The sequence below is a fragment of the Clostridium kluyveri DSM 555 genome (assembly GCF_000016505.1).
GTDB classification, from domain to species: Bacteria; Bacillota; Clostridia; order Clostridiales; family Clostridiaceae; genus Clostridium_B; species Clostridium_B kluyveri.
Window position 1 is genome coordinate 345,838 of the sequence record NC_009706.1, and the last position, 57,671, is coordinate 403,508.

Sequence of the window (57,671 nt, forward strand, 5' to 3'; positions counted from 1 at the left end):
AGAAAGAAAATTTAGTGACATATGGAAAAATCCTTCTAATCCTCTAGCTGTTGGACTAAGAAATAGAAAATCTTTATTAAAAGGAAGATGCAGCAGTTGCAAATGGTTAAATGTATGTAATGGAAATCTCAGGGTAAGGGCAGAAGCTGCCACAGGAGATTTTTGGAACTCTGATCCATCCTGTTATTTGACTGATAAAGAAATAGGAATTTTTAACATAGTGAAATAGGAGGGTGTATAAGTTTTGATAATATCATGGAATACTACAAATAAATGCAACATGAGATGTAAACATTGTTATAGAAATGCTGGATCAGAAGTTGAAGGTGAGTTAAATACATTAGAAGCCAAAAAGTTAATTGAGGATATAAAAAAAGCCGGATTTAAAATAATGATATTCTCCGGGGGAGAACCATTGATGCGTAAAGATATTTTTGAGCTTATAGAACATGCGGCAAAATGTAAACTTCGGCCTGTACTTGGAAGTAATGGCACTTTAATTACCAGGGAAACGGCCGCAAAGCTTAAAGCTGCAGGTGCTATGGGCATAGGTATTAGTCTTGATAGTCTTAATAGTAATAAGCATAATCAATTTAGAGGATTAAGTACAGGTTGGCAAGACACCATAAAAGGAATGGAAAACTGCAGGGAAGTAGGACTAGGTTTTCAAGTACATACTACAGTCATGGATTGGAACTTTGAAGAAATACTGGACATAACAGATTTTGCTGTTAAAATAGGAGCTTCTGCCCACCATATTTTTTTCATAGTACCTACAGGCCGTGCCAAAAATATTCAACATGAATTTTTAAATGCCCCTCAGTATGAAGAACTTCTCATAAACATAGTTAATAAGCAGAAAGAAGTATCCATAGAAGTAAAACCCACCTGTGCGCCGCAATTTATGAGAATTGCCAAACAAAATGGGGTTTCATATAGGTTTTCAAAAGGATGTATAGCGGGAATAAGTTACTGCATTGTTAATACTAAAGGTGATGTGCAGCCCTGTGCATACTTGGATATATGCGTAGACAATGTCAGAAGTAAACCTTTTTATGAAATATGGAAAAACAATAGTGTGCTGATGGAACTTAGAACACTAAATTATAAGGGGAAATGCGGAATTTGTACATATAAGAATTTATGTGGGGGCTGCCGTGCCAGAGCTGCATTTTACAACAGCGGTGATTATATGGCAGAAGAAAGTTTATGTATTTATAAGGAGAGAGGTCAATAAGTGAAAGGAAAAGGTATGGATTTGCTAAATATTATACAAAATGATTTTCCTATAGAATCAAGACCTTTCTTAACTTTGGCAAATAAATTGGATATGACCGAAGAAGAGGTTATAGAACTTATGAAGAAATTTAAAGAATCAGGCTATATTCGCAGATTAGGAGGGGTTTTTGATTCAGGAAAGTTAGGATATACAAGTACCTTATGTGCAATAGAAGTTCCAGAAGAGAGAGTCGAGGAAGTGGCATCTATAATAAATGGTTATAGTGGTGTCACTCATAATTATCTAAGAATGCATAAATATAATATGTGGTTTACATTAACTGTATCCACCAGTGAGAGTATTGAAGATACTCTCGAAAAAATAAAAAATAGCATAAAAATTAATAATATACTGGTTCTAAATTCCTTGAATACTTTTAAAATAAAAGTAAATTTTAATGTAGAAGGAGTATAAAATTTATGGATTTACTGGATAAAGCTATTATTCTTAAGCTTCAGGAGGATCTGCCTTTAGTTCCCCGACCCTATAGGCATATAGCTTGTGAATTAGGGATTTGTGAAGAAGAATTACTTGGTAGATTGAGAAAATTAAAGGAAGAAAGAATACTGCGTAGAATAGGTGCTATATTACACCATAGAACTGTGGGTTTTAAAGCTAATGCCATGGTTGTATGGAATATTTCAGAGTGCAGAATTAAAGAGGTAACAGATATGATGATTACTTTTCCGGAGGTAAGTCACTGTTACCAGCGCAGGGCCTTGCCAAACTGGAATTATAATATCTATACAATGATACATTCTAAAAGTTTTGAGCAATGTGATAGTATTATCTTACATATAGCACAGCGTATAAATATAAATGAATATAAAGTTCTATATAGTACTAAAGAATTAAAAAAGAGCAGTATGAAATATTTCCTATGAGCTTTCTGAATAAAAATGATTCAAAAACAAAAAACTAAACTGATTAATGAGTATTTTAAAGGAGATTAAAAGTGTTTAATTGCAATAATATAATTATTGTTATAAAATTGTAATTAACAAATTTATATAGGAGGTTTTGCTGTGATGGAGGTAAGAAAAGGTAAAAATAAATTTTATATAGGATATGAAGAAAAAGAACCTTTGGCTGAAATAGTGCTGGACGACTTTAATAAAGATTCAATGACAATTGAACATACTTATGTGTCAGAAAAGTTAAAAGGTCAGGGTGCAGGTAAACGGTTGGTTAAGAGCGTTGTTGATTTTGCAACGGAAGAAAATAAAAAGGTTATACCAGTGTGTGAATTTGCAAAGAAAGAATTTTCAAAAAATAAAGAATATGAGAGTGTATTGGATGCTTCCACAACTATTTGAGTATAAGCACTACTAAGATTGAATTAGTAGTGCTTATATATTTGAATATTCTTCAAGAAAAATTTATTTTCACTAAACTCTCCCTTTTCTAAATTAGAAAGAGTATCCTGAAACTGATATATAATAGCATCCATTTCATCTAGTTTGTTTAATAATTCAGCTTCTAGAATCATAGGTTTTCTAGGAGAGCCATTTTCTTCAGAGCCATGGTGAGAAATTAAAATATGTTTTAAAACCATTTCATCCTCCGCAGGAATATTTAATTCCATGGCTGCATCGTGGAGCATAATTACTCCCTGTACTATGTGACCAAGCAATTTACCTTCTGCAGAATAATCTTCTACTATGCCATTTTCATTGGAACTTAGTTCATTCAATTTTCCTATATCATGAAGTATAATCCCTGATATGAAAAGTTCTGTATCTATACCGTATTTATATATATCTGCAAGGGCAGCACCGCTTTTATACATTCTATATATATGATATAAAAGGCCTCCTTGTATAGCATGATGGACTACTTTTGCCGCAGGATAGTAGAGAAGTTTGTCTTTATTATCCTCTAAAAGTTTTGTAACCACTTTTTTGAAGCTTTCATTTTCAAAATGGGATACTCTTGTTAAAAGTTCATTATATATATCCAAAGGTTTTATAGGAGAAGTTTTTATAAAATCTTCTATGCATACATTATCACCTTTGGTAATTGTTCTGCACTGTAATACGGTGAGCTGGAGAGTATTTTTGTAAGTTTTAGGAATTGTCCTTATTTTAATAACACTACCAAGGGAAATATCGGGTATATCTGTAATACTTTTATCCCACATAACTCCTTTTATGGAATCTTTGCCGTCGGTGAAAGTAAATTTAATGTAGGGTGAATTATTAGAGGTTAGTCCTTCAGATATCTCATTTACCATAAGAAAAATATCACTAAGTTTATTATGAATTAATTCTTTAATTTTCATTTAACAGTACCTTCTTTCATTTGATTTTATATCATTAAATATTATAATGATATAAAGTGATTAAAATGATTCTTAGGATAAAAGTATGTATCATAGATACAGTTAATATTATACCCTAAGTTCAAATTTATTGTACATGAATGACACAAAATCAGGAAGGATATGTATATAAAATGATATTTGTAATTCAGTTGTTAGTTAAAACATGTATAGAAACTGTATATCTTATGGGAATGATAACTTTAATTGGATTACTTCTTGGAGTATTAAGAAATAATTCCATAAGGAATTTTCAGAGAAGTTTTGGGAGTAGGGCATTAATGGTAACAGGGGTCATAGGAGTTCCCATACATGAATTGAGTCATGCTATATTTGCCTTATTGTTTAGGCATAAGGTTAGTAGAATAAAATTGCTTCAAAAACCAGATGCACAGGGAGTTATGGGATATGTACAGCATAGTTATAACAAGGGAAGTATTTATCAGCAGATAGGAAATTTTTTTATAGGTATTGCACCTATATTTGGAGGAGTTCTCTCTATTATCTTATTGATGAGAATTACAATACCACAGGCTTATGAAAAGTTTGCCGGTATATTGATAAAGGGTTTAAATATCACAGTAATTAATAAAAGCACAATGGAAATAATGATGAATTCTTATGGAGAATTGATAAGGATCATTTTCTCAGTAAAAAATTTTCAGAACATATACTTTTATATATTTTTATTTATAGCTGTGTGTATATCATCTCATATATCATTAAGTATTGCGGACATAAAAGGAGCTTCCAGAGGACTTGCAGCCATATTTTTTATATTATTAGTACTTAACTTTTTTAATTTATCCCAATATTTAGCTTCATTTAACTTTATAAAGTATAATATTATAGTAACAGGGTTTTTGCTTATAGCTGTGATACTTTCTGTAATAACATATCTGGTAAGTCTGATTTTAGTTACCCTGAGGAGAACTTCCTTAATATAAAAAGCAAGGAGAGGAAACATGGACAAGTATAACAGAGAAACTGAAAATTCTGATTTTCATGTAAGTAGAGATAATGATATAGAACGGTATATTGTAAATGATAGTATAGAAAAATATATAGTTCAAGGTAACTTGGAAACTAAAAAAGAGAATTTACCTATCATAGCAAAGAGTGAGAAGAACAAAAAAGATAAGAAGGGTATTTGGGGTATAATTGGAATTATTATTGCAGTACTTATAAAACTTAAATCTATAATAATACTTATTTTTACCAAGCTAAAGTTTTTATTAATATTTTTTAAATTAGGTAAATTTGCTTCAACATTGATATCAATGCTATTAATGATTTTGGTGTATGCTAAAATCTATGGATGGGCCTTTGGCTTGGGTTTTGTAGTATTGTTATTTGTTCACGAAATGGGACATTATTTAAGTGCCAAAGCTGTCAAACTTGATGTAACTCTTCCTCTTTTTATTCCATTTGTGGGGGCTTTAATAAGTATGAAAGAAGAGCCTAAGGATGCAGTAACAGAAGCTAAAGTTGCAATAGGTGGTCCTCTAATTGGAAGTCTGGGAGCATTAATTTGTTTTATATTGTATTTTTCACTTAAAGAAAACTTTTTAATGGCTCTGGCTTATACAGGTTTTATGCTGAATTTGTTTAACCTTATACCTCTGCACCCTCTTGATGGCGGTAGAATTGTATCTGCAATATCTCCCAAGTTATGGCTTATAGGAATACCTATTGCGGCAATTGCATTATTTAAGTTTTTCAACCCTATTATTTTGCTATTGCTTGTACTTGGAATTCTTCAAGTTATTAACCAATATAAAAATCCTGATAAACCTTATTATGAAGTAAAGTCTACCACAAGGTGGATATTTGCCTTCATGTATTTTGGATTAATTTTATTTCTTGGAATGGGAATAGCATATATCCATGGCATCCATGAATATATGCTGGTTAAGTAGAAGGACTGTAGTTACAGTTCTTTTCTTTTATATATGTTTAAAGATATTAAAATAGAAATTATAAAAATTACAATTGATATCATTGGTAAGATAAAGGATAATATATTTAATATTTGCTTATCTGGCATATTCACACTAAATTTTGAAAAAAGTATAATGATAACGGCAGGTGTAAAAAGTACTATTGTTACTATTAACCTGCTTTTTTCTACACCATATTTAAATAATATAGGTAGAGTAAGTGATATATATAAAACTCCTACAGCACAAAGTGTAGTAGATTCAAATAGCACCTCTTTAATTGGGGCTGAACCTATAAGCAGGTTAAGTACTATGTTAAGAAAAAAAGCTATTAGGAGAAAAATCATGCTCATAATATATTTACTTAGTACCATATCGGTCCTGGAAAGAGGCATTGATAATGCATATTTATCCCATTTGGCTCTTTCGTCATAGGACATGACCGTTGTGGGAAGAATTGCACACATTATTACTACGGCTCCTCCAAGAGAGGCATTTTTGCTTGATAGAGAAATAAAGCCATAAAAAACTAAAAATACGGCGAGAATTTTCCACTGCTGCTTTAAATTCATAAAATCTTTTAATATCAATCCTTTCATTATATTGCCTCCTTTGTATAATATAGCATTATATCTTCGATATTTGGTGGATCTATAGTATATTTTCCATGAATTTTATCTCTTAATACCAGTGCCTCTACTCCAAAATTATTTTTACGATATCCTTTAACTGCTGACTTATCGATAGCTTCAAACTGTGAAGGGGAACATTTTAATATACCATGACTTTCTATTAAGTCATCTTTAATGTCACTGAATATAATTTTACCTTTATGGAGAAAGGTAATGTAGTCACAGACTTTTTCAAGATCACTTATAATATGGGATGACATGAGGATAGAATGATCCGAATCCTGTATAAATTCTAGAAATACATCCAGAATTTCATCTCTTACTATAGGATCAAGTCCACTGGTGGCTTCATCAAGTATAAGGAGTTTTGAATCATGGGATAGGGCAACTGCAATGGAAAGTTTCATTTTCATGCCCCTGGAATACTCCTTTATAATTTTATTATTAGGTAAATCAAAATGTTTTATATAGGATTGAAAACTGTCCTCTTGCCAGGTTTTATAGATATTTTTCATAATAATGTTAATATCTTTTGGGTTTAAATTTTCAGGAAAACAACTTTCATCCAGAACAACACCTATATGTTCTTTTACTAATTTCATATCTTTTTTGTTATCATGGTCTAAGATAGTAATTGTACCACTATCACCATAAATTAGATTGAGAATTAACTTAATCATGGTGCTTTTTCCTGCGCCATTTTCTCCAATAAGGCCCATGATAAAGCCTGCAGGTAGTTTTAGGTTTATATTATCCAGTTTAAATTCATCATATTGTTTTGATATTCCTTTAATTTCTAAAGCATAATCCATTTTTAATCTCCTTTATATATTAGTGTCATTATTTCAATCAATTCATTTAAACTGAGTCCGCAAATATTTGCGGATTCAACAATTTGCTGCATAAGATTTTCAATGTTTCTAAGCTGTTCTTCTCTTATAAATTCAGTATTTTTACTGGCTACAAAACTTCCCTTACCTGTAATAGATACAATGAATCCTTCACGTTCCAGTTCTTCATATGCGCGTTTTGTAGTTATTACACTGATGCGGAGCTCTTTGGCAAGCAGCCGCATAGAGGGCAGCGGTTCTCCTTCTTTTAATTTATCTGATATAATCATGTTCTTAATTTGAGATGCTATTTGTTGGTATATTGGCTGTCCGCTTGAATTACTGATAATAATATGTATATTCAATTTTATTCTCCTTGTGAACATTGTATATATATAATATATACAATGTTCACAAAAGTGTCAAGGGCAAAATATTGGGTTGATGGGGCAATTAAAGAAGGGAATCTATGAATTGTTTCTGATAAGTCAGTTAGGCCAGAGGGAAAAAGGGCTTTTGAAAAATTAAAGCTGCCCTTTTTTTTCTTTAGTATTATTTTCAAATATTTCGTATGAGTATATGACTAAAAGCAATACTATGAATATGGTGGAAAATCTATACATAAAAGCGTAATTGCTGCGTTCTGCAATAAAACTTAAAAAAATGGCTCCTAGTGTGTAGGATAAGTCCATAGAAGATAAAAAAGTTCCATTTGCAGCTCCTTTTCGGTTATGTGGAGAACGATTTACTGTCCAGGCCTGTAAAGATGGCTGCACGGCTCCGTATCCAAGGCCATAAAACAAAGAAGATATTATAAGTAATAATGTGGAATTTGCATAAGATAGTATTATTAGTCCCATTATCATAAAAATTGACCCTGGAATTATTATAATAACATGTCCTCTTCTATCAAATACTCTTCCTACAAAGGGTCTTGTAATTAAAATCATTGCAGCAAATCCTATGAAATAAACCCAAATAGAAGATATATTGATCTCTTTACCGTATAACATTATATAACTCATAATTCCACATAGTGTTATTACTAGAAGAAAACACAGTAAAGAGGGCAGGGCAGCTCTTTTTTCAAAGGATTCTACCGGTGAAAAAATTTTCTTTGGAGTAGATTTTGAAGCAATTTTCTTAGGTGTTTTAACTTGAAAAAGAAATAGTACTCCAATGATTACTAAAGCTACTGATATAAAAGCAATATTTTTGAAACTGTATAAGTTCATTAGAATTATTGCAAACATAGGGGATAAAGCCATGGATATTATCATAGAAAGAGAATAATAACCCATGCCTTCACCACGTTTTTCTTTAGGTATAATATCAGAAAAAATGGCAGCAGCGCCGGTAGAAGCAAGTCCCCATCCCACTCCTTGAATAACACGGACAATTATTATGCCATCTACAGGAAGCCAAATATAAGATAGTGTAGTTACGTTAAGAATTATTCCCCCTATTAAAAGTAAGGGTTTGATCTCAAGTTTGTCCATTATACCGCCTGAAATTAGCCTGATAAGCAGTGAAGTTATTGAAAAAGTGCTTACTACAAGACTTGCTTCAAAGTTACTGCCGCCACAGAGTTTTGTGTATGCAGGTAAAGTTGGTACAAGCATGTAAAATCCTAAATATATAAATAGATTGGAAAATAGCATTACTATGTAACTTTTAGTCCATAGTCTTTTAGATATCCATTGAAGTTCTCCTTCCAAGGTGATTCCTCCTTAAATATTAATTTATCCGAAGGCTACCATTGCTAACACCCATCTTTTTCAAAGTGGGAGATAAGCACTACTACGCCCTTGGATAAGTTCTTCTAAGGTTCAGATAACGATGTGTATTCCTTATAAGCAAACTCCACCTGAACCTAAGAATCACTTGATGTTTTTGTTAATCTGCAAAAGGACTTTGCGGTATATATTTAATTCCTCATAAGATATATCATGAAGTATATCCTTAAATATTTCCTCTAAAAAGGGAGTAACTTTCTTACATGTATTTAGACCATCTTCTGTTATATGTATTACAAAGGAGCGCCTGTCCTCTTTGGAGGCATGTCTTTCAATAAAATTTTTTCTTTCCATTATATCGAGTATTCTGGTTAATGTAGACTGATCTTTATCTGAAATTTCTGCTAAAAGTTTTTGACTTATTCTATTCTTTTTTGATAAATTTACTAATACCAACCACTGCTCAGTGGTTAGATGAAATTTTTTTAATTTTTTATTCACATAATGTACTAATTTTTTGGAAGTCTTATTAGTCAACATTCCAATATCTTCATCGTAAGATTTAAGCATATTATTCCATCTCCTTAAAATAAATTTGTTACATCAATAGTTTGTATAACAACTAATTATAAACAGATTTATACACATTTTTCAATAGGTATTATATAAATTAAGGTTAATAACATATGTTTTATATAGTGAATAATTTATTTACAAATAATTTTATTGTCAGAAATGAATAAATTACATTATTATACAGAGGTTTTTATACTTTTTTGTAGAATAATTACTATAATGTATATTAATATAGATTTAATAGTATTGATAAGTTTAATTTCAAATAATTTATAATGAGGTAGCTTATGGTAAATATATTAGTATTAGAAGATAACCAAGTTCAAAGAAAAATTCTAGTTGAAACAATAAGACAAATAGACAAGCACTTTATTATTTATGAGGGGGATAGTGAAAAGGAAGGTCTGGAAATTGCAAATGAAAAGGAAATATCATTATTTTATGTAGATATCAGTTTAAAAGGCTCTTCAGGACTGGATTTTGCAAAAAAGGTAAGAACTATAGACAAATACAAGTTAACATGGATTGTATTTATAACCACCTATGTAAAATATATGTTGGAGGCATTTAAGGAAGTCCATTGTTATGATTATATTATAAAACCCTATAAAAAAGAAAAGGTAAGGGAAGTTACATTGACTCTTCTGGAAAATAAGAAGCGGGAAGATATAAAGCTTATTGATGAAAAAAAGTATGTAGTATTTAATGTAGGGGGAATTCTCCTTAAACTTTGTGTTGATGACATTATTTTTATTGAAGTATATTTGAGAACTTTTATTATACATACTAAAACTGGAAAATATGAGGCAAAAAATACTTCCTTAAAGAAAATAAAAGAACAGATGAAGTATTTCAATTTTATTCAAGTGCATAAATCCTATATTGTCAACTTAAAATTAGTAAAATCCATTGATAGGACTACATGTCCATGGAACATACAATTTGAAAATTATAAAGAGTGTGTACCTATAGGAAATAAATTTAAAGATGATGTACTCAAGAAATTTAAAGATAATTTTAGAGGTGTGCTATGAATAACTATGAACTTTTTTTTAGTTCTTTTACAGAATTAATCAGTATACTTATATTGTTCAATGCCTTCAATAAGAATTCTCAGAATAAGTTTATAAAAAGTTTTATTATTATTTTATTATCGAGTATAGTGGTAGTCATAACCAATTCTTTTACTTCATGGATAGGAACACTCATCAATTTTGCTTTTCTAGTATTTATGCTTATGTTCTTTTATAAAAAAAACATGAGGGATCTGGTGATAGAATATACATTTATAATAGTATTTGTCATGGTAATGGAATTAATTGTAGATAGAACTTTAACAGTATTTGTATTCGGAGAACTTAATAGTGAATTTCTCAATTATATTTTCACTAACACGATAATGATAATTTTATGTGCTTGTGTTTATTTTTGCCTTACCGATAAAATTATATTTAATATGTATAAGAGAATAGATAAATTGTATTTTTTATTAATAAACCTGATTATATATGGTATCATAGCAAAGCTGATATGGGAAAGTGACAAATATATTATACTGGAGAATGCCTTTGCATTTATCATGATACCTATTGTGATGTGTATTGTAAATTTAATATTTATTGTCTATAGTGAAAATATTGTAGAACATAAAAAATCCCTGGAAACCTATAACAAATACAATTCTGTAATTTTAGATTTAATAGATGAAATAAAAAGCAGGCAGCATGATTTTAAAAATCATTTCTCAACTATATATGGAATGGTATTAACTTATGATGAAAAAGAGTTAAGGTATGAACTGAAAAATTATTTGGAATCCCTGCAAAAGTCTCTTTCAGACACTGAAGAATATATATACATGGGCAGCAAGGTTTTTGCCGCAGTAATTTATGTAAAAGTTAGAGAAGCAAAACAAAAAAATATTGATTTTTGTTTTAACATTGAAGATAATACTATAAAATTTCCGTTAAGAGGATACGAACTGTCAGAAGTGCTAAATAATTTGATTGATAACGCTTTTCAAGCTGTAACGGATATGGAGCCAGATAAAAAAAATGTATATTTAAAAATAACACAAAATGAGAAGGAAAAGTGTATAGAGGTAGGCAATACAAAACCTGAAATGTTTGAAAAAATTATTCCAAATATTTTTTACAAGGGTTTTACCACTAAAAAAGAGAATGGGCATGGATATGGGTTATATAATGTAAAAAAGATAGTACAGAAGTATAAAGGTAAGATTGAAGTTTTAATAGAAGATGAAAATGTAGTTTTTAGGATAACATTTTATTCCATATGAATTTTTATTTGGAGATTATTTGAAATATTTACGGTACTATAATTTGTACAGAATGTAAATACAAAAAGCATGAAATAGTGTTTTTTAAGCATGAAAAATTATTAAAAGGGGATAATATGTTTTTCATGCATGAAATAGGCTGTTTCGTGCTTTTTGTATTGAATATGAAATATATATCCATATAATCTTAAGTATGGCAGTCATCTTAGATAGTAATAAAGTCATACAAATTTTTTAGATTGCTAATATTATGCGAGGGGGAATTAGAATGAAATTAAAAACATTATTATTTAGTGGAATGATAGCTACAATGGTAGCTACTCCAGTATTGGCGATGGGTTCAGGTCATAGTTATTATACTAATGTATATTATAGTGATGACACAATGTGTAACGGTGATTTTGGTCCAGAACATAGTGTAAGAATTAGAATAACGCATAACACAAGTGCAAACCAAACTTATGCATTAGCAGCTTGTGGTTGTAATGGATATAGTGTTGGTAGTAAAATTATACTTAATGGTCAGGGTAGGGAGGTTCATGCCAAAAATTATGCACAAACTACCAGTTTAAGTGCTCCTGGAAATTTAGTAGCTTCCGAAATACACAGAGTCGATTATAAACTTTAAAATTTAAAAAGGTTCATCAGAAATTTCATGGTGAACCTTTTTAAAATATTTCAATCGGTATTAAATAATTTGGAGGTATTCTATGAAAATTTTGAAAAAATATCTTAGAAAAACACAATTTCTAGCCTTATGCTTAACTTCTATATTAATTTTTACATCACTAACTATAGGACATGTTGAAAAAATATACCAAATGATGTTAGAAGTAAATAATTTTAAAACGATTAATAGTGTTGCTTTTTATTTTGATGAAAAGAATTTAACTTTAAACAATATAGTAAAATCTCTAAAAGAAATAGAATTGCAAAAAGATATAATAATAATTCATGAAGCAGGACGAGCCTTTATTCCAGGTGCATCTCAATTTGGAATTTATTTTAATGGAATATATAAAAGTGGATATAATTTGTTGGAAGGAAGATTTTTCAATGTAGAGGATTTTAAAGAAAATAGAAAAGTAGTGGTTATTGGTAAAAAGCTTATAAATAATGTGCAAACAGAAGATGGGAAAAGATACATATATAGAGGTAATGATAAATTTTTAGTTATAGGAATAATAGGAAAGGAAAATAGTGATACACAATACGATTCCCGGATTTTATATAATCTAAATGTGGACCTTGGGGAGGAAGATATGCCTTATTTGGCACAGGGGTTTAATTTAGATAGTGTAGTAAAAAGTAAAAACAATTTGAAGAATATTATTAATGTGATTAATAGAAAAAATAATAGTGCTCCTATAAGAACAGTTTATGAGGATGAGAATGTCAGTCCTTTAATAAGTGCTGTACAAAATTCTAGAACCTTATTACTTAACTTTTCACTTATAATATTGTGTATTATTATATCTCTTACAAGAGCTGCAGCACACTGGATAGATAAAATAGCTTTGGAGCTGGGAGTAAGAAGAATGTATGGGGCCTCAAATAAAAATATTATTTTACATATAGTTAAAGGATATTTAAGTGTATCAGGAATATCGCTAGTTATAGCACTTACATTTGAAAAGTTATTGGTATTAGGTAATGCACTTCAAATACAAAACAGTAGTTTAAGTAAATTCAATATGCTTGCCAGTGCTGTTTTTATATTGATTATAGGAATTATAGTTACTGGCATAAGTACATTTAGTATAAATAAGACTCAAATAAGTTATCTTATCAAAGGAAAGGTGTAATTTATGAAATTTAAATATGCTATTAGGGGAATATCAAGTAGATTCTTTTATTCATTTTTAATTATTGCTCAATTAATTTTTGGATTTTATGCCATGTATGAAAACATAAATTTATATAAAAGGATGGATCTGGAGACAAACAAGGTGGAAAAATTTTTTAAAGATAAAAAAGCTTATTCTTTAGAAGTTGAAAATATGAATACTAATAGTAGTGATAATGATTTACAAAAAATAATGGATGCTTTTGGCAATATGGAAAACAGTTCTAAGTATACTTTTGTAAAAACTTCAATGATAGGGTCCATGGCTCCTATTTTCAATAATTATCAACAATTTCAAGACAGTGATTTTAAATCTAATATTAATGGTAAAACATATTTTCAAGCTAAAAATATTAGTATAAATAAACCATATCTTAAAACCTATCCGTTAAAAGTTGAAAAAGGAAGATTATTTACCAGTAATGAATTTAATTTTATTGGTAACAACGCTGTATTTCCTATTGTAGTTGGAGCAAACTATGGTAAGTATTTTAAAGTAGGAGATGAAATTCCACTGGACTCTCGCATTGGTAAAATAATAGGAATACTTAAAGAAAATGAGTATGGTCCTGGAGATGTATCCCAACCAAGTAGGAGATATATAAATTTAAATAACTATATTATATCTACAGATGCAATTTATCAAAAAAAGCTTGAGTTGTGTGATATGACATTATATAATGCAAATTACATTTTATTTGATAATTCTACAAATCAATCTGAAATATATAAGGAGCTTATAAAAATTAAAAAAATGTTCAATGATATGCCTGCTGTAAAAGATGCAGGGGTAAGAGATCTTACAGAATATATAACCCAGGATTTAGATATGCTTAAAGAACAATATGAAATAGTGGCTATAACATCTATGAGTGTCATTATATTTGTGTGTATAACATTTATTATATCAATATTGGATTCTATAAATAAAAGAAAAAAGGAATATGGCATACATATTATGAGTGGGGGAAAATTATCTGATATTGCTGGAATTACTTATTTAGAAATATTTATTACTTTTTTCATGGCATATATGATTACGTCATCATTTATATACTATAGAGATGGAGGAATGATAAATATTAATAGCTTACTTATATTATTGATTTTAATGGTAGCTATATCTATAATTTCAGCCTTAATTCCTATAATAAGAATAGTTAACTTAGATATTAATCAACTAGTTAAAGGGGATGAATAGATATGGAAATTATAAAATTAAATAAGGTAAATAAAATATATTCTTCAAGACAAAATAAAGTAAATGCACTTAACAATATAAATTTAAGCATTAACAAAGGAGAATTAATCGCAGTAGTTGGACCATCTGGCTCAGGTAAATCTACTTTACTTAATATAATTGGAACATTAGATAAAATTACAGATGGAGAGTATTTATTAAAAAATCAACAAGTTGAAAAGCTTAATGTTTCTCAATTGTCTCAAATAAGAAATAAGACTTTTGGATTTGTAGTTCAGCATTTTGCATTGATTAGTGATTATACAGTATTTGAAAATATAGAAATACCACTAGAATATGGAAAGGTTAAACGTAATGACAGAAAAATATTAATAAATGAAGTGGTTGTTAAACTAAATTTAGATGATAAAATAAACAAAAATGTTAAAGAACTTTCTGGTGGTCAATGTCAGAGGGTGGCCATAGCAAGAGCCATAGTTAATAATCCTGAAATAATACTTGCAGATGAACCTACAGGAGCATTAGATCAAAAAACTGGACAAGATGTAATGAATATTTTTAAAGATTTAAATAGAGAAGGCAAGACAGTTATTATAGTGACCCATGATTCTAAAATAGCTGACCAATGTAACAGAATTATAAAAATAGAAGATGGATGTATAATCGAATGAGAAATAAGTATTGAGCTTTTCTCAAAAAGAGAGCACTAATAGATTTGTGTAAAATAAGATAGGATAAGCTTTAGCTGGAAATTACTATAGGTTATATTCCTAGAGTCTGTAGAAAAAATATATATTCCTGGACTATAACTAAAATATGGTTTAATTTTATTAAAAACCTTAATAGTGAAATAGCTGCGGTAAAAGAAGCCGGTGAAGAGGCAGTACAGGAATTAAATACTAAACACAACGAACTTATTCAGTTTGTTAAAGATAGGGAAGAACTGCAAGGGAAAAAGGAACTTACTGGAATTAAAATCAAACCATCAGCAAGAAAAGCAGGAACTACAAAATAGGTATAGCAAAGAAATTGAAGATTATCAGAATAAGTACAAGGAATTGTTAAAACAGCTGGAACGGAAGAAGTCTCCACGTACGCCTCACTAGGAAAAAACAAAGTAATGATGTAAGTTAATAGCTAAAAATGGAGAAAACTAAATAGCGTATATTCACAAAAACGAAAGTTTGGGATATCTCCAACATTGATTTTGAAAAAATTAAAAACAAAAAGATACTGGACAAATTTAATAAAACTTGATTTTTATTGTTGATTTTGAAAATTAGCAATCAGAATAATAAAAATTGACTGTTAAAAGTAAACTGGAAATCTATTTTTTACATTTTTGGAGTGATTTTATGCTATTTAGTAGCTTAACTTTTTTATTTTTATTTTTACCGCTAGTAATATTTTCATATTATTTAGTAAATAGGAAACTAAAGAATTATGTATTACTATTATTCAGTTTGTTTTTTTATGCTTATGGTGGACCCAAGTTTTTAATTTACTTGGTAGTTTCTGTTTTTTTTAATTATATTTTTGGACTTCTAATGAGTCAGTATAAAGAAGAGTTTTTTAAAGCAAAGATTATTTTATTCTTAACCCTATGTGTAAACTTATCTATATTAGGATACTTTAAATATGGTAAATTTATATTACAAAATATAAATTTATTATTTAATACGAATTTCCAGTCGGGAAATATTATTATGCCTATTGGAATATCTTTCTATACCTTTCATTCATTAAGTTATATAATAGACATTCATAGAGGACATGCAAAAGTTTTAAAAAATCCATTTACACTACTACTGTATATTTCATTCTTTCCTCAACTAGTTGCAGGACCTATTGTAAGATATGAAACCGTAGCTACTCAATTTTATAACAGGGAGGAAAATGTTGGTAAATTTATTAAAGGTATTCAAAGATTTATTATAGGTCTGGCTAAAAAACTACTAGTAGCTAATTCAATGGGATTAATAGCAGACCAAATATTTAATATGAATGTGTCTACATTGTCTGTTTTAACCTCTTGGATTGGTGCAATCGCATATACTTTACAGATTTATTTTGATTTTTCTGGTTATTCTGATATGGCAATTGGATTAGCAAGTATGTTTGGATTTACTTTTTTAGAAAACTTTAATTATCCATATATATCTACATCTATAACTGAATTTTGGAGAAGATGGCACATTTCACTTGGTACTTGGTTTAGAGATTATGTATATATTCCACTTGGAGGTAATAGAGTTGGTACATTTAAGTTCTTTAGAAATATTTTTGTAGTATGGTTTTTAACAGGTCTATGGCATGGAGCAAATTGGACCTTTATATCATGGGGATTATATTATGGGATCTTACTTATATTAGAAAAATATATATTAAAAGTATATATCCAAAAACTTTGGAAGCCGGTTCAACACCTTTATACTATTTTCTTTGTAATAGTTGGATGGGTACTTTTTAGGTCACCTAACTTTGATTATGCCTTCAAGTATATTAAAAATATGTTTGCCATAGGAGCAACGACAATTGTTTCTAATGAAGCTATATTTTATATTACAGAATATAAATTTGAATTCTTAATAGCTTTTATTTTTTCAATGCCAGTAGGATTAATGATTGTAAGACTGATAAACACTTTAAGATCTAAAAAGTTAACATATTTTTTCATTGATTTTGTTAAACCAATAATTGATATAGCTTTGTTTATTGTTTCTATAATATATTTAGTAAACTCAACATTTAATCCTTTTATATATTTTAAATTTTAGGAGAAAGCATTATGTCTAAATTAAGAAGTATAATCTACATTTTAGGATTTTTATCTATTATATTTATAATAAGTATATTATTTTGGGTGACTCCACAAAAAAAAGTTTCTAATATAGAAAACAGAGTATTATGTCAAAAGCCTAAAATTAATATGGAAAAACTTCTAAGTGGTGAGTATTTTAAAGCTTTTGATAATTATGTAAATGATCAAATACCAGTTAGGGATACTTTCATAAAATATTATACTGAAATAAATATGAAAGTTTTATTAAAGAAAAAAATAAATGATGTTGTGATGGGAAAAAATAGATATTTGCTGGCCTATACTTCTTATCCATTTGATAATTATAAATTTAATAGCAGTGAGTCTAAGAAAGAAGAAAACAATATTTCAAGAATGGTAGACAACATTGCAGTATTGAAAAACTATATCAATTCATATGGTGGTGATTTTTATTTTGTTGGAATACCTAATCAAGTATCTTATTATAAGAATAGCTACCCTAAATATTTTTATAATAGTTCTGAGAAACTTACATTTAGAAACAAACTTATGTTTTCTAAATTAAATCAAAAAAACATTAAAAATATCAATATGAACGAAGTATTTCTCAAGTCAAATGAAAATAATATTTATTTTAAAACAGATCATCATTATAATTTTAATGGTGCCTTAATGGTTTATCAAGCTATTATAAATAAAGCTTTAGAAGAAGAACATATAAGAACCCTTAGCACTTTAAAATATAATGATTTTAAAGTAATTACACTTAATAATACATTTATTGGTTCTAGAAATAATCAATTATATGAGCTATTCAAAAATAATGATAAGTTGCAAATAGCATACCCTAAAAAAACAATCAATTACAAAAAATATGAAAGTGGAAGCTCAGATAATAAGCTCTACTATATTCCTTCAGACCCAAAAGAACCAGTTACATATAGTGTTTACATGGGAGGGGATAAACCTGAGACAATTATAAAAACTAATAGAAATTATTTGGATAATATATTGATTTTTGGTGATTCTTATACTAATGCAGTTGAACCTTTATTATATCTTAATTTTAACGAAACTAGAATATTAGACTTAAGATATTATAATAAAAAAAGTCTTTATGAATATATTGAAGGATATAAACCAAAATTAGTTGTTATGATAAGAGATGATGGAAGTTATACCCTAGAAAGCGGAAATGGCAAATTTAATTAAATGCATTTATCAACAACTTACTGGATAGTTTGAAAATGTAGAATTTCGTTTATAGGTCCCAGTGGGAGCATTCATATCATGAAGTGCAAATTAGATTCCGTAATTTAGAAATATGTACTGGATATCTTATTGCATTTAGACAATATATAGTAATATACTATCCTTAAAGTAACTAAGTTCTTTTATAGATGATTAACCTTGATACCCAAGGGTCATTATCTTTTTATATGGAAATTGAACCAAGAATATTAGAAATATCTATTGCAGATGGAGGGGCCAGTACTTACGGATACTATGTTGCCTATAAATGATAATTTGACATTAGTTCCTACAACAGTATATTTAGGGCAATCGCAAATTTTAAGTTCAAAAAAGTATTATTATTAAAGTAAATCCTAAAAAATCTAAAAGTAAAAAAAGCTAATTAAGTATGATAAATAATGATAAAAAATTTACTATATAATTTACAATAACATATAGCTAATCTTGAAAAAACTCTTAAATATCTAGGTATAGTCATTAAGAAAAATTCTTGTAGCCATCTTTTAGTGAAAATTATATAAAGCAACTTTTAAACTGAAAAATTCTGATTTTAAAAAAGCCCTGAATTAAAAATATTATATACTGCAACTAATGGAATAACTACATTAAATGTGACTTCATTGAAGACTCTCGAAAAGTAGCTGGAAATTTTGAAAAAGAATATAGTTAGCTAACTGTTTATCATTAAATGGGAATTTATTAAATGAACCTTGAAAATCACACATTGTTATGAGAGAACTAATATAAAAAAGGGTATAACAAAAAAGCTAGGATTTTGAGTTGGAAAAATATTCAACAAGTGTTTTGTGCAGCCTTATTTTGTAAAAGGTCGATAAAACTGAATCCAGTGTGCTTTATCCAGGCATCTAAATGTATATTAATTACTGCAAAAGTGGCTAAAGGCATACGTATTATTGCACTTTGAGATTTATATTCTTCAATTGCATAATCTTGAAATATTTGTTTGTTTGGACGCTCTACAGAGGTTCTGGTTTTAAACACAGCTTTAAATTTTTCAGAATGTCGCGGTACTGGAGGAAACATCCTAAGGTCAAAGTCAGGCTTAATGTAAACAACTCTTCCGTAATTGCTGTCAGAAAACTTACACTCAGGTGGTGGTTCTAAAGCTTTCACTCCGAGATAGCAGTGATATTTGATTCCTTTAGGTTTGGAATATCCCCAATTGACAAAAGGAATACCACTCATACAAATAGGATTTCCTTTATCATCAAAGCAAAGTATATCAGGATGGGGATAATCAAATTTTGCTTTTGTTTTAGAGTTTAAAGATATAAAAGGTAGAATATTGTGGTGATTAAGGAGTTCATAAGTAGAATAATTATCCATTGCTCCATCAGCAATAAAGTTTCCAAAGCGAAAATCAGGATAAAGATTATGAATATCCTGCAGTGCAAAAACTGTAGTAATGCTGTCATGACGACTTGCCTGAACCATAGGGACTATCGGATGCAGTTACATTAAAAAGGGCATTCCCGAAAAACCGCTGCTGTCTATAGCTATTCCATCCCCATCGAATACAGAATTTATTTAAGCAAACTTTTAGGTGCCTTTGGTTCACCGTGAAAAAGAAAAGAACCTGAATAGGTAATAATGTTAGCAAAACTTAATAACATTAATGTACATAAGTGAATCATAAAATTTCTTTTTTTATTTTTCATAAAAATTTCATCCTTTCTTAAAAATTAATAATTGAATTGACTGTAAAAACACCGCATTTAAGTATATCAGTATCTTGAATTAAAAAAAGTAGAATGTAAGCTCAGCATGATGTTGATATCACAGAAATAAATTTTAAATGTAATTTTCTTTTTACTCTTGTTATAGGTCTATTTTCACTGGGTACAGGAGAGTATATTATATTTAAAATAATACTAGTTACTGAGATTATCCAATAAGTTATTCTGGTGAAATTCGGAATCCAGAATATAAGTATGCAGGTACAGAGAAAAAATAAGGTGGAAAATAATATACATTTTATAGAATTTTTAGCATGAAATCCTCCTGCAAAAATACGTATGGATAACAAAATTAATAGAGAAAATAAAAGGTATTTTATTGTTCCAAGTAAAGTAAAAAGAATAAATAAAAAAATTAATTTAAAAGTTTCTTCTAAGATAATAATAATTGCATAATTTATTTTTTCCATATCATCTAAAGTTAGAGTATATGTATTTTTCTTACATAGATATTGTGTTAATACAGCCGATAACTTTTGTATCATGTCAGGTTCCCACCATTCACATAAATTTCACATAATCACTTTAATAAATTTTATATAAAATGTAAATACAAAAAGCATGAAATGGTGTTTTTTAAGCATGAAAAGTTGTTAATGTTTATTAATTGTATTTTTTATACTTTGGATAAGGTGTTTCATGCTTCTTGTATTGAATGTTAAATCCTTCTATGTATAATCTTAAGTAAGGTGTTTCCGGGAACATACTCTAAAATTAGAGTTTTTAGAATATATAGTTAAACTTGAAATACGTAACGATTTGTGTGAAAAGCAACTGTAAAGTAGCTGTAACTTTTATGTGCCGCTATTATTATGGTAATAGATAAGTTTGCCTATGAAGATATAGAAAAACTATGCTAATAAACTAAGAAATTAGCATAGTTTTTTGACTTTACTCCTAACTCATAATAATAAATATGATGGTAATCAATTTATTAATTAAATAGAATAAAATTAGGGCTGCCCCATACCATCTATAAGCCAAGGTGAATTTTTATCTTTTCTAATTACATAAAACCAGCATGTGTGATTTCCATTTTCTTCAGGAACAACTGAATCTTCTATATATTTTACATCATATTCAGCTCTATATACTTTTACATTCTCTTTTTTGACCCCATTAATACTTCCTCTGCCATGGGATAAATAACCGTTTTTGAAAAGAGGATCTGATTCTTCGTTTATACTAATAATTTTAATGTATTCTATATAATTAAATAACCATATAGGATTAGGACCAATGGCTTCTTTAGTCAATAACTTTTCCACATGTTGTTGATCTTTTTCACTATAATATTTAAAATAATTTTCTAATACTTGTTTTGGCTGTAATAATTCTCTATTACCAGTTACATTATTTTTTTGACTTATGTCATTTTGGGCAAATATATTAACACTAATCAATGATACTGCAGTTAATGTCATAACTAAAAGTACCACAACTACACCTTTTTTTCTCTTCTTAAAATTTAACATATTTTTAAGTCTCCCCTTTAATATATTCTTATTATTAAACCCTGTAATTAAATTTTGCTTTACAGCATTATTTTTATTAAGTCTTAGTGAATTAACAAGAGCAGAGGCATATAATTTTCTTTCCTCCATATCTGACTTCTTAAGTACAGCTTCATCACAGGACAATTCACAGTCCTTGTTTATTTCTCTGCACATAACATAAACTATAGGATTAAACCAATGCATGGATGAAATTATTAATACTAAAAGCTTATACATCATGTCATATTTTTTATAATGCATAAGTTCATGTTTTAAAATGTATTTTAATTCTTGAGTATTATATAAAACTGAAGGAATTAATATGCAGGAATTAAATATTCCAATACCCAGGGGTGTTGAGATTCCCCGGCAGAACTTGAGAGAAATTTTTCTTTTAATATTCATTTCAACTAACAATTCTGAATATATATTTCTAATTTTACTGTCAGGTATATCATAAGTGAAGTGTTTGATTTTATTGTTGAAAATAATATAGGAAATAATATGATAAGCTAAAAATATTACTGACACAATGAGCCATATATAAAACAGTATTGTGAAGTAGTTTTCTATAGGGTAGCTGTCAGTTATTATATTAGGACTGTTTTTTATTTTCATACTTTCATTTAAAGAAATTCCACTTTCTATAATTGTCTTTACATTGTTTGGAGCGTGTTGAAAAGTATTGGATATCTTTTCTGGAATATAAATTGGAATTTTAAAAGGCATAATCATTTTAAGTATTACAGCCAGCCATATATAATAATTAAAGGCACTGGTATATCTTTTAAATAATGTTTTTCTTAAAATCAGAATGAGTATAATTATTATGCTGCCTGTTAAAGAGGTTTTTAAAAGATTTTTCATGAATATCTCAATCATACTATCACCTATTTCTAATCCATTTGTCTAACTTATCTAAATCATCTTCTGTAATATCATTATTATCATGAAGTGTGGTAATAAAACTTTTTAATGAACTTCCATGGACTTTTTTAAAGAAGTCCCTTGTTTCCAATCCTAAATATTCATTTTCTGTTACAATGGGTGTATAATAAGTAATTTTTTTACCCTTTGCCGCTGCTATGAACTTTTTCTTTGCCAGACGTGAAAGCAGTGTTAAAATAGTTGTATTTTTCCAACACTTTTTTTCTTCTAAGATTTTAATAATTTCTTTTGAAGATATAGGAATTTCACCACCCCAGATAACTTTCATGACTTCCAGTTCCGATTCAGGAATTTTCATAATTGACAATGTAAAGCACCTCCTTAATACATATTCTACATATGTAGAATATGTATGTCAAGTGCTTTTAAATGAAATATTATTTTTATATAATAATAGCCATATGTAGTATTTTATCTGAAATATAAAATACTACATGTGGCCGTTTTTTACATGAATTGATGTCATACTTCATGTTGGTGACATCCTATCTTCATAGTGATAAGCTAGCAATCTTTTACAAATTTTATTCTGACTTTTGAAACTTTAGATCTATATGTGCTGCCATTTTTATTTGGTAGATATAATCTGCTGTGCCATTTTAACTAATTCATCTTTTGATATATTAGAATCAATTGTTAAGAAAGAATAGTTAATTCCATTTTGCATCCAATTTAAACATTGAATTTGAGAGATTTCTACCTTATCAGATCCATAGCTGAATACATATTTACCAGAGGATTCATCCTGCTTATCTTGTCCTGTTAATTTATAGTCTGCTGGTACAAGTTTATTAGCATAGGAATGATAATATAAATCTATACCGTTAGAAGTAGCAATAACAGTCTCTTTCTTTGATCTTTCACCTAACATTCCATTTTCCATAGAAAGATTTAATTTATCCTTACCTTTTGTATAAGTAAAATCAAGTGATTTTGTTTTTGCTACAGAATTACCTTTCTCATCATTTCCTTCATTATTTACAGTATATCCACTTGTAAAAGTATATCCATTATCAAATTCCTTTACTAATTTAGGAGCAAATTTAAAATCATCCTTTACTTGTTCTACTGTAGGCATAGTAGTATAGGTTGGTATGTTACTTCCATGTGAAGTTATAGAAAATATTTTTCCAGTAGCAAATGCTGTTGTTCCTACTACCATAGCAGCCACTAGTGCAATAATAATTTTTTTCTTAATTGATATTTTTCTATTTTCCATTTCGTCATTCTCCTTTTGATCCGGTAAGCTGTTTAATGTTGCACTTACCTTATTTTTAAAACTTTCAGGTGTATCTGGAAAGGCATTATTCCAATTATAATTATTCATATGTTGCCTCCATATGCTCTAACTTTATTTTTAATAATTTTCGTCCTTTTGCTAATCTGCTTTTTACAGTTCCTGCAGGTATTTTTAAGATCTGTTTAATTTCTTCTACCGTATATCCCTCTACATAATAAAGAACAACTGTAATACGAATGCGCTCTGGTAAATTCTTAATAGCCAAATACAATTCACTATAATCCTTTTTATCATCGGCTTTTGCGGACTCAAAGTATTCTTCATAAGATACTTTTGAATATTCTTTGCGCTTTAAACTGTAACATTCATTTATGAGTATTCTAATCAACCATGTTTTAAAATATTGTTCATTCTTTAGTGTATCTAATTTGTTATATGCTTTTAAAATTGCTCCCTGAACGGCATCCTCACAATCTTGCTCATGAGTCAAAATTGATTTAGATACATGATATAAAGTGGAATTAGCCTTAAGAACATTATCGATAAATGTATCTTTATTCAATTGACTTTCCTACCTTTCCTTGCAAACTGCAGCGCTACTTTTTTGCTTTACACTAATTAGATGTATATATCTATCAAATGGTTCATTTAATTTTTATTGAAATTAAATTTTTTATAATTGACAATAAAAAACACTTAACAAATATATTCTATATGTTAAGCATTTTTGAATAGACTATTATTTTCTCAGATATATTCCATTCATGGTTATATGACGACCTATTATAAGGATTTTCTATTATACTTTGCTTATGAGCAAAACTCCATCTAAAGCCACAAATCACTGATATTACCAACCGATTAAGTTTTTTTCCTCTTGTGTTTTTATATTTACTACCTTTGGCTTCTTTACATTTTCTCCATTTATTAAAATAAAAGAATCATTATCATACCAGCCAGCAGGATAATGGGAAGGTTTTTTACGTGTATCATATTTATAAATTTCAGAACTACCTATAGTAGCTACTGTAATTTTATCATCATTATAAGACCTCATAAGAATTCTATCTTTGTTTGGAGAAATATAATATATTGGAAAATCTTCTAATTTATCTTGTACCTTAAATAGAATTTCTTTATTGGTTAATGTATCAAATACATGAATTTCATTGTCCTTTAGAAAGGCGAACATATCTGTAGCACCAAATACTAGAATAGCATTTGAATTCGCTGGTATTGAGTATACTTTGTTAACTTGTCTTGTTTTTGGTACCAATTTTGAAACTTGATTTTTATCTATTAAATAACAGTTATCTGCACTATTGCTGTAGATGTATCCATCCCAGTCATCTAGCACTTTATTCCAGCTATTATCTGAATACTGATATAAACTATTGTCAATGACACAAAGAATATAATTGTCTTTAATATATACAATATTACAATTGCGCTTAAACTTTCCATTAGGCCTTTTTATTTCTTTACTCTTGGTACTTTTTATATCATATATGTATATACTATCCAATCTATTACTGCTAAATATATATTTACTACTATCCTTTGACCAGCAGCCCACTGCATTGTATCCACCTTTTTCAACAAGAGTTTTTAACTTTTTAGACTGTATATTATATATTTTTAATTGATCTTCATCTTTATTTTTATCAATTAAATCCTCATCTCCTCCATCAAAGTTAAAGATAATATTTTTACAATCTGGACTAATGGTGATGTTGGAAAGGGTACTTCCCTGCACTCTGGTGGCATCTACTTTTTCGGAGTCAAAAAGTTTTGTTATCTTTTTTTCCTTGACATCAATCAATAATCCATCTACAGGATTGTGTACGAATATTTTAGAGCCATAAATCTCCCGAATGGTATAAGGCCAATCTGAAAAGTCGTAACCTGTTTTGTTCTTACAACTTACGCATAAAACAATAATTAATAATTGTAAAATAAATATAAATAGGATATTTTCTAATGAAAATACTTTTTTTAAAAGTGGTTTATTTAACATAGTTAACCTCCCATGGGCATGAATTCACATCATAATTCTAATAGGTTCCATATAAAATGTAAATACAAAAAGCATGAAACAGTGTTTTTTTGACATGAAAAGTTGGTGAAGAGGATTAGAATGATTTTTATGTATGAAATAAGTTATTTCATGCTTTTTGCATTGCAGTATTATTTTTATAGGAATATAATGCGAATAATCTAACCAATAAGAGCATTTCACAGGTTTATAAAATGAATAATGGTAATGTAAATAATTTTATTGTCTTAAGATAGAATTTTCTATAGATAGTTAAAGTTTAATTTAAAATGTAGTTAAAAAAGAGGTGATGTTAATGAAAAATAATAAAATTAATAATAGAATTATAATAGTAATACTTACTGTAATAATATTAACTATTATAAATGTATATTTTAAAAATAGCAGATTACCATCTGCTATAAATGTTTATACATCAATTAATAATGATCCGGAAACTATATTAAATTACTCTAAATATAAACATTCAGTAGGAGGCTATAAAGAAGCTATTGAAGGATATGAGGCTGTTATAAATAACCCTTCATCAAGTAAATCTTTGAAATTGAAAGCACAGGCATATCTTATATTATCACAGCACGGACAAGCATTAGAACCAATTGAACCAATTAAATACTTAGAAGATAGCAAGGCTAAGAGTAATGAATTTAAAAGAACAGGCTATGTATTTTTAGATAGGGTTGATTACATAACTACAGGGGATTATTTTAATGCCAGTAAAGAAACCTGTTATCATGAAAGTGAGTTTACTCATCTTGATGAAAATGGCTTACCTATGGTTAAATATAGTGATTATAATGGGGGAGATGGAAGTTTTCATTATAATCCTGTAACAATAGCACAGTTTTCCTTAACTGCATTTGGCAGATATAAAAATGGAACTGGTACAAAGAAACAGTTTATAGATTCAATTGATAAATTATTATCCCTGCAGAGTCCTTCCGGTGCTATGAGACTTGATTTTAGTTTCAAGCATTATATAAACAATGATATCTACAAACCAGGCTGGGTATCATCATTAGCCCAAGGACAAGCTATAAGTGCCTTTGTACGAGCATATCAGGTAACAGGTGATAATAAATATTTAGATGCAGCAGATAAAGCTTATATGTTTATGTGTATACCAGTAAATGAAGGTGGCACCAAGGATACTAGTGAGGATTTAGATGGAACCGATAATGTATTTTTTCAAGAATACATTACTACACCAAAATCATATACTTTAAATGGCTTTATATTTACTATTATAGGTATTTATGATTTATCTCAAACTAAAGATAGTATATATAAAGGAGATGCTCATAAGATGTTTGTTAATTGTAATGATACACTTCTAAAAGTTATACATAAATACGATTTAGGCTGTATGACAGCTTATGATGCAGCATATATTACAAAAAAGGATCAGTATCCTAACATGAATATACAATACCATGCAAGTCATATAGAACTTGTAGATGCCATGTATTCTATAACTAATAATCCCATATACAAATACTATAATTTAATGTGGAAATCCTATGTTGTTTGATATATAGTTATTGACTTGTGTTGTTTACAGGCGTAATATTAAATTATAAATTACACTTGTAAACAGAAAGGAGAATGTTTTTGAGGAAAGTAGTTGCAATCTCTGATGCGGAACTAGAAATTATGAAAATAATATGGAAAAGCCCTAATATAACAGCAAATAAAATTATTGAAAAACTTAAAGGTAAAACTGAATGGAAACCTAATACCATAAAAACATTAATAAATAGATTACTTAATAAAGGGGCTATTGATTTTCAGAAGGAAGGAAAAGAATACTACTATTATAACTTGATTAATGAAGAGGAGTACAAAATTTCAGAGAGTAAGTCTTTTTTAAATAAAATATTTAATGGATCCTTGAATTTGATGTTAATGAACTTTATAAAAACTAAGAACCTGTCAGAAAAAGATATTGAAGAATTGAAAAAAATTTTAAATAATGCCCATAAATAAATGATGATGAGGTTTGCATATGGTGGATATAGTAAAAATACTATTTTTAATGTCACTGCAGGGAAGCTTTTTAGTTGTATTTATACTTTTAATAAAATTAATTTTAAGAGAAAGACTTAATGTCAAATTTCACTACTTTATATGGTTTCTGTTAGTAATAAAACTTATCATCCCTTATGGCCCCGAGAGCAATTTCAGCATATTTAACATATTTAATTCTGTAGTGGATATAAGGACTACTGGGTTAAATCCTGTTTTTAAAATTAATAAAAATAACTTTACCATATCAGATATTAAACAGGTAGAGCTTATAAAAAACACTGGAACTACAGAAAAACCTAAAAATACTATAAACCCAAATAGTATACCTGAATCAGATAAAAAAATGATTATAAATTTATATTTATATGTATATGGATTCTAGGCATTATGATCATGAGTATATTTATATTATATGGAACTATAAAGATTAGGCTTATTAAAAAATTATCTACTTACCAGCAATCATCTAATATTAATAAAATTTTAGATGATTGTTTAGACATAATGGGTATTAAAAAAAAGTAAATTTAGTATATACCTATAAAATAAACAATCCGTGTATATATGGGGTTATCAAGCCTTCAATTTTTATACCTATAAAGATTTTGGAAAGTATTTCAGAAGATGAATTTAAGTATATTTTATTACATGAGGTTTCTCATTTTAAAAGAAAAGATACTTTAGTAAATTGGATATTGATAATACTGAATATTATATACTGGTATAATCCTGTGATATGGTATGGATTTTATAAGATGAGGCAGGATCGTGAAATTGCATGTGATAACTGTGCCCTGAAGTATTTAGAACATGGGGAAAATATAAAGTATGGAAGTGCAATTATAAAATTGATACAGCTAACTAATGAATCACAGATTTTAATTGGTACTACCTCAATAGTTAGTAGCAAATCTGAAATAAAAAAGAGAATTATTATGATATCAAAACATAAAAAAACATCATGGAAAGGCATATTATTTGGGAGTATAGTTATTATAGGTGTGGGAATAGTTGGATTGACGTCATCTAGTTTAAAATTAAGTGCCCTAGATAACCATAAGATCACATTTACAAATAAAACTTTGGAAAAGGCCTTAAGAGAGAAAATGAATAAACCGGAGGGAGATATATTAAAAAGCGATGTATTAAAGATAGATGAACTCAACCTATCATATAAAGAAAAAGAACTTAAATCTTTAGATGGCATTGAGAATTTAACCAACTTGAAGAGTTTAAATTTAACATTTAGTTACGCAGTTGATATATCACCTTTAAAAGATCTAACAAAACTCCACTATCTAAACCTTTCAAGAAATTATTTTATATTGAATAAAGACATATCTTCCTTGAAAAATTTAGTGAACCTGGAAAGGCTGGATTTGTCATCGGATGGAATAGAAGATTTAACTCCATTAAAAAATATGAAAAATTTAAGGGTATTGAATTTATATTCTAATGAAATTACGGATTTAAACCCTATTAAAGACTTGAATCAGCTTAAAGAAATTAATTTAAGTGGTGGTTCGAGGGATGGATATAACCATATAAAAGATATTTCTATATTAAAGGATTTTAAAGATCTTCATAATCTAAATATTTCATTTAATGATGTTACCAAATCAGTTGTTGATGATTTGCAGAAAGCTCTTCCAGATTGCAATGTGAAATGTAAACAATTAGGAGAATTAGATTATCCCAGATTTATAACCTGCCAGGGATGGACCGGAGATGAAAAATATTGGAATGATAACACTGAAGATAATTCATTTTATGCAGAATTCAATCCATTTAGTGGAGTTGATATAAGAGAGATAGCTTACAGTACAGAGCCTTATACTATAAAGCTCAATTCAAATATTGTAAGTGAAAAATTGACTGTAAGAGTCTATTATGATGGAAAAAAACTCTTTGAAAAAGAGAATCCTGAAGGTGAAACTGTAAATATTCCATATACATCTAAAGGAGTATATATTGAAAGTGTGGGAGAAGGAGCAAAGGGTAATTTTAAATTTGAATTGAAGTAGTTGATGCATTGTTATTAATTTTTGTGCCTTTGGCACAGTGAAGGGAATGATAAATTTTATGAAAAATAAAAAATTATTAGCTTTGGTTTTAATTGTGTCCTTGTCTACGTCTTCATCAATTTTATTAAAATCTAATAGGGTATATGCATATTCCATTTCTAATGGAATTCAAAATGTAGTAAGAATTGGAGGAACTAACAGGTTTGATACATCATCTAAAATAGCTGAGCATGGATGGAAGCAGTCAGATAATGTGGTATTGGTTGGTGCTGAGAGTGATGTTGATTTTGCAGATGCTTTGGCAGGGACACCTCTGGCATATTCTTTAAATGCACCTATATTACTTACCAATATAATTAGCACTCCTGATGAAATTAGTGATGAGATAAGTAAATTAAAAGCTAAGAATATATATATATTAGGAGGAACTGGGACAGTATCTCAAGTACAGGAAAATATTTTTAAATCAGAAGGATATGCTGTCACTAGGATAGCTGGAGCCACAAGATATGACACAGCCATAAAAATAGCAGATGAATTAAACAATAAATCTAAATTATCAAAGGTATATCTAACAACAAGCAGTCAGTTTCAATATGCATTAGCTGCCGCAACTTATGCAGCTTTAGAAAATGCAGCAATTTTATTCACGGATGGAGATATCTTAAATCAAGCTACTCAATTAGAAATATTAAAGTTAGATGTAAAAGATGTAGAAATAATAGGTGGAAGTGGTATAGTCTCATCAGATGTTGATTCTGAATTAAAAGAATTGGGTTTAAATGTTTCCAGAGTTGGAGGCAATACACCAGAGGAGGTGGTCTCAAATCTCATAAATCAAAATGAAGATAAAATAAATGGCATAGCAATAGCAAGTAATAGCATATTCTCTGATGCACTCTCTGGGGCTGTACTCTCTGCTAAAAATAATATGGCTACTGTATTTGTAAATGAAACTTTTGATTATAGTAATATAGCTAATAATATTACAAGTGCAGTTATATATGGGGGAACGGGAGTAGTGAGTCAATCTTTAGAAGATGAAGTTAAAAATATGGGGGATACTATTGACATATCTAAATTAGGTGATAGAGACCAAGCAATAAAAGATGATAATGTAGTTATGATTTCAACAATAGATTCTCAAGATAAGGAAGATAAAAATGAGGTCTATAATACAAAAGAAGATATGGGAGTAACTGTACTTAGCTTCTCATCTAATAGTATAAAAAATTAAAAATAAATGGTTCACAGGATACAATTTCTACTATAGATGAATCAAAACTTAAGTTGGTTGCAGATATTATTATAAATTCGCTAGTTAACTTGGAAGTTTTAAATTATTGAGGTAAAATAACTGCTACCCCCAAAATACTTATGAGCTAAACAATGTTTATTTCTAGAAGAAATCAGTATATAATATAGAAAATTGGAATTATATTGTGTAGATTTTGGTAATAGATGTTGAGGCAAATCACAAGGGGGTATAAGTTAATGATAAATTATAGTAAAATAGTGGGTATATTTTCTAGAGTCGATGAGGATTTAGGGAACAGTTCTCTGCTGGTTTCAGTGAGAAAAGGACTTACATATATGATTCCATTATTGTTAATTGGTTCTATAGCATTAGTTTTCTTAAGTTTGCCCATTCCTGCATATCAAAATATAAGAACCATCGAAGACTTGCAAGGTTATCATCTATTCCTATAATTTTTAATATTAATGAACTTATTGTATTTGGTCTTCCCATAGTATTAAATCCAGTTTATCTTATTCCATTTTTATTTACACCAATAATATTAACTATAACTTCTTATTTAGCCATATATTCAGGTTTGGTACCCTATACAATAACTACTGTTGAATGGACAACTCCCATTCTTTTAAGTGGATATGTTGCAACTAATTCTATAAAAGGTAGTATACTGCAAATATTTAATTTAACACTTGGAATTTTGTGTTATATACCTTTTGTTAAGTTGGCAGAAAGTGTTTCTTATATAAGAATGATAAATAGTTTTAGAAGGGTATGTACTGTATTTAAAGAAAATGAAGAAAAGGGAATAGTCAGTACGTTGATTTCAAGAAATGATGATACGGGAAATATATCAAGATTTTTAACAGCTGATTTGGAGTATGCTCTTAAAAATAATAAAGTCATGTTGTTCTATCAACCACAAGTGGACTATAAAGGCGATATTTTTGGGGTAGAAGCTCTGCTTAGGTGGAAACATGATATATATGGATACATTTATCCTCCTTTAGTTATTGCATTGGCATCAGAAGGGCATCTCATGGATAAACTTAGCTATTGGATATTAAATAGAGTCTGTAGTGATTTAAATAAAATGAATAAGCTTGGATTTCGAAATATCATAGTATCTATAAATATGTCTGTAGCCCAATTAGAAAACGATTATTTTGTTAATAATCTTCAAAAAAGTATTAAAAAGCATAAAATAGCACAAGATAAACTTGAAATTGAAATAACAGAGCAAATTGCATTGAGGAGTAGTAAAGATATTAGGGATAGAATCATGGCTATGAAGAAATTGGGAGTAAGATTGGCCATGGATGATTTTGGTATAGGACATAGCTCTTTGATGTATCTTAAAGAATATGAATTTGATACTATAAAGCTGGATGGTTCTTTAGTTCGGGAAATTTTATATAATAATAATTGCAGGGATATTATTCAGTCTATTGTATCCTTGGGGAAATCATTAAATTATTCAGTAATAGCGGAATATGTGGAAGAAGAAGAGCAGCGAGATATACTTTATGAACTTGGATGTCATAGATATCAAGGATATTTATACAGTAAACCTCTTAATTATGATGAGCTAATAGAATATTTATTAGACAAATGTAAGAGTAAATTCTGTGGGTAAGTGGGATAAAGTTCAGATTTTGTTATTTTCTATATAGTAGATAAAAAAGCCATGTGTAAAGGAAAATAAATTTTTCTCTATGTGCATGGCTTTTGTCTACAGAAATTTCAGATATCTTTACTATACTTCTGCTATTACCCGGCAAGGAAGTCCGGAAAACCCGCTCATATTTACAGGGAAAGTATATACTGTAAAGAAATTAGAGGTCATTTCTCCTAATAATAGGTCTAGATTGCTTAAATTTTCAATAATGAATATTCCGCTATCTGCACAATATTGATCTGCCCTAGGATGATTTTCAGGTTTTTTAATTCCAGCCATGTCTACTCCTATAAAGCTTACTTTTTTGTCAATGAGGTAATCAATCAATTTATCAGATAGTTCTATATATGTGGAAAAGTATTCTTTTGTACCATATCCATACTTTTTTAGTATTCCTGAATGAAATATTACAAAATCATTTTGCTGTATGCTGCTTAAATCTAGATCTTCTACATTTACTTCTGAAGCTTTTATATTACTTATATCAAATATCTTTCCTTTAGTAAGGATATTTTCTATGGAAAATTCCTTGTCCATAATGTCAAAATGTGTTCCTATATGGCCTGCTTTTTCTAAGCCTGAATTTATTTAACCTATTGAGGCTAACATAGTATCTAGTATCTTTTTTTCTATTTTAAAGCTTAAATCAATTTTCATTTTAAACTCCTCCATAAAATTTTATTTTCCCAGAAAATAATAATATAATAACACAATATTATTTCCTTGTAAACTATTTTTTAAAATATTTATATAGGATTATTATTAATACTATGATATAATTATTTCCTAGGATAATAATTTTGAAGGAGTTTTTAATTATGGAAATAGATAATGAAAAAATACAAATAAAGTTGATATTAAATAGAATGACAAATCTATGGGATTATATAACTAATTTTGCTGAGATACATGAGAAGTCTTTAAAAGAATTATTAATTAAATACCATTATGAAGATATACTTAATAAAAATTTAATGCTTTCTGAATTTCATGTTATAGATTGTATAGGAAAAAATCAGCTGCCTAATGCAACTTTTATATCAAAGGAATTAGATATGACCAAGGGAGCAATATCTAAAATAGCTGCTAAATTAATAAAAAAGGGTTTTATAAAGGGAAATCGTTTAGAGGATAATAAAAAAGAAATTTATTATACCCTAACATCTAAGGGAAAAACAGTTTTTCAGATACATAAGGAGCTTCATGAGATAGAGAATAGAAAACTTATAAATATGTTGAATAGATATAATAAAGAAGAATTGAACACAATTAATAATTTTTTAGGTGATTGTATAAATAGTTTATTCCAAGAATAACAGTATAATACTACAGGCTTTTTTAAAGCAGAAATTTTATGTATAATCATGGAAGTGCTGTGGCAGAGGTTTTTATATTATTCGCCTTTGTAGTAAGAGTTTATATTTCAGAACTTCGTCTACTAATGGAATTTAGATGAAACTTTGCTGGTGTATTAAATGGGACGAAAGGTGGAAGAAGAGTCACTTCATACTACTTTACAAGAATTTTAAAATATGATAAAATGAAAAATGTATAAATATACTTAATTGTTTAAATTTATATTAAAAAGATATCAATCATTTTATGGCCATCTATATTTAAAAAATAAGTATTTGATTTTTCAAGTACTTATTTTTGCTTTTTGAAACAGTTATCAACAGTGTGTTGTTGATAATGTGGACAACTAATATTAAGAAAATGAAAATATAGTGGAAAATTATATACTGAATAAATACTTTTTATATTGAAAAGCTATATTAGAGATATAAGTAAATCATTTAAAAGACAGCTCTTTAAATTTTTTTGGGTTTTTAATAGTCTGTTGACTATAAAATTCTGATAAAATAAAGTTATTACACGGTATTTAAAATAATATGATGAAATTTGTAAAAAATACTTTATAGAAAGGGAAAAAAGACGAAAGAGTTATTAAATAGCTCTCAATGATTAGATATTGGTGATATTGTAAAGGTCAGACATATATTAAGTGTGAAAACACATATTACCATTTATAGGATGTTTTATTATTTTTTTAAATATACTGGAAAAGAATGAGGGAGGGGGGAAGTAAAACATATCTTAGCAGAACTCGGAGGAATATTAGAATATGTAAAATATAGAATTGATTTTTTGGAGGGGGTTTACTGTGAAAATTAATAGTATATCAAGTAAGATATCTTTGTTAATGATAAGTTTCGGTATAATTTGTAGTATTATGTTTTTTGTAATTATAAGTGTTACTGTTAAAAATATCATCAGTCAGGATATTCAGAATGATATAAAAAGTAAGTCGGTTATACTTAATAATAATATAGAAGATTTAAAGCAGAAGGCTTTAAAGGCAACTAAATGGTTTGAAAATTCCCCAAGACTTGTGAGTGCATTTAAAAATAATGATAAAAAAGGAGCATTGGAAGTAGGCAAGCTGGCATTGGCGTCTTTTGGAATCGATTATTTAGTTATGACTGATGTCAGCGGCAATGTATTTATACGTGCCCATGAGCCGGATAAATACGGAGATAGTATTGCATCCCAAGTTAATATTCAAAAAGCCCTAAAAGGTGAAAATTCTGTAGGAATTGAAGAAGGTTCACTGGTGAAATATTCAATACGTGCTGGTATACCATTGAAAGATGACAATGGAGATATTATTGGAGCTGTGTCTTTAGGATATGTTCTTTCAAAGGACGAGTTTGTCAATAATCAAAAGAAAATATTTAATTGTGATATTTCTATTTTTTCAGGTAATGAAAGGATTGCTACTACAATTAAAGATAGAAATGGAAAATCTATAGATGGGTCAAAACTAGGGAATGAAGATATTATAAATACTGTATTAAAAAATGGAAAAAATTATCATGAACAATCAATTATAAATGGCTCAAAATATTATACAATGTATATGCCTATTGCTGGTGTAAGTGGGAAAAATTCTGGAATGATTTTTATTGGTGAAAAATCTGATATTGTAGAACAATTGATAAAGAAGCTGTCTATTAATCAAATAGGTTTAATAATCCCTCTGGTATTGATAATGATTCTAGGTGTCATTTTCATTTTTAGATCTCTAGTTATAAAAAGAGTAAGTAATATTACTGCTATGTTAAAAGATATTGCCGAGGGACAGGGAGATTTAACAAAGCGAGTTGTCATATCTTCAGAAGATGAGATTGGAGAAATGTCAAACTATTTTAATTTATTTATTGAAAATATTCATAGTATAATAAAGAAGATTATTTGTGAAACTGATAATATGAATAAGGTAGTAATTGAATCCAATAGAAATATAGAAAATTTTACATATGACATAGAAGATACTTCCCAAACCATACAACAGTTATCTGCTGGGATAGAGGAAACGGCTTCTTCAGCAGAAGAAATAACTGCAATCTCTGCTGAAATTGAAAAGTCAATAGAAGTTATTGCAGAAAAAGCTGAACAAGGGGCTATGTCAGCTAACGAAATTAGCAATAAAGCGATTGAACTAAAAAATAGTTCTGTAGAACTCCAAGCTGATGCAGATAAAACTCGTACAGATATTAGAAAAACTATGGACGAAGCTTTGAAAAAAATCAAAGAAGTAGAGAAAATAAAGATTTTATCAGATGCTATTTTAAATATATCTTCTCATACAAATCTTCTAGCTTTAAATGCTTCAATAGAAGCTGCTAGAGCAGGAGATGCGGGAAAAGGTTTTTCTGTAGTGGCAGGGGAAATACAAAAATTAGCTGAGGACTCTAAAAATACTGTAAGTAAAATACAAAATACATTAGATGGCATATTTAAAGCAGTAGATAACCTTGCAGCTATTTCAAATAGTACTCTAGAATATATTGAGACAAAAGTAATGAATAGTTATAAAGAATCTGTGAGCATAGGTGAAAACTATGATAAAGATGCAGTATATATTAATGAATGGGCAACAGACTTAAGTACCACTTCTGAACAGCTTCTTGCGTCTATAAAATCAGTATCTGAAGCAATAAATGAAGTTTCAAAAGCAAATAATTCTGGTTCTGAAGGGACTAATCACATTGTACAGCAGATTTTAAAAATAAGGGATAAAGGAAATAAAATTCAGAATGAGTCAGATCATGTAAAACAAAGTGCTGATAGCTTAAAAGATTTAGTTGTAAAATTCAAAGTATAAAATTAGTTCCTATGGTTAATCATATAAGGAGCTAGAACATTGAAGCTGCTGAACCTTAGAAGACTTATCTAGGGGTGCAGTAGTGCTGATATCCTGAATGCAATCGCTAGGGATATAATATATATAGTAAGGCTATAATTGTCTTCTTTGAAATAATATTAAAAGTAAGTACCCTTTATTTAAGGGGCTTATTTTTTATTTTATAAGAATTAACGTGGTGTTAATTATATATTTTTCCAGAGGATTAGATAATATTTTGTAGAATTATAATTTTAAGGAGGTGACAACTTTGGTTTATTTAATAACATATGAGCTTCGTAAAGAAGATAAAGATTATAATTACCTTTATGAAAAAATTAAGTCATTGGGTGAGTGGCAGCGTCCTTTAGAATCCACCTGGTTTTTGGATTCAGAGTTACCGATCCCAGAAATAAAACGAGAATTAGAAAATTTTATGGACGGTGGAGATAAGCTATTTATTTCTAAAATTACAGAGGATTATGACGGATGTTTAATTGGAAGTATGTGGTTATGGCTAACCAGTCATGTGTAGGGTGATACTAATTTTGATATCTTATAAATTAGTCATATAATGTGAGAAATAAGCACTATTAAATCAGTGCTTATTTTTATTCTGTTCATACAATAATGAAATTTGTTACAAATAGTTAATTATTATGCCATTAAGTTGTAACAAATACTACATATAATAATAAGTGTCCTAAGGAGATAACCTTAGAGGAAATAGAAATTAATGTGTGTTTACATATATAAGAAAAGTAATGGTAATTACCAGACTGGTGTCTGTAGTTGCAGGGCACTATAAATTCAAATGCAACTGCCAGAGGTTAGTATATTATTAAATTAGCTCCTTAAAAATAATGTTGTTTAAAATAAGTACCTGTCATTTAGGGTGCTTATTTTTGGTATAATTATATGATGTAGGGGGATAGGTTTAAGGATGGTGGTGTTTTTTGTTAAACAGTTTCTTTAAGCATTTAAGACAAAATCATTGGGAGATGGTATTCTTCACGTCAAAGCTAGAAGAATACGGCAGGTTAAAATATAAACTAATTAGAGCGTAAGAACTAACTGGAAAGTTAGTGTTAAAAAAGATTTCATTAGAAAGGATATAGGGTATATGAAGAATACGAAATTATAGAATTAAAACTTAATCAGTTTATTAAGAACCCTATATCCGATAATATAAATTAATTTTTAAAGTACTTAGATTTTTCTGAAATATTGAAATAGCAATTTGTTCTATTAGTATCTGATGCCTTATATCTGACTAATGCCTATGTCTATGTCTATGATGATGATCTGATTCTGATGATTTCCGAGTAAGGTCCTTATCTGTTAGAGAGTCATTAAATATTTTTGAGAGGATTTCAGCAAATTGTTCTTTAGTTAAGTCGGATACTCTTTCAAAATCATAAGAGTTGAGTACGGAATTTATGATTTTATCATTTTTGGAAGACATAATACAACCACCTTTCATAAATAATAGTAGCTATATAAAAATATGCTATTAATTCTAGGATATACAAGTAGGTGGTACAAAGTGATTGAAATATTATGGACTAAAAGAGAGTGATTTATTATATATAGAATTTGTTAGCATTTAACAAGAAATAGAAAATATATATTTACTACAAAACCCTTGATTTTAAGTATATTATAGCATATAATAATGCAGAAAATTATATACAAGACAGTTCGTGACCATCCTATCTATAGGGGGCTAAATTCAGTTATATCAACGGTTCCAAAAATGAAAAAGTGATTTGCTAACGTATTTGCTAACATAAATTTTAATTGGATAATATTGGGAGAAAACATGTTTTGCAAGTTTATAAATCCAACTTGCAACTTTTATCTTTTTAGTACCTTCATGGTATTAGTGTTATTTTTAATTAGCATGTCTATTTTTTCAGCTGTTTCTCTGTCTACAGATTCTAAAACATGAGAATATAAATCTAAAGTTATTGAAACTTTACTATGCCCAAGTCTATTACCAGCAACTTTACTACTAACTCCAGAAGCTAACATTAAACTTGCGTTTGTGTGTCTAAGGTCGTGGAATGTTATGTGAGGAAGGTCATTAGTTTTTAAAATTTATTAAACATATCTCACAAAACATGAGGTGTTATTGGATTGCCATCCTTTTTTCTAGTACATACTAGATTTTTTTCTGTGCCCCAAGTATTTCTACTGCTTAAAGTTTTAGGTTCTTTAAAATAGTATTTACCATTTACATATTCTAAATTTTGAATAATGCTTATAGTTTTATTTTCTAGGTCTACGGCATCCCAACTAAGACCTAAAGTTTCATCCCTACGCAATCCTAAAGGCAATGCAAGCATGACAGGCATTTTCGAAGTTAAATTATTTTCAACTTTTTGTAATAGTAAATTACATTCTTGTATGTTCAAGATTTTAGTTTCTTCTTTTTTCTGACGAGGTAGCTTCACTCTAGTCAGAGGATTTTTTTCTATCAACCCCATATCTAAAGCATATATAAGGGCGGAGCTCAAAACCCTTTTATGATTTGATAATGTTCTTGATGATAATATTTCGTTTTTAATATCAAAATACTTTTGTAAATTATATGGTTTGATATCCTGCAATTTTAATCTTCCAATAGTGGGTATTATGTGTTTAAATATAATATTTTCATATCCATTCACAGTAGTGGGAGATAAATTATCCTTATGAATTTTACTTTTTAACCAATCATCTAAAAAATTTCCTAGTGTAATATTATTATTGTCTATTAATTCGTTATCCTCTAGTTTTATTAATAACCTTGGTAGCTGTTTTTCAGCTTCTTTTTTACTTTTAAAACCACTAAACCATCTTTGTTTTCTCTTGCCAAAAGCATCTCTACCTATGTCAATAACGATAGAGTAAGAATCTCCCCTTTTAACAATACTTTCTTTCCTTGCAAATTCACCCTTTCAAACAGAACTTATGTTCTGCTGTTTAGTTAAAAAAACATATAGCGCCTCACATATGTACCACCCCCTTTAAAACTTTTAAAGATTCAAAAATTAGATTCAAAATATATAACATATGTATCTATTTCACAATAGGGGAAAAATCAAATGGAGGGAATGAAAATGAAAGAGTTAAGTATAAAATTGAAATTTAATACAGAGAGCCATGAAGTAGAAAAAGAAGGAGTTGAAGAAGACGAATAATTAATTTTTTAAAATATAAAAATTGGTATTGATAACCAACCGAAAATATTGAATATTACAGAGTATAAAATTTATGATACGGATAATCCTAAGTAGTATATAAAAAATTTTTTATAAGGTAGAGATTATAGATTTAAATTTATTTTTGAGGAGGACAAATAATGCCAGATAAAAAAATGATGGTATTGAGTGAAAGCCACAAAGCGTTAAATAAATTACTGGAAACAAAAAAAGAAGCATTACCGAAGGATTTTAACAAATCACGATTCTTACAAAATTGTATGACGGTTTTGCAGGATACTAAGGATATAGATAAATGCCAGCCTATAAGTGTGGCAAGGACAATGCTAAAAGGTGCATTTCTAGGTTTGGATTTCTTTAATAGAGAGTGTTATGCAATACCTTATAACGGCAATCTGCAATTTCAAACAGATTATAAGGGAGAAATCAAACTTGCTAAAAAATACAGTATTAATCCTATAAAGGATATTTATGCAAAAGTTGTTCGCAAAGGTGACGAATTCCAAGAAAGTATTGTTAACGGTCATCAGACTGTAAATTTCAAACCATTACCGTTTAATAATGATGAAATAATTGGTGCTTTTGCAGTATGTTTATTTCAAGATGGCAGCATGATATATGAAACCATGACAAAACAAGAAATTGAAGATATACGGAACAATTTTTCAAAGGCTAAAAATAGTCCTGCATGGGTTAAAACTCCAGGAGAGATGTACAAAAAGACAGTTTTAAGAAGGCTTTGTAAGTTCATAGAATTGGATTTTAACAGCATTGAAAGCAAAAAGACTTACGATGAAGCTTCTGATTTTCAGTTCGAACATGAACCTAATAAAGAGGTTTCAAATTTTGATAAGGGCAGTATTGATGAGGATAAAACAGTTGAAGCTGACACAGAGACAGAGGCTAAGGAAGATAATAGGGAATATGCTTTTAAGGAGAGTGAATAAACAATGACAGTAACGAAGGAAAATTATTTTGCACTTGAAACTGACAAAGAGTATATGTCAGTTAGTTTGTTTAAATCCTTTATAAAATGTGAAGCAAAGACAATGGCTAAACTTAACGGAGAATGGGAAGAGGAGAATAAAGATGCAATTCTCCTAGGCAGTTATGTTCATGCATGGAGTGAGGGAACATTAGAGGAATTTAAAAAAGATCATCCAGAAATGTATTCTACTAGAGGGGCTACCAAAGGGCAGTTAAAGGCTCCATTTCAAATTGCAGATAAAATGATTACTACTTTAAAGGATGACAAGCTGGTACAAGAAGCTAGAGAAGGACAAAAAGAGGTTATACAGACAGCAGAATTATTTGGAGTGCCATGGAAAGTTATGTTTGATATATATAATCCAGATAGGAAAGCCATTGTAGATATTAAGACCATAAGAAACATACATTCCAAATTCAGTGGCAATGAAAACTTTATAATACATTATGATTATTTATTACAGATGGCTGTTTACTGTAAAATAGATAGGATAAATCGTAAAGCAGAGGACTATTTTCAACCACATATCATAGCTGTTTCGAGAGAAGACATTCCAGATAAAGCAGTGATATTCTTAGGAACAGATTTTATAAGAGACAAGCTGTTAGAAGTTGAAATGCTAATTGACCATATAAAAGCAGTTTGGAAAGGTAAGGAGGAACCCGTAAGGTGCGAAGAGTGTGATTATTGTAGAGCTACGAAAAAATTAGACAAGGTTTTATTTTATATGGATCTTTAATGGTTGGTTTGTAATTATGGAATGTAAAAAACTAAACAAACTAAGTAATGGCATCACAAAGGAAATGACTTGCAGTGAAGTATTTATCCAATTCAAAAACTTTCTCTACAAAATGGCAGATAGATGGTCAGGTCATATAATATTGATGATTTAATTCAGATAGCAGGTATAGGTCTTACAAAAACCTATAACAGTTATGATGTTGATAAAGGAAAACATCACAGAATTAACTTTAGTGGCCTTAATAGGGCCACTTATTTTTTTATCTTTTATAAGAACAAATGATTCAAAAATATAAGTAAGTTAACAAGATGATGTATTGAAAGAAGAAATAATTCATATGCAAATTTTTTACATAAAGAAAATAGCCCTCTTAAACATTCCTTTAATTACATTACAGCCTTAATAACACCACAGGCTAATCTGTTACCAGATGCTCCAGAAGGTTGAGTTCTATAATCATCTGGACTTTCGTGTATGATCACAGATTTTCCAATAATCTGGGCAACATTAAATTTATCTGTAAAAAAAGTCATTCTAGAATAACCATTATTAGAAAAGAGAACAGGAAAGTCTCCTGCATGGTTGCCATGAGGCTGGCTAGTTGGATTCCAATGCTCTCCAGCAGATATGAATGGGTTTGAAGGATCACCTACAGCACATGTACCATTTTGGTGTAGGTGAAATCCATGTGGTCCAATTTGAGGGTTTCCATTCATAGCAGGCCTATAAGAGGGTAACCCATTAACTTTCACAGAAACCTCAGTTCCTCCGTGTACCTGAGTAAATGTAACAGTACCTTTTATATCAGGAGCTAAAGGTCCTCCCGTTATATGAGCTATAGCCCTTCTTACATGCATATTTATATCACCTCTATATCCACAACAATCATAGTTTACAAAGGGACAGTTATATTCATAAAAATACATCATATCCTCCATATTGAATACTTCAATTCATGTTATGTAAAAACTTTTAAAACAGTTACAAAAATATCAGTACACTAAGTAGTATCATTAATGAAATGGTTGTTGAAACTATTGATTTTATCTGTAAATAAATGTTAACTTGTTTGCTCATTTATAGCTAGGGTATCTCTGTGTATTTTTTATATCCAATTCACTACATCTAAAACAAAAGAGAGCTTTATATTTAAAATGTATTTACACATATTGTAAAGTGATGTATTATATATTTATAAGATTAATTTCTTAAGTTTATTATTCTTTACAATCTAAAATAATAAAAGCCCTGGCAAATACCGGAGCTTTTATTGATTAAAACATATTGAAACGATATTAAAGAGATAATATTAATTATTATATCCAAATTCATTATATTTGAAACAAAAGAGAGATTTATATTCGAAATTCATTTACATATACTGTAAAATGGTATATCATATACTTATGAGGTCAACATTCCTAAAGTAATTTTTACAACCTAATGTAAGTTTGGTTTATCCAGATTCACACTCCAGACAGTAAATTTATTTTAAGCCTACCAGAAAAATCTCTGGTAGGCTTTACTTTTATTATCACATGGAAGCTATGTCGTAGGACCAACAAAAATATTATTAATACGTTTTGTAAAAATAAAATTGAGATCGTAAAGAAGAGGAATTCATAAATAAATGATTATGAATTTAGATATCTGTAATTATTGCTTAACATTAGATGAATTTAGTATTAAATGCCTAGTATAAGCTTTCTTATTACAATATATAATAAAATTATTGTCAATGTAAATTTTAGAATTATATATGAGTTGAATTATTATATGAAGGATAAAAATGGAAAAATTCAATATTATTCTATATTGTTGTTTTGCACTAAAGTGACAGTTAATACGAGTAAAATATTTGTCAAAGAGAGGCAAATTAATGTAACAGTTTTTGATAAAAGAGCTGATAGGAATAAAATTAGCAGATTAAAATGATTTTTATAGTATGGACGCTGACTAAAGGCCAGCTAAGAAATTAAGAGGAACAACTATATTTAATAGTGTATTCAAAATTTTTGGGTTGCATATAATATATAGGAAACGATTTTAATTAAAATATAAGGTATTCTTTAAATAAAATAGAAATTTTTATAGTAAAAGCCCTGGCAACACCAGAGCTTTTATGAATTATGGTAAAAACATATTGAGTGATATAATAAAACATTTATAGAAGTAGTATTATTATATCCAATTTATTATGTTTTATATTTATTCAAAAATTGGAGCATTTAAGAGAGCTTGTACCTTGATGATATAAGTCTTTTATGTATAAATATGGACGGAATGTAATTATATTATTACAATATAAATAATAAACTATTTAAGGAGAATTTTCATAAAGAAAGTAGTGGGTATTATTAGTATTGTATTATTTATAGTTGTAACTTTTCAAAGCTGTGCTGCTGGAATAGGAAATGCATTAAGCAGCAATAAGGAAATTAGTGAATCAGCAGGATTATTTTTAGCATTTTGTATGCTTATAGCTGGGATTATATCTATTATATTCAAGTCAAATAAAGGTATGACTATTACAGCAATAGTTATTTATGTAATAGCTTTTATAATTGGAATTGCTAATGTAGGAACTATATATAAAGATTTGATAGTATGGTCTATACTTAATTTAATATTCGCAGCATTACTGCCATTCCATATGTTTGAATATATGGAATGGTATGGAAGCGATAAACAAAATAATGTAGAAAATAATGATACAAAAGAATAAGTAACATAACAATATAGAACCCCCTAGCTTTATTTTAGCTAGGGGATTTGAATTTTATATTTTTCACTCCTGCATATCATTTCAAAATTTATTGATTGTAAAATCCATATTTGCAAACGTAAAATATGAATTTTAATAGAATTTGTTAGCATTTAATAAGAAATAGAAAATATATATTCACCATAAAACCCTTGATTTTAAGTATATTATAGCATATAATTATGTAGAAAATTATATACAAGACAGTTCGTGACCATCCTGTCTATAAACAAAACTAGGGGAATCTGTACAATTTGTATAGTTTATTTTGTGATTAAAAGGTAGGGGGTGTCTCTGCCTTTTTTATGTTATTAAAATTGAAGACAAGGTGAGATAAATGAAAAATAAAACTATAGGAATAACTACTACTATTCCTTATGAAGTTTTGATGGCTGCAGGATATAATGTGGTTGACTTAAATAATATTTTTATTACTTCAAAAGATTACAAAAAATTCATTGACATGGCGGAAAGACAAGGCTTTCCAAAGAGCTGTTGTGCATGGCAAAAAGGAATTTTTGGAGTATGTATGGACAAGAACGTCAGTGAAATTGTAGGTGTTACTGAAGGGGATTGTTCTAATACAAAAGCTTTAGAAGCCATACTGGATATGAAAGGCATAAAAATACATTCATTTGCATTTCCGCAAAGTCATGATATTTGTGATATTAAAACATCTATTGACAAATTTATGAATATTTTTAATGTTTCCTATAGTGAAGTTGAAAAAGTCAGACAGAAAGTGAATAAAATAAGATACCTTATCAAGTGTTTGGATGAATTGACTTATACAGAAAATAAGGTTTCAGGTTTTGAAAATCATCTTTATCAGGTAAGTGCTAGTGATTTTAACAGTGATATCTATAAATTTGAAAAGGATATGAAAAATAAATTGGAAGAGATAAAAAAAAGAAAACCCTTTACCCAGAAATTGAGACTTGGTTTTATAGGGGTACCCCCTATGCCCTGTGATATATATGATTATGTTGAAAAATTTAATGCTCGTTTTGTTTATAATGAGGTTCAGAGAGAATTTGCATTTTCAAGGGCTATGGAAGCGAAGAATATTTATGAACAATATTATGATTACACATATCCCTATGATATAAAATTTAGACTCAGTGAAATAAAAAAGCAAATTAAAGAGAGAAAAATAGATGCTTTGATCCATTATACCCAGGCATTTTGTCATAGACAAATTGAGGATATAGTTATAAAAAATGAAATTAATATACCTATATTAACTATAGAAGGGGACAAACTTAATTTTTTAGATGCCAGAACCAAAATAAGATTAGAGGCATTTTTGGATATGCTTCAGGATTTAATTATTATGAATGGAAAAGAGGAATAAAAGCTTTGAGAAGATTAGGTATGGATTTAGGCAGCAGAGAAGTAAAAATAGTGATAATGGAAAATGAACATATTGTATTTAGAAATAAAATAAGTACTATGATTTTTTATAGGGATTTTTGCAGTTATGATGGTAAGATGATAGTCAATCTTGAAAAGTTAAATATTAAACATGTTGATTCTGCAGTTTCAACAGGTTACGGGAGGAATAACACAGATTTAAAATTATTTAAATCAATAAATGAGATAAAAGCCCATGTTTACGGAGCAATTTTTCAAACAAAATTAAAAAAATTTATACTTCTAGATATAGGAGGACAGGATGTTAAGGTGGTAAAAGTGGAGAAGGGATTGATAACAGACTTGGAACTTAATGAAAAATGTGCAGCATCAAGTGGAAGATATCTTGAAAATATGGCCAATATGCTGGAAATTTCTTTAGGGGATTTATGTGAATTTTATAAAGATCCTATAGAATTAAATTCTACCTGTGCAGTTTTTTCTGAATCAGAATTAATTGGAAAAGTAGCAGAGGGAATTGCAATTGAAAGACTTTGTGCAGGGGTTAACTATTCACTTTACAAAAGAATTAAGCCTTTTTTAAATAGATTCAAGGGACAAAGTCTTGTATTGGCCGGTGGAGTAGCTAAAAATCAAGCTATGTACAACTATTTGAAAAATGATTATGAAAAAATAATAGTTTTAAAAGAACCTCAATTTAATGGGGCTATAGGTTGTTGTTATTATGCTGAAAGGATGGATTTAAAATGAAAAAAGCAGTGGTTTTACTGTCTGGCGGACTTGACTCTACTACAGTTTTATATTTGGCTAAAAGTCAGGGGTATGAAGTTTATGCCATGAGTTTTGATTATGGCCAGAGGCATAAGAAAGAAATTCAATGTGCCAGAGATGTTGCCAGTGGCACAGGTGCAGCAGATTTTGTCCTGGTTACTACAAATATGAATGCTTGGGGAGGCTCTGCACTTACAGATAACTCTATAAAGGTACCTGAATTTAATGAAGAAAGTGAGAAAATACCTGTTACCTATGTACCCGCAAGGAATATGATATTTTTATCTTATGCAGCTTCTTATGCAGAGACAATAGGAGCCTATGATATTTTTATAGGAGTAAGTGAGGTGGATTATTCAGGATATGTAGATTGTAGACATGAATTTATTGATTCCATGGAAAAAACAATAAATTTAGGAACTGTGTGTGCTGTAGAGCATAAAAAATATATAAAAATACATGCTCCATTTCTGTATAAAACAAAATCAGAGGAGATTAAAATAGGTATGGATTTGGGAGTGAAATATGAAAAAACATGGACATGCTACAATGGAGAAGAATTTGCCTGTGGTATTTGTGATAGTTGTAGGTTAAGATTAGAAGCTTTTAAAGAGGCTGGCTATAAAGACCCAATAAAATATAAAGGAGAGAAGTAAATGCAATATGAAAAGAAAGATATTTTCAGAAATAAAAAATCTCTGTCAAAAATAAATAAAATTGCTATCTCTGGCGTTGTTATAGCAATATATGTAGTGGTTATGTATTTTACTCAAAGCTTTGCTTTTATGCAATTTCAGATAAGAATAGCTACAGCGTTATATGGTCTGTCTGCTATTTTTCCATTTCTTATTTTGCCTATGGGATTGAGTAATCTTATCAGTAATACTTTAATGGGAGGCCTTGGACTTCCTGATATGATGGGAGGGGCAATTGTAGGCATAATAACTTCACTTTTAGTGTATTTAATAAGCAAGTATAAATTTAATGATTGGCTTATTACCTTACCTATTATTATTATACCGGGATTTGGAGTACCTATATGGCTATCATATCTTCTTCATATAAAATATATGGTTTTAGTATGTAGTCTTTTGGTAGGTCAGATAATTCCTGCTATTTTAGCTGTATTTTTAGTTAAACAATTGAGAAAATTTTATTGATTTTATATTGACATTTTTTAATAAAAAGAATATACTTTTTTACAAGTTAAATTATTAATAAAATAAAACTAAGATGGAGAGAAAAATATTTGACCTATTAACTTCAGAGAGCCAACAGATGGTGAAAGTTGGTGTTAATATAAATATATAATAATCACTCCGGAGTTTCCAAGTAGAAAGACTTTTGTCTAGTAAACGAGGACGTCTACCAGCGGTATTTGGTTAGGGTTATAGTGGATATTTGTATCTAGTTATTTGAAGCTGACCTGAAAAATGAGTGGCAGTTAGGTATCTAACTGCAAATAAGGTGGTATCACGGAATGTTAATCTTTCGTCCTTATAAGCATATGTAAAGTGTTTATGAGTATGAAAGATTTTTTTATTTATAGAAATATAATCTTTTAATATGAATAATTAGAGAGGAGATTTAAAATTATGAAAGAAATGTTAACTTTAGAAACAGAAGAAGCACATTTAACTTTAGAAGATGTATTGGAAGCCAGAAAAAGAATAAAGGACATATGTATAGATACGGAATTAATATATAGCTCGGAATATAGTTTGGAAAGTGGAAATGAGGTATATATAAAACCAGAAAATTTACAGATAACCGGGGCATTTAAATTAAGGGGTGCTTTAAATAAAATTTCTAAATTAAGTGAGGATAATAAAAAGAAGGGACTGATTGCTTCTTCAGCAGGAAATCATGCCCAGGGAGTTGCCTATGCTGCAAACAAACTTGGAATTAAAGCTACAATTGTCATGCCAGAGACTACACCGCTTATCAAAGTGCAGGCCACTAAAAATTATGGAGCGGAAGTAGTACTTAAAGGAAAAGTTTATGATGAGGCCTATGAAGAAGCTAAGAGACTTGAGAAAGAAAAAGGATATACTTTTATACATCCTTTTGATGATTTGGATGTAATGGCAGGGCAAGGAACAATAGCTCTTGAGATTATAGAAAAATTAAAGGATGTGGATGCTATAGTAGTACCAATAGGCGGCGGAGGGCTTATAAGTGGTATATCAGTGGCCGCGAAGTCCATTAATCCCAATATAAAAATAATAGGAGTTCAGGCTGATGGGGCTAATCCTATGAAGTATTCTTTTGATACAGGAAAGTTAACCAGTGCAGAGGATATTGATACTATTGCAGATGGAGCGGCAGTAAAGAATCCAGGTAAGTTAACTTTTCAGGTAGTAAAAAAATATGTAGATGAAATTGTCACGGTAAGTGATCAACAGCTTATGGAGGATGTATATATTCTTTTGGAAAAGCACAAACTTGTAGCAGAGGCCACAGGGGCTATGTCACTGGCGGCATTAAGCAAATTGAAATTTAAAAATAAGAAAGTGGTATGTTTAATAAGTGGTGGAAATATAGATGTGGTAACAATGTCTGCACTCTTAAACCATGGACTTGTTTCAAGAGGAAGAATATTCTGTTTTTCAGTTAAACTTAAGGATACTCCAGGGCAGCTTTTACAGATATCAAAAATTCTGGCGGAAAAATCTGCAAATATAATAAAATTGGATCATAATCAGTTTAAAGCTATTGATAGATTAAAACATGTGGCTTTAGAAGTAACAGTTGAAACAAATGGTCATGACCATATAGAAGAGATAATTAAATCTTTAAATGAGCACGGATATAATATTGATAAGGTATATTAGTTGATTTGAAGACAGCAGATTAATACCCCCTACGCTTATTTAGAGTAAGTTTGGGGGCAAAATGCTGTTGTTTTTTAGTAATTTATTTAAGCTCTATAATTTGATATATATTTGACAATAATAATAAATAGGAGTAATATAAAAATGGCAAATGCCAATATAGATGCAAGGAGATGATTTTATGTCAGATTGTAGTTCATGTCCATCGAATGATGGATGCAGTAAGGATAATGAAAGTTGTGATGTTGATATTGATTTTAATCCCTATAATAAGGTAAAAAGGATTATTGGTATTATGAGTGGTAAGGGAGGTGTTGGAAAATCATCAATTTCTGTACTTGTAGCTAGACAGCTAAAGAAAATGGGGTATAGTGTAGGAATTTTAGATGCGGATATAACAGGCCCAAGTATTCCTAATTTAATGGGCCTAAAAGGTAAAAGAGCTGAAACCACAGAGGAATTTATAGTACCTGTAGATACAAAAGATGCAATAAAAGCTATATCATTAAATCTGCTTTTAGAAGATGAGAGCCAGCCGGTTATATGGAGAGGACCTGTAATAGGTGGTGCAGTTAAGCAATTATGGACAGATGTAATATGGGGGGAGCTGGATTATTTAATAATTGATATGCCTCCTGGAACAGGAGATGTTGCTCTTACTGTAATGCAATCCATGCCTATAGATGGCATAGTTATGATATCTGTGCCACAGGATTTGGTATCAATGATAGTTTCAAAAGCTGTAAATATGGCAAAAACCATGAATATCAACATACTCGGAGTTATTGAAAACATGAGTTATATAACCTGTCCAGATTGTGGGAAACAGATAAAACTTTTTAATGGTGAAAGCACAGATAAATTTTTGAAGGATATGGATTTGAAACTTTTGGGAGAACTTCCTATGTTAAGTGGCATAAGCAGTTTGTCGGAACAGGGAGATGAAAGTATAAGTGAAAATCTTCAAAAGATTTTTAAGCCTATTGTTGAAAATATAATCAATAGTTTAAAGGACATACCTCCAAAGGAATAATCTATGAAAATATACTCCAAAGAAGATATTATAAGGGTAAATGTATATGATTACATAATGACTTAAGAAAAGTTACAATGTTTAATTTTAAAATATGATTTATGAGCGGGACAGGTTACTGATCCTGCTTTTTAGTTACAGAAAATCAGAAGGATTCTTATTATATTGGTTATTATGCTCTGTATTAATTGATATTATATTATAATATATGCCTTATAATTGATAAATTATTATTTTGTATATTGAATATTGAAAGGTAGTATGATATATTACTATAAACAAACATTATCAAATATATTAGTAGGGGGATATTCATTATGGTTAATCCTAAATATCATATTTTTGTCTGTACAAGTTCTAGAGTTAATGGAAAACAACAAGGCTTTTGTTTTTCTAAAGAATCTGTAGATATAGTCAGTGAATTTATGGAGGAAGTAGAGAGCAGGGATTTAAGTGGAGAAGTCATGGTTACAAATACGGGATGTTTCGGTATATGTAATAGAGGACCAATAGTGGTGGTCTATCCAGAAGGTATATGGTATGGAGGAGTCACTGCAGAAGATGTAGAAGAGATAATGGACAAACATATTGAAGAGGGAGAAGTAGTAAAAAGACTTCAAATATAAAATAATACAAGATAGCTGTACATATATCACGGCTATCTCATTTTATCCAAACGCGGCAGCAATACTTCCATCTTCTTCAAGGAAGAAAAGCACGGTTAACGTGCCTGGATAAGTTTTTTTAGGTTCAGATGGAGAAAAGCATTTCTCTATAGCAAACTCCATCTGTATCTAAGAAAAAGTTGATGTTGTAAACTAATGACAATCATATTTTGGTATTAAAATCTCCCACCATTTCCTGAAGATCTGTCGAAGAATATTCCAGATTATCTGTTACTTCTTTTAATCTTATGGTTTTACTTAAAATATCTTCTAACAAACTCAGGGATTCCTCACTGCTGCTTGCTCCTCTGGCAGTTCTTTTATTTATCTTCTCTGCAGAGGTGTTTATGTTTGTCACCATATTACTTATGTCAGTACTTTCTTTATTGGTTATTTTAAGAATGGTTTCCATTTTTTCTGTTATATCTGTTATATTATTTACAATATACTTAAAAGAATCTATACTATTTTTTACGCCGTTTGAAGAATTTTTAACTTTGAAATTTATATCATTAATATCCTGAAAAGTATTATTAGTCTCATTTTGAATATTGGAAACTATCAACCCTATGGATTGAGTAGCTTCCTCTGTTTCAATGGCCAATTTTGATATTTCCTCTGCTACCACTCCAAATCCTTTACCTAATTCTCCTGCCCGTGCAGCTTCTATAGTTGCATTTAATGCTAAAAGCTGGGTTTGCTGGCTTATACTGTTGATACTTGTAACTACTTTGGTTATGGAATCAGAGTGATTCTGAAGCACGTGAATTCTATCTAAAGTTACTTTCATGGTTTTTTCCAGTTCATTTATTGAATTCAGTACATCATTTGAAAAATCATTTGCTTTAACAGCATGTTCACTGGTATTAACTATCTTATTTGCAGCTTGATGAATAAGGGAAGCCATTTCTTGTATGGAAGCTGAAAGACCATTAAAATGTTCTTTAGTATTTTGAAATATAGTATTTTGATTTTTTGATATATCTACCAGGCCATCCACAGTTTTAGCTACAGTATTCATGCTCTCTTTTATGTTATTGGTCAAATTTGAAACTACTTTTACAGAGTTCTTTGAGGTTTTTGATGAAATATCAACTCTTTTTATCATAGTCATCTGGTTATTGATAAATTTGTTAAACCACCTGGAAAGTTCACCTAGTTCGTCATAAGAAAGCTTGTCCACTCGTTTGGTTAAATCCCCTTCCCCTTCAGCTAATTGATGGAGTATATCTACAGTCTTATTTAAGGGTGTTACAACTAGCTTTTGTGAAGATATGCAGCTTACCGCAGTTATTAAAAGCCAGGTTATAATTGAGCTTATAATACCTATAATTGTATTTGTATTATAAGCTATGGTATTTATTAATATAGCAGCAGCTGTACTAATTGATATTATAATAGGCAACTTTAAATTTAAGCTTTTAAAATTGTATATTTCGGCTATATCACCTTCACACATCATTCCCCATATTTCATCACTATGAGGAGGAGTTATTAAAGTGCCTTTGCCTCCTACCATTATGTGTCTATAATCAGGATATCCAGGCCAACAGTCTAAGTTATCCTTGTTTTTAATAGTATTCCTCACTCCGGGATGTAAGTCACCTGTTTCAGGATCTGTGAATCTTATTTCAAATTCTGTATGGTTTTTAATCTTAACAATTCCCCATTTTAAAGTTCTGATTCCATCTTTTAAATTGTCACCCATAGTAAAAGTATTGTCTTCAAATCTGCTTCTAGATATGGCAGTTCCGGGAAGTATATCTCTATTTGTTTTTACCATGAATAAATAGTTATCTCCAGAATCTTTATATACATGGGTATCTTCGTCTTGAATTACATTGCTCATATCATCATTTAGAACCCTGCCAATAAGTATTTTCTTGGATTCACAGCAATCTGTGTAGGGCATAGAAAATAATAGGGTTACTTGATCTGCGAATTTCTTCTTAGATAAATCAATATCTAAAGTGTTTTCGTCTTCATAAGGTCCATACATGAATTTTTCCCCTTTTATCCCTTTTTCATAATTGGGAAAATAGCTCATATTAAGGCCTATGTGTTTGCTGCAGGTGGATTCAATAACTGTTCCAGTATCATTTAATATAAACAATTCACAAAAATCCTTGTACTGGTTTAATTCTTCCTTTAGTTCTTCAAGCAATTTTTTATCATCTTCCTGAAAACATCGTATAATGTTACAGGTGTTTTCAAGCTGCATCCATTTATCTTTAAACCAGTTTTCTAAAGCTTTTTTTCTGCCTTTTGAAATACCTTCAAATACCTTTTCAGATTGTCCTTTAATTCTTCTGTTTAGTAAATACATAATTTTTAATTTCATCATGGATTTTAACCCCTCTCTGATAAATTGTTATAAAGTAAGATTGTTATTGTATTCACTGGTAATATTTCAATAAAAAGTATAATGTTTTAATGACTTTTATTACTTTATGTTACAATAATATCTTGAAATTATTAATATTCTACATAATTTATGAAAATCCTTTAAAAAATTAAAAAAAGTATACTAAAATGAGATAAATGCCTTGTTGATTTTAACAATATATAAAATTATATAAAATATTTTTATCAAATTTAAAATCGTATTAAATTCAATAAAAATATACTTTCATAAAATTTAAGTATATTTATTACAGTTATAATAAATATACTTAAAAATAATAATAAAGTAATAATATAAAACGCAGAAAATTGATATTTTAATATATGTATATGCTAAATGGTGAATATATTATTGCATTGTAAAAAAATGTATAATTCCATTTTTAACTATATTATTTCAAATAAAATCAATATATAAAAAGTAAAATGGCTATTCATATATGAAAATATAACATATATTGCTATGAAAATGATTTTATTGGGGTAATTTTGAGGAAATTGTATTTGAATTTATTATTTATCCATTAATTTCCTTATAAAATATGAACACAAAAATTCAAAATTATAAAATTATATTTTTATTTCATCATTTAAAGCATTATATAGCAGTTATGATATACTCCCTTAAATTTCTATATATGCATTAAAATTTGCAATTATTAATATAAATATACATAAAATAATAAATTAATAAAATTTCAATATTTCTATTGATAATTTGCATAAAAGTTAGTATTATATAAATAAGTTTTTTAAAAGATGACAGAAAAAATATACTTAAAAAAACTTATAATTTTTTTATTAATTTATTTTTAAGGAGGTATTTTTATGAGTGGAGTGAATGCAGCAGATACTGTATTTGTCATTATCAGTGCAGCTTTAGTAATGATAATGACTCCAGGACTAGCTTTATTTTATGGAGGAATGGTTAGAGGCAAGAATACATTAAATAGTACTCTTCATAGTTATTCAGCCCTAGCAGTAATATCCATACAGTGGATACTTATAGGTTATACACTGTGCTTTGGAAATAATATTGGCGGATTTATAGGTGGTTTTAATTTTGCAGGTTTAAAAGGAGTGGGATTTGCACCTAATGCAGATTATGCAGCTACAATTCCACAACAAGTATTTATGATGTTTCAGCTCATGTTTGCAATAATAACTCCTGCACTTATATCTGGATCTATCGCAGAGAGAATGAAATTTATGCACTGGCTTGCGTTTCTTTTGCTTTGGACAACTTTTGTTTATGATCCTATTGCTCATTGGGTATGGGGAACAGGCGGCTGGCTTAAGAACCTTGGAGCTTTAGACTTTGCAGGTGGTAATGTAGTTCATATAAGTTCAGGTGTATCAGGACTTGTAGCAGCATTAATGCTGGGCAAAAGAAGGAATGTAGGTAAACCTAGCAATCTTCCTTTAACTTGTCTTGGAGCTGCACTTCTCTGGTTTGGCTGGTATGGATTTAATGCGGGAAGTGGTCTTGGTGTAAATAGTGTAGCAGTAAATGCTTTTGTTACTACAAATACCTCCGCAGCAGCTTCAGCTGTAAGTTGGGCTATTTGTGAATATATATATAGAAAGAAAGTGACTTCTCTTGGAGTTGCCAGCGGATTAGTTGCAGGCCTTGTAGCTATAACTCCAGGTGCAGGATTTGTAAGTCCTCTGGCTTCATTGATTATTGGTCTAATAGGAGGAGCTATATGTTATACTTCAATTACTTTTATTAAATCTAAATTAGGATATGATGATGCACTAGATGCCTTTGGATGCCACGGCGTAGGAGGAATATGGGGAGGAATTGCTACTGGAATATTTGCATGGACAGCGATAAATTCAGCTGGATCAAATGGATTGATACATGGAAATCCAAAGTTGGTTGGAATACAGCTCATAGCTATTTTAGCCACAGTTATATATGCAGCGGTAGTTACATTTATTATAATTAAAGTAATTAATGCAGTAAGCAGTATGAGGGCAACTGAAAAAGACGAACAGACAGGCCTTGATGTTACAGAACATGGTGAAGAGGCTTATGGAGGAATAGGAGTTTAATATGGGTCCTATCTGCATATTTATTGATGAATAGAATAATATAAATTTGTATAGGATATTTTTACGTGATTTCAGGATATTGAAATATGTGTTTAATAAGGAGGTAAAATAATGAGTGATAAGCTTACTAAAGTAGATATTATTACTTCTAAAGGCAGATTTGAGGAATTAAAAAAAGCACTGGATGATATCGGCATCACAGGTATGACTGTTACCAATGTTTCAGGCTGCGGCATGCAGAAAGGTCATAAGGAATACTATCGAGGTTTGGCTATGGATATTAATCTTATACCTAAAGTAAAAGTAGAGGTAGTTGTTTGTGAAGTACCAGTAGATCTTGTGGTTGAAACTGCTAAAAAAGTACTTCATACTGGAGAAATAGGTGATGGAAAGATATTTGTATATAACGTGGAAAATGTTATACGTATAAGTACCGGTGATGAAGGCAGAGCGGCTCTTCAGTATAAAAAATCTTAGATCTTAAAAAATTCAAGTATTGAATTCTAAATTCAATACTTGAATTTTTTATACAGTTCTAAATAAACAAATTTACATTTGAATCTTCTGCTTCACCTAAATAGTAGCCTACTCCACCTAGTTTAACTCCCTCAATGAGTTCTTCCTTTTTAAGTCCCATGACGTCCATGGACATTTGACAGGCTACTATTTCAATACCGCTGTCCATGGCAGATTTGATTAAATCTTCCAGGGAACTTATATTTTTATCTTTCATAACTTTTCTCATCATTTTTGTACCCATTCCTAACATATTCATATTGGACAATTTCAATTTTTTGCTTCCACGAGGCATCATCTTTCCAAACATAGAATCCATAAATTGTTTTTTTACAGGCACTTTTTCAGGTTTTCTTAATATATTTAGTCCCCAGAAGGTAAAAAACATTGTAACTTTTTTACCCATTGAAGCAGCTCCATTGGCAATTATAAAAGAGGCCAGTGCCTTATCTAGGTCACCGCTGAATACCACAATAGTTTTATTATCATTATATGATATTTTATAGGCGTTGGCATTTTTCGAATTTAGTTCATCGTTTTTTTTTATAAAAGCCGTTACATTACAATTATTTTTGCTCAAACTAATAAGGTCATTATCAGTTCTCCTGCACCATGCTTTAATATCTTCATAAAAACCTGGATCAGAAGCAGTTACTTTAAGAATTTCTCCCTGTTCTAAATCATCAATAGAGGATTTTGTCTGCATAAGAGGTCCCGGGCAGGAAAGACCGCAGGCATTTACACTTTTGTTATAAGAAGGTTCCTCTAAATCAAACTTTAAACTTATAGTTTGATTATTGGAATTTGATTTTTTACCTGTGAAAACCTTAGTATTATCAAATTTTTTAGGCTTAAAATTTAATAATTTATAACTTTTATATCCCCCTGCTAGAATCTTAACTTTGTATCCATGTTGAGAAAGTATTCTAGCTGCGGTATAACTTCTTAAACCCA

59 protein-coding genes, 1 pseudogene and 1 other annotated feature (2 of these 61 only partly in view) are annotated in these 57,671 nt (G+C 29.2%); of the genes and pseudogenes, 39 read left to right on the forward strand and 21 right to left on the reverse strand.

All coding sequences use genetic code 11. The features are described 5' to 3' along the window. The 5 genes from nirJ1 to CKL_RS01870 form a co-directional block, all read left to right on the forward strand. Window positions 1–229: the end of a putative heme d1 biosynthesis radical SAM protein NirJ1 gene (gene nirJ1, locus CKL_RS01850; protein WP_011988944.1), read on the forward strand. Its footprint begins 950 nt before the window's first position; the window shows 229 of its 1,179 coding nt (coding positions 951–1,179); its start codon lies beyond the left edge, outside the window; it ends in the stop codon at window positions 227–229. Between the two features lie 15 nt (window positions 230–244). Then, a complete protein-coding gene (gene nirJ2, locus CKL_RS01855; protein ID WP_011988945.1) occupies window positions 245–1,237 on the forward strand; it encodes a putative heme d1 biosynthesis radical SAM protein NirJ2 in 993 nt (330 codons plus the stop codon). Next, on the forward strand, window positions 1,238–1,693 hold the full coding sequence (gene ahbA, locus CKL_RS01860; protein ID WP_012620113.1) for a siroheme decarboxylase subunit alpha: 456 nt from the start codon (window positions 1,238–1,240) through the stop codon (window positions 1,691–1,693). Window positions 1,694–1,698: 5 nt separating this feature from the next. Then, window positions 1,699–2,163, forward strand: coding sequence for a siroheme decarboxylase subunit beta (ahbB, locus tag CKL_RS01865; protein WP_011988947.1), 465 nt, complete (start codon window positions 1,699–1,701; stop codon window positions 2,161–2,163). A 144-nt stretch (window positions 2,164–2,307) separates the two neighbouring features. Then, window positions 2,308–2,595, forward strand: a complete 288-nt coding sequence (locus CKL_RS01870; RefSeq protein ID WP_011988948.1) for a GNAT family N-acetyltransferase — start codon at window positions 2,308–2,310, stop codon at window positions 2,593–2,595. A 23-nt stretch (window positions 2,596–2,618) separates the two neighbouring features. Here the strand turns inward: CKL_RS01870 and CKL_RS01875 are convergent, their stop codons facing one another. Continuing rightward, on the reverse strand, window positions 2,619–3,560 hold the full coding sequence (locus CKL_RS01875; protein WP_011988949.1) for a 3'-5' exoribonuclease YhaM family protein: 942 nt from the start codon (window positions 3,558–3,560) through the stop codon (window positions 2,619–2,621). 140 nt (window positions 3,561–3,700) lie between these two features. Between CKL_RS01875 and CKL_RS01880 the strand changes: the two genes are divergently transcribed. Both CKL_RS01880 and CKL_RS01885 read left to right on the forward strand, forming a co-directional pair. Beyond that, the gene (locus CKL_RS01880; RefSeq protein ID WP_012620115.1) at window positions 3,701–4,546 is read left to right on the forward strand and encodes a hypothetical protein; all 846 of its coding nucleotides are present in this window, start codon (window positions 3,701–3,703) and stop codon (window positions 4,544–4,546) included. An 18-nt stretch (window positions 4,547–4,564) separates the two neighbouring features. Next, complete coding sequence (locus CKL_RS01885) at window positions 4,565–5,518, forward strand: site-2 protease family protein (RefSeq protein ID WP_011988951.1); 954 nt, start codon at window positions 4,565–4,567, stop codon at window positions 5,516–5,518. A gap of 11 nt (window positions 5,519–5,529) precedes the next feature. Here CKL_RS01885 and CKL_RS01890 read toward each other — a convergent pair whose 3' ends face one another. The 5 genes from CKL_RS01890 to CKL_RS01910 all read right to left on the reverse strand — a co-directional run bounded on the left by CKL_RS01890 (window position 5,530) and on the right by CKL_RS01910 (window position 9,307). After that, the gene (locus CKL_RS01890; RefSeq protein WP_011988952.1) at window positions 5,530–6,138 is read right to left on the reverse strand and encodes an ABC-2 transporter permease; all 609 of its coding nucleotides are present in this window, start codon (window positions 6,136–6,138) and stop codon (window positions 5,530–5,532) included. Next, window positions 6,138–6,983 (reverse strand): ABC transporter ATP-binding protein, encoded by an 846-nt coding sequence (locus CKL_RS01895; RefSeq protein WP_011988953.1) that lies wholly within the window; start codon window positions 6,981–6,983, stop codon window positions 6,138–6,140. Before CKL_RS01895 ends, CKL_RS01890 begins: the two co-directional genes overlap by 1 nt. Window positions 6,984–6,985: 2 nt before the next feature. After that, complete coding sequence (locus CKL_RS01900) at window positions 6,986–7,360, reverse strand: GntR family transcriptional regulator (RefSeq protein ID WP_041700896.1); 375 nt, start codon at window positions 7,358–7,360, stop codon at window positions 6,986–6,988. A 165-nt stretch (window positions 7,361–7,525) separates the two neighbouring features. Next, the gene (locus CKL_RS01905; RefSeq protein ID WP_011988955.1) at window positions 7,526–8,719 is read right to left on the reverse strand and encodes an MFS transporter; all 1,194 of its coding nucleotides are present in this window, start codon (window positions 8,717–8,719) and stop codon (window positions 7,526–7,528) included. Between the two features lie 162 nt (window positions 8,720–8,881). Further along, a complete protein-coding gene (locus CKL_RS01910) occupies window positions 8,882–9,307 on the reverse strand; it encodes a MarR family winged helix-turn-helix transcriptional regulator (protein WP_011988956.1) in 426 nt (141 codons plus the stop codon). Window positions 9,308–9,600: 293 nt separating this feature from the next. On the opposite strand from CKL_RS01910, the gene CKL_RS01915 reads away from it, so the two are divergent. The 9 genes from CKL_RS01915 to CKL_RS21450 all read left to right on the forward strand — a co-directional run bounded on the left by CKL_RS01915 (window position 9,601) and on the right by CKL_RS21450 (window position 18,964). Next, window positions 9,601–10,347: a LytR/AlgR family response regulator transcription factor gene (locus tag CKL_RS01915; protein ID WP_011988957.1), complete on the forward strand. Its 747-nt coding sequence runs from the start codon at window positions 9,601–9,603 to the stop codon at window positions 10,345–10,347. Then, window positions 10,344–11,612 (forward strand): GHKL domain-containing protein, encoded by a 1,269-nt coding sequence (locus tag CKL_RS01920; protein WP_011988958.1) that lies wholly within the window; start codon window positions 10,344–10,346, stop codon window positions 11,610–11,612. The genes CKL_RS01915 and CKL_RS01920 overlap by 4 nt, the downstream gene beginning before the upstream one ends. Before the next feature lie 268 nt (window positions 11,613–11,880). Then, the gene (locus tag CKL_RS01925) at window positions 11,881–12,240 is read left to right on the forward strand and encodes a hypothetical protein (RefSeq protein ID WP_011988959.1); all 360 of its coding nucleotides are present in this window, start codon (window positions 11,881–11,883) and stop codon (window positions 12,238–12,240) included. A gap of 82 nt (window positions 12,241–12,322) precedes the next feature. Beyond that, window positions 12,323–13,417: an ABC transporter permease gene (locus CKL_RS01930; RefSeq protein WP_011988960.1), complete on the forward strand. Its 1,095-nt coding sequence runs from the start codon at window positions 12,323–12,325 to the stop codon at window positions 13,415–13,417. Between the two features lie 3 nt (window positions 13,418–13,420). Further along, complete coding sequence (locus CKL_RS01935; protein WP_011988961.1) at window positions 13,421–14,659, forward strand: ABC transporter permease family protein; 1,239 nt, start codon at window positions 13,421–13,423, stop codon at window positions 14,657–14,659. Between the two features lie 2 nt (window positions 14,660–14,661). Beyond that, the gene (locus tag CKL_RS01940; RefSeq protein WP_011988962.1) at window positions 14,662–15,330 is read left to right on the forward strand and encodes an ABC transporter ATP-binding protein; all 669 of its coding nucleotides are present in this window, start codon (window positions 14,662–14,664) and stop codon (window positions 15,328–15,330) included. A gap of 630 nt (window positions 15,331–15,960) precedes the next feature. Next, window positions 15,961–17,436 (forward strand): MBOAT family O-acyltransferase, encoded by a 1,476-nt coding sequence (locus CKL_RS01945; protein ID WP_012620118.1) that lies wholly within the window; start codon window positions 15,961–15,963, stop codon window positions 17,434–17,436. An 11-nt stretch (window positions 17,437–17,447) separates the two neighbouring features. Then, window positions 17,448–18,653: an alginate O-acetyltransferase AlgX-related protein gene (locus CKL_RS01950; RefSeq protein ID WP_011988964.1), complete on the forward strand. Its 1,206-nt coding sequence runs from the start codon at window positions 17,448–17,450 to the stop codon at window positions 18,651–18,653. Window positions 18,654–18,841: 188 nt separating this feature from the next. Next, window positions 18,842–18,964 carry a hypothetical protein gene (locus tag CKL_RS21450; protein WP_278184433.1) on the forward strand — a complete coding sequence of 41 codons (123 nt, stop codon included), beginning with the start codon at window positions 18,842–18,844 and terminating at the stop codon, window positions 18,962–18,964. Between the two features lie 523 nt (window positions 18,965–19,487). On the opposite strand, the gene CKL_RS01955 is transcribed toward CKL_RS21450, so the two are convergent. The 8 genes from CKL_RS01955 to CKL_RS01985 all read right to left on the reverse strand — a co-directional run bounded on the left by CKL_RS01955 (window position 19,488) and on the right by CKL_RS01985 (window position 26,153). Continuing rightward, the gene (locus CKL_RS01955) at window positions 19,488–20,150 is read right to left on the reverse strand and encodes a hypothetical protein (protein ID WP_012620119.1); all 663 of its coding nucleotides are present in this window, start codon (window positions 20,148–20,150) and stop codon (window positions 19,488–19,490) included. A gap of 89 nt (window positions 20,151–20,239) precedes the next feature. Next, window positions 20,240–20,374, reverse strand: a complete 135-nt coding sequence (locus CKL_RS21455) for an AgrD family cyclic lactone autoinducer peptide (RefSeq protein ID WP_081427952.1) — start codon at window positions 20,372–20,374, stop codon at window positions 20,240–20,242. A 101-nt stretch (window positions 20,375–20,475) separates the two neighbouring features. Further along, a complete protein-coding gene (locus tag CKL_RS01960; RefSeq protein ID WP_011988966.1) occupies window positions 20,476–20,937 on the reverse strand; it encodes an accessory gene regulator ArgB-like protein in 462 nt (153 codons plus the stop codon). 468 nt (window positions 20,938–21,405) lie between these two features. Then, a complete protein-coding gene (locus CKL_RS01965; RefSeq protein ID WP_011988967.1) occupies window positions 21,406–22,830 on the reverse strand; it encodes a M56 family metallopeptidase in 1,425 nt (474 codons plus the stop codon). 4 nt (window positions 22,831–22,834) lie between these two features. Beyond that, the gene (locus CKL_RS01970; protein ID WP_011988968.1) at window positions 22,835–23,203 is read right to left on the reverse strand and encodes a BlaI/MecI/CopY family transcriptional regulator; all 369 of its coding nucleotides are present in this window, start codon (window positions 23,201–23,203) and stop codon (window positions 22,835–22,837) included. Between the two features lie 261 nt (window positions 23,204–23,464). Continuing rightward, window positions 23,465–24,223: a hypothetical protein gene (locus tag CKL_RS01975; protein WP_011988969.1), complete on the reverse strand. Its 759-nt coding sequence runs from the start codon at window positions 24,221–24,223 to the stop codon at window positions 23,465–23,467. Then, window positions 24,216–24,698, reverse strand: a complete 483-nt coding sequence (locus CKL_RS01980) for an RNA polymerase sigma factor (protein WP_011988970.1) — start codon at window positions 24,696–24,698, stop codon at window positions 24,216–24,218. Before CKL_RS01980 ends, CKL_RS01975 begins: the two co-directional genes overlap by 8 nt. Window positions 24,699–24,986: 288 nt before the next feature. Next, window positions 24,987–26,153 carry a hypothetical protein gene (locus tag CKL_RS01985; protein ID WP_011988971.1) on the reverse strand — a complete coding sequence of 389 codons (1,167 nt, stop codon included), beginning with the start codon at window positions 26,151–26,153 and terminating at the stop codon, window positions 24,987–24,989. Between the two features lie 334 nt (window positions 26,154–26,487). On the opposite strand from CKL_RS01985, the gene CKL_RS01990 reads away from it, so the two are divergent. The 7 genes and pseudogenes from CKL_RS01990 to CKL_RS02020 all read left to right on the forward strand — a co-directional run bounded on the left by CKL_RS01990 (window position 26,488) and on the right by CKL_RS02020 (window position 33,135). After that, window positions 26,488–27,723 (forward strand): D-glucuronyl C5-epimerase family protein, encoded by a 1,236-nt coding sequence (locus tag CKL_RS01990; protein ID WP_011988972.1) that lies wholly within the window; start codon window positions 26,488–26,490, stop codon window positions 27,721–27,723. An 80-nt stretch (window positions 27,724–27,803) separates the two neighbouring features. Beyond that, window positions 27,804–28,178 (forward strand): BlaI/MecI/CopY family transcriptional regulator, encoded by a 375-nt coding sequence (locus tag CKL_RS01995; protein WP_011988973.1) that lies wholly within the window; start codon window positions 27,804–27,806, stop codon window positions 28,176–28,178. 19 nt (window positions 28,179–28,197) lie between these two features. Then, window positions 28,198–28,602: a M56 family metallopeptidase gene (locus CKL_RS02000; RefSeq protein WP_011988974.1), complete on the forward strand. Its 405-nt coding sequence runs from the start codon at window positions 28,198–28,200 to the stop codon at window positions 28,600–28,602. 145 nt (window positions 28,603–28,747) lie between these two features. After that, window positions 28,748–30,244: pseudogene (locus tag CKL_RS02005) on the forward strand (M56 family metallopeptidase); the annotation flags it as partial. Between the two features lie 58 nt (window positions 30,245–30,302). Further along, complete coding sequence (locus CKL_RS02010) at window positions 30,303–31,481, forward strand: cell wall-binding repeat-containing protein (RefSeq protein WP_011988976.1); 1,179 nt, start codon at window positions 30,303–30,305, stop codon at window positions 31,479–31,481. A gap of 257 nt (window positions 31,482–31,738) precedes the next feature. Next, window positions 31,739–31,954, forward strand: coding sequence for a hypothetical protein (locus tag CKL_RS21170; RefSeq protein ID WP_011988977.1), 216 nt, complete (start codon window positions 31,739–31,741; stop codon window positions 31,952–31,954). A 125-nt stretch (window positions 31,955–32,079) separates the two neighbouring features. After that, the gene (locus tag CKL_RS02020) at window positions 32,080–33,135 is read left to right on the forward strand and encodes an EAL domain-containing protein (RefSeq protein WP_011988978.1); all 1,056 of its coding nucleotides are present in this window, start codon (window positions 32,080–32,082) and stop codon (window positions 33,133–33,135) included. 120 nt (window positions 33,136–33,255) lie between these two features. On the opposite strand, the gene CKL_RS02025 is transcribed toward CKL_RS02020, so the two are convergent. Then, the gene (locus CKL_RS02025; RefSeq protein WP_341271430.1) at window positions 33,256–33,765 is read right to left on the reverse strand and encodes a cyclase family protein; all 510 of its coding nucleotides are present in this window, start codon (window positions 33,763–33,765) and stop codon (window positions 33,256–33,258) included. A 230-nt stretch (window positions 33,766–33,995) separates the two neighbouring features. On the opposite strand from CKL_RS02025, the gene CKL_RS02030 reads away from it, so the two are divergent. The 3 genes from CKL_RS02030 to CKL_RS02040 all read left to right on the forward strand — a co-directional run bounded on the left by CKL_RS02030 (window position 33,996) and on the right by CKL_RS02040 (window position 37,898). Then, window positions 33,996–34,493 carry a MarR family transcriptional regulator gene (locus CKL_RS02030; RefSeq protein ID WP_011988980.1) on the forward strand — a complete coding sequence of 166 codons (498 nt, stop codon included), beginning with the start codon at window positions 33,996–33,998 and terminating at the stop codon, window positions 34,491–34,493. A gap of 848 nt (window positions 34,494–35,341) precedes the next feature. Then, window positions 35,342–37,345, forward strand: coding sequence for a methyl-accepting chemotaxis protein (locus tag CKL_RS02035; RefSeq protein WP_011988981.1), 2,004 nt, complete (start codon window positions 35,342–35,344; stop codon window positions 37,343–37,345). Between the two features lie 289 nt (window positions 37,346–37,634). Continuing rightward, complete coding sequence (locus tag CKL_RS02040; protein ID WP_011988982.1) at window positions 37,635–37,898, forward strand: hypothetical protein; 264 nt, start codon at window positions 37,635–37,637, stop codon at window positions 37,896–37,898. 738 nt (window positions 37,899–38,636) lie between these two features. Here the strand turns inward: CKL_RS02040 and CKL_RS02045 are convergent. The 3 genes from CKL_RS02045 to CKL_RS02055 form a co-directional block, all read right to left on the reverse strand. Beyond that, window positions 38,637–38,828: a hypothetical protein gene (locus CKL_RS02045; protein ID WP_041700758.1), complete on the reverse strand. Its 192-nt coding sequence runs from the start codon at window positions 38,826–38,828 to the stop codon at window positions 38,637–38,639. Window positions 38,829–39,220: 392 nt separating this feature from the next. Further along, the gene (locus CKL_RS02050; RefSeq protein ID WP_341271431.1) at window positions 39,221–39,463 is read right to left on the reverse strand and encodes a tyrosine-type recombinase/integrase; all 243 of its coding nucleotides are present in this window, start codon (window positions 39,461–39,463) and stop codon (window positions 39,221–39,223) included. Between the two features lie 14 nt (window positions 39,464–39,477). Continuing rightward, window positions 39,478–40,278, reverse strand: a complete 801-nt coding sequence (locus CKL_RS02055) for a site-specific integrase (RefSeq protein ID WP_341271432.1) — start codon at window positions 40,276–40,278, stop codon at window positions 39,478–39,480. Between the two features lie 431 nt (window positions 40,279–40,709). Here CKL_RS02055 and CKL_RS02060 point away from each other — a divergent pair, with 431 nt between their 5' ends. The 3 genes from CKL_RS02060 to CKL_RS20540 are packed head-to-tail and all read left to right on the forward strand — an operon-like array spanning window position 40,710 to window position 42,450. After that, window positions 40,710–41,516, forward strand: a complete 807-nt coding sequence (locus CKL_RS02060) for a recombinase RecT (RefSeq protein WP_011988985.1) — start codon at window positions 40,710–40,712, stop codon at window positions 41,514–41,516. A 3-nt stretch (window positions 41,517–41,519) separates the two neighbouring features. Then, window positions 41,520–42,296: a PD-(D/E)XK nuclease-like domain-containing protein gene (locus tag CKL_RS02065; RefSeq protein ID WP_011988986.1), complete on the forward strand. Its 777-nt coding sequence runs from the start codon at window positions 41,520–41,522 to the stop codon at window positions 42,294–42,296. A 16-nt stretch (window positions 42,297–42,312) separates the two neighbouring features. Beyond that, window positions 42,313–42,450 carry a hypothetical protein gene (locus CKL_RS20540; protein WP_155814011.1) on the forward strand — a complete coding sequence of 46 codons (138 nt, stop codon included), beginning with the start codon at window positions 42,313–42,315 and terminating at the stop codon, window positions 42,448–42,450. A 235-nt stretch (window positions 42,451–42,685) separates the two neighbouring features. Here CKL_RS20540 and CKL_RS02070 read toward each other — a convergent pair whose 3' ends face one another. Then, a complete protein-coding gene (locus tag CKL_RS02070; RefSeq protein WP_011988988.1) occupies window positions 42,686–43,225 on the reverse strand; it encodes a superoxide dismutase family protein in 540 nt (179 codons plus the stop codon). Window positions 43,226–44,646: 1,421 nt separating this feature from the next. Between CKL_RS02070 and CKL_RS02080 the strand changes: the two genes are divergently transcribed. The 8 genes from CKL_RS02080 to CKL_RS02115 all read left to right on the forward strand — a co-directional run bounded on the left by CKL_RS02080 (window position 44,647) and on the right by CKL_RS02115 (window position 51,701). Next, entirely contained in the window at window positions 44,647–45,024 is a 378-nt protein-coding gene (locus tag CKL_RS02080; protein ID WP_011988990.1) for a hypothetical protein, read from the forward strand. Window positions 45,025–45,400: 376 nt separating this feature from the next. Next, a complete protein-coding gene (locus tag CKL_RS02085; protein WP_011988991.1) occupies window positions 45,401–46,417 on the forward strand; it encodes a 2-hydroxyacyl-CoA dehydratase family protein in 1,017 nt (338 codons plus the stop codon). A 5-nt stretch (window positions 46,418–46,422) separates the two neighbouring features. Beyond that, complete coding sequence (locus tag CKL_RS02090; protein ID WP_011988992.1) at window positions 46,423–47,187, forward strand: acyl-CoA dehydratase activase; 765 nt, start codon at window positions 46,423–46,425, stop codon at window positions 47,185–47,187. Beyond that, window positions 47,184–47,864 (forward strand): 7-cyano-7-deazaguanine synthase QueC, encoded by a 681-nt coding sequence (gene queC, locus CKL_RS02095; RefSeq protein ID WP_011988993.1) that lies wholly within the window; start codon window positions 47,184–47,186, stop codon window positions 47,862–47,864. Before CKL_RS02090 ends, queC begins: the two co-directional genes overlap by 4 nt. Then, the gene (locus tag CKL_RS02100) at window positions 47,865–48,368 is read left to right on the forward strand and encodes a QueT transporter family protein (protein WP_011988994.1); all 504 of its coding nucleotides are present in this window, start codon (window positions 47,865–47,867) and stop codon (window positions 48,366–48,368) included. It begins immediately after the preceding gene. A 61-nt stretch (window positions 48,369–48,429) separates the two neighbouring features. Beyond that, window positions 48,430–48,710: a binding site (T-box leader), on the forward strand. Window positions 48,711–48,803: 93 nt separating this feature from the next. Continuing rightward, window positions 48,804–50,042: a threonine ammonia-lyase gene (gene ilvA / locus CKL_RS02105; protein WP_011988995.1), complete on the forward strand. Its 1,239-nt coding sequence runs from the start codon at window positions 48,804–48,806 to the stop codon at window positions 50,040–50,042. A 181-nt stretch (window positions 50,043–50,223) separates the two neighbouring features. Continuing rightward, the gene (locus CKL_RS02110) at window positions 50,224–51,075 is read left to right on the forward strand and encodes an Mrp/NBP35 family ATP-binding protein (protein WP_011988996.1); all 852 of its coding nucleotides are present in this window, start codon (window positions 50,224–50,226) and stop codon (window positions 51,073–51,075) included. 317 nt (window positions 51,076–51,392) lie between these two features. Further along, on the forward strand, window positions 51,393–51,701 hold the full coding sequence (locus tag CKL_RS02115) for a 2Fe-2S ferredoxin (protein WP_011988997.1): 309 nt from the start codon (window positions 51,393–51,395) through the stop codon (window positions 51,699–51,701). Window positions 51,702–51,903: 202 nt separating this feature from the next. On the opposite strand, the gene CKL_RS02120 is transcribed toward CKL_RS02115, so the two are convergent. Further along, window positions 51,904–54,084: a methyl-accepting chemotaxis protein gene (locus CKL_RS02120; RefSeq protein ID WP_011988998.1), complete on the reverse strand. Its 2,181-nt coding sequence runs from the start codon at window positions 54,082–54,084 to the stop codon at window positions 51,904–51,906. 887 nt (window positions 54,085–54,971) lie between these two features. Between CKL_RS02120 and CKL_RS02125 the strand changes: the two genes are divergently transcribed. Together CKL_RS02125 and CKL_RS02130 are read left to right on the forward strand one after the other, a co-directional pair. Next, window positions 54,972–56,201: an ammonium transporter gene (locus CKL_RS02125; protein WP_012620130.1), complete on the forward strand. Its 1,230-nt coding sequence runs from the start codon at window positions 54,972–54,974 to the stop codon at window positions 56,199–56,201. Window positions 56,202–56,312: 111 nt separating this feature from the next. Beyond that, the gene (locus CKL_RS02130) at window positions 56,313–56,678 is read left to right on the forward strand and encodes a P-II family nitrogen regulator (RefSeq protein ID WP_011989000.1); all 366 of its coding nucleotides are present in this window, start codon (window positions 56,313–56,315) and stop codon (window positions 56,676–56,678) included. 58 nt (window positions 56,679–56,736) lie between these two features. Here the strand turns inward: CKL_RS02130 and CKL_RS02135 are convergent, their stop codons facing one another. Further along, on the reverse strand, window positions 56,737–57,671 hold the final stretch of the coding sequence (locus CKL_RS02135; protein WP_011989001.1) for a DsrE/DsrF/DrsH-like family protein. The gene runs 1,540 nt beyond the window's last position; the window shows 935 of its 2,475 coding nt (coding positions 1,541–2,475); the start codon falls outside the window, past its right edge — the gene reads right to left on this strand; its stop codon occupies window positions 56,737–56,739.

Bases quoted from the DNA above. Each gene is read 5' to 3' on its own strand.
- ahbB (WP_011988947.1), top strand. From the start codon at position 1,699: ATGGATTTACTGGATAAAGCTATTATTCTTAAGCTTCAGGAGGATCTG.
- CKL_RS01870 (WP_011988948.1), top strand. From the start codon at position 2,308: ATGGAGGTAAGAAAAGGTAAAAATAAATTTTATATAGGATATGAAGAA.
- CKL_RS01875 (WP_011988949.1), bottom strand. From the start codon at position 3,560: ATGAAAATTAAAGAATTAATTCATAATAAACTTAGTGATATTTTTCTT.
- CKL_RS01880 (WP_012620115.1), top strand. From the start codon at position 3,701: ATGACACAAAATCAGGAAGGATATGTATATAAAATGATATTTGTAATT.
- CKL_RS01885 (WP_011988951.1), top strand. From the start codon at position 4,565: ATGGACAAGTATAACAGAGAAACTGAAAATTCTGATTTTCATGTAAGT.
- CKL_RS01890 (WP_011988952.1), bottom strand. From the start codon at position 6,138: ATGAAAGGATTGATATTAAAAGATTTTATGAATTTAAAGCAGCAGTGG.
- CKL_RS01895 (WP_011988953.1), bottom strand. From the start codon at position 6,983: ATGGATTATGCTTTAGAAATTAAAGGAATATCAAAACAATATGATGAA.
- CKL_RS01910 (WP_011988956.1), bottom strand. From the start codon at position 9,307: ATGCTTAAATCTTACGATGAAGATATTGGAATGTTGACTAATAAGACT.
- CKL_RS01915 (WP_011988957.1), top strand. From the start codon at position 9,601: ATGGTAAATATATTAGTATTAGAAGATAACCAAGTTCAAAGAAAAATT.
- CKL_RS01920 (WP_011988958.1), top strand. From the start codon at position 10,344: ATGAATAACTATGAACTTTTTTTTAGTTCTTTTACAGAATTAATCAGT.
- CKL_RS01925 (WP_011988959.1), top strand. From the start codon at position 11,881: ATGAAATTAAAAACATTATTATTTAGTGGAATGATAGCTACAATGGTA.
- CKL_RS01930 (WP_011988960.1), top strand. From the start codon at position 12,323: ATGAAAATTTTGAAAAAATATCTTAGAAAAACACAATTTCTAGCCTTA.
- CKL_RS01935 (WP_011988961.1), top strand. From the start codon at position 13,421: ATGAAATTTAAATATGCTATTAGGGGAATATCAAGTAGATTCTTTTAT.
- CKL_RS01940 (WP_011988962.1), top strand. From the start codon at position 14,662: ATGGAAATTATAAAATTAAATAAGGTAAATAAAATATATTCTTCAAGA.
- CKL_RS01950 (WP_011988964.1), top strand. From the start codon at position 17,448: ATGTCTAAATTAAGAAGTATAATCTACATTTTAGGATTTTTATCTATT.
- CKL_RS21450 (WP_278184433.1), top strand. From the start codon at position 18,842: ATGATTAACCTTGATACCCAAGGGTCATTATCTTTTTATATGGAAATT.
- CKL_RS01955 (WP_012620119.1), bottom strand. From the start codon at position 20,150: ATGGTTCAGGCAAGTCGTCATGACAGCATTACTACAGTTTTTGCACTG.
- CKL_RS21455 (WP_081427952.1), bottom strand. From the start codon at position 20,374: ATGAAAAATAAAAAAAGAAATTTTATGATTCACTTATGTACATTAATG.
- CKL_RS01960 (WP_011988966.1), bottom strand. From the start codon at position 20,937: ATGATACAAAAGTTATCGGCTGTATTAACACAATATCTATGTAAGAAA.
- CKL_RS01965 (WP_011988967.1), bottom strand. From the start codon at position 22,830: ATGATTGAGATATTCATGAAAAATCTTTTAAAAACCTCTTTAACAGGC.
- CKL_RS01975 (WP_011988969.1), bottom strand. From the start codon at position 24,223: ATGAATAATTATAATTGGAATAATGCCTTTCCAGATACACCTGAAAGT.
- CKL_RS01985 (WP_011988971.1), bottom strand. From the start codon at position 26,153: ATGTTAAATAAACCACTTTTAAAAAAAGTATTTTCATTAGAAAATATC.
- CKL_RS01990 (WP_011988972.1), top strand. From the start codon at position 26,488: ATGAAAAATAATAAAATTAATAATAGAATTATAATAGTAATACTTACT.
- CKL_RS02000 (WP_011988974.1), top strand. From the start codon at position 28,198: ATGGTGGATATAGTAAAAATACTATTTTTAATGTCACTGCAGGGAAGC.
- CKL_RS02010 (WP_011988976.1), top strand. From the start codon at position 30,303: ATGAAAAATAAAAAATTATTAGCTTTGGTTTTAATTGTGTCCTTGTCT.
- CKL_RS21170 (WP_011988977.1), top strand. From the start codon at position 31,739: ATGATAAATTATAGTAAAATAGTGGGTATATTTTCTAGAGTCGATGAG.
- CKL_RS02030 (WP_011988980.1), top strand. From the start codon at position 33,996: ATGGAAATAGATAATGAAAAAATACAAATAAAGTTGATATTAAATAGA.
- CKL_RS02045 (WP_041700758.1), bottom strand. From the start codon at position 38,828: ATGTCTTCCAAAAATGATAAAATCATAAATTCCGTACTCAACTCTTAT.
- CKL_RS02060 (WP_011988985.1), top strand. From the start codon at position 40,710: ATGCCAGATAAAAAAATGATGGTATTGAGTGAAAGCCACAAAGCGTTA.
- CKL_RS02065 (WP_011988986.1), top strand. From the start codon at position 41,520: ATGACAGTAACGAAGGAAAATTATTTTGCACTTGAAACTGACAAAGAG.
- CKL_RS20540 (WP_155814011.1), top strand. From the start codon at position 42,313: ATGGAATGTAAAAAACTAAACAAACTAAGTAATGGCATCACAAAGGAA.
- CKL_RS02070 (WP_011988988.1), bottom strand. From the start codon at position 43,225: ATGTATTTTTATGAATATAACTGTCCCTTTGTAAACTATGATTGTTGT.
- CKL_RS02085 (WP_011988991.1), top strand. From the start codon at position 45,401: ATGAAAAATAAAACTATAGGAATAACTACTACTATTCCTTATGAAGTT.
- queC (WP_011988993.1), top strand. From the start codon at position 47,184: ATGAAAAAAGCAGTGGTTTTACTGTCTGGCGGACTTGACTCTACTACA.
- CKL_RS02100 (WP_011988994.1), top strand. From the start codon at position 47,865: ATGCAATATGAAAAGAAAGATATTTTCAGAAATAAAAAATCTCTGTCA.
- ilvA (WP_011988995.1), top strand. From the start codon at position 48,804: ATGAAAGAAATGTTAACTTTAGAAACAGAAGAAGCACATTTAACTTTA.
- CKL_RS02110 (WP_011988996.1), top strand. From the start codon at position 50,224: ATGTCAGATTGTAGTTCATGTCCATCGAATGATGGATGCAGTAAGGAT.
- CKL_RS02115 (WP_011988997.1), top strand. From the start codon at position 51,393: ATGGTTAATCCTAAATATCATATTTTTGTCTGTACAAGTTCTAGAGTT.
- CKL_RS02120 (WP_011988998.1), bottom strand. From the start codon at position 54,084: ATGATGAAATTAAAAATTATGTATTTACTAAACAGAAGAATTAAAGGA.
- CKL_RS02125 (WP_012620130.1), top strand. From the start codon at position 54,972: ATGAGTGGAGTGAATGCAGCAGATACTGTATTTGTCATTATCAGTGCA.
- CKL_RS02130 (WP_011989000.1), top strand. From the start codon at position 56,313: ATGAGTGATAAGCTTACTAAAGTAGATATTATTACTTCTAAAGGCAGA.